The 53,252-nt window shown below is 73.8% G+C and carries 41 protein-coding genes and 1 other RNA gene; 19 read left to right on the top strand and 23 right to left on the bottom strand.

Translation table 11 applies throughout. The annotated features are described in order from the left end of the window. Together ACFV4G_RS23510 and pulA are read right to left on the bottom strand one after the other, a co-directional pair. Window positions 1-2,025, bottom strand: a 2,025-nt coding sequence (locus ACFV4G_RS23510) for a M4 family metallopeptidase (RefSeq protein WP_380443463.1), incomplete at its 3' end; no start/stop codon positions are given. A 602-nt stretch (window positions 2,026-2,627) separates the two neighbouring features. Continuing rightward, a complete protein-coding gene (gene pulA / locus ACFV4G_RS23505; protein ID WP_380443461.1) occupies window positions 2,628-8,129 on the bottom strand; it encodes a pullulanase-type alpha-1,6-glucosidase in 5,502 nt (1,833 codons plus the stop codon). A 328-nt stretch (window positions 8,130-8,457) separates the two neighbouring features. Here pulA and ACFV4G_RS23500 point away from each other — a divergent pair, with 328 nt between their 5' ends. Further along, window positions 8,458-9,420, top strand: a complete 963-nt coding sequence (locus tag ACFV4G_RS23500; RefSeq protein ID WP_380443459.1) for a phosphatase PAP2 family protein — start codon at window positions 8,458-8,460, stop codon at window positions 9,418-9,420. 84 nt (window positions 9,421-9,504) lie between these two features. Here ACFV4G_RS23500 and ACFV4G_RS23495 read toward each other — a convergent pair whose 3' ends face one another. Both ACFV4G_RS23495 and ACFV4G_RS23490 read right to left on the bottom strand, forming a co-directional pair. Further along, window positions 9,505-12,552, bottom strand: coding sequence for a bifunctional [glutamine synthetase] adenylyltransferase/[glutamine synthetase]-adenylyl-L-tyrosine phosphorylase (locus tag ACFV4G_RS23495; protein ID WP_380443465.1), 3,048 nt, complete (start codon window positions 12,550-12,552; stop codon window positions 9,505-9,507). 117 nt (window positions 12,553-12,669) lie between these two features. Next, window positions 12,670-13,896, bottom strand: a complete 1,227-nt coding sequence (locus ACFV4G_RS23490) for a glycosyltransferase (protein WP_380443457.1) — start codon at window positions 13,894-13,896, stop codon at window positions 12,670-12,672. 336 nt (window positions 13,897-14,232) lie between these two features. Between ACFV4G_RS23490 and ACFV4G_RS23485 the strand changes: the two genes are divergently transcribed. Beyond that, complete coding sequence (locus ACFV4G_RS23485) at window positions 14,233-15,030, top strand: beta-glucanase (RefSeq protein ID WP_380443455.1); 798 nt, start codon at window positions 14,233-14,235, stop codon at window positions 15,028-15,030. A gap of 25 nt (window positions 15,031-15,055) precedes the next feature. On the opposite strand, the gene ACFV4G_RS23480 is transcribed toward ACFV4G_RS23485, so the two are convergent. Then, window positions 15,056-15,772 (bottom strand): class E sortase, encoded by a 717-nt coding sequence (locus ACFV4G_RS23480; protein WP_380443453.1) that lies wholly within the window; start codon window positions 15,770-15,772, stop codon window positions 15,056-15,058. 178 nt (window positions 15,773-15,950) lie between these two features. Beyond that, on the bottom strand, window positions 15,951-17,312 hold the full coding sequence (locus tag ACFV4G_RS23475) for a glutamine synthetase family protein (RefSeq protein WP_380443451.1): 1,362 nt from the start codon (window positions 17,310-17,312) through the stop codon (window positions 15,951-15,953). Window positions 17,313-17,476: 164 nt separating this feature from the next. Here ACFV4G_RS23475 and ACFV4G_RS23470 point away from each other — a divergent pair, with 164 nt between their 5' ends. Beyond that, window positions 17,477-19,231: an NAD+ synthase gene (locus ACFV4G_RS23470; RefSeq protein ID WP_380443449.1), complete on the top strand. Its 1,755-nt coding sequence runs from the start codon at window positions 17,477-17,479 to the stop codon at window positions 19,229-19,231. A 3-nt stretch (window positions 19,232-19,234) separates the two neighbouring features. Here ACFV4G_RS23470 and ACFV4G_RS23465 read toward each other — a convergent pair whose 3' ends face one another. The 3 genes from ACFV4G_RS23465 to ACFV4G_RS23455 form a co-directional block, all read right to left on the bottom strand. After that, window positions 19,235-20,299: an endonuclease/exonuclease/phosphatase family protein gene (locus ACFV4G_RS23465; RefSeq protein ID WP_380443447.1), complete on the bottom strand. Its 1,065-nt coding sequence runs from the start codon at window positions 20,297-20,299 to the stop codon at window positions 19,235-19,237. A 212-nt stretch (window positions 20,300-20,511) separates the two neighbouring features. Further along, window positions 20,512-21,144 carry a TetR/AcrR family transcriptional regulator gene (locus ACFV4G_RS23460; RefSeq protein WP_380443445.1) on the bottom strand — a complete coding sequence of 211 codons (633 nt, stop codon included), beginning with the start codon at window positions 21,142-21,144 and terminating at the stop codon, window positions 20,512-20,514. 162 nt (window positions 21,145-21,306) lie between these two features. After that, window positions 21,307-22,917, bottom strand: a complete 1,611-nt coding sequence (locus ACFV4G_RS23455; RefSeq protein WP_380443443.1) for an MFS transporter — start codon at window positions 22,915-22,917, stop codon at window positions 21,307-21,309. 262 nt (window positions 22,918-23,179) lie between these two features. Between ACFV4G_RS23455 and panB the strand changes: the two genes are divergently transcribed. The 3 genes from panB (at window position 23,180) to ACFV4G_RS23440 (ending at window position 26,097) form a co-directional block, all read left to right on the top strand. Further along, a complete protein-coding gene (gene panB / locus ACFV4G_RS23450; protein ID WP_380443441.1) occupies window positions 23,180-24,049 on the top strand; it encodes a 3-methyl-2-oxobutanoate hydroxymethyltransferase in 870 nt (289 codons plus the stop codon). Between the two features lie 177 nt (window positions 24,050-24,226). Further along, window positions 24,227-25,270: an ATP-binding cassette domain-containing protein gene (locus ACFV4G_RS23445; protein ID WP_380443439.1), complete on the top strand. Its 1,044-nt coding sequence runs from the start codon at window positions 24,227-24,229 to the stop codon at window positions 25,268-25,270. Further along, the gene (locus ACFV4G_RS23440) at window positions 25,267-26,097 is read left to right on the top strand and encodes an ABC transporter permease (protein WP_380443437.1); all 831 of its coding nucleotides are present in this window, start codon (window positions 25,267-25,269) and stop codon (window positions 26,095-26,097) included. Before ACFV4G_RS23445 ends, ACFV4G_RS23440 begins: the two co-directional genes overlap by 4 nt. Before the next feature lie 89 nt (window positions 26,098-26,186). On the opposite strand, the gene ACFV4G_RS23435 is transcribed toward ACFV4G_RS23440, so the two are convergent. Further along, window positions 26,187-29,504: a BTAD domain-containing putative transcriptional regulator gene (locus tag ACFV4G_RS23435; RefSeq protein WP_380443435.1), complete on the bottom strand. Its 3,318-nt coding sequence runs from the start codon at window positions 29,502-29,504 to the stop codon at window positions 26,187-26,189. A 191-nt stretch (window positions 29,505-29,695) separates the two neighbouring features. On the opposite strand from ACFV4G_RS23435, the gene ACFV4G_RS23430 reads away from it, so the two are divergent. After that, entirely contained in the window at window positions 29,696-30,514 is an 819-nt protein-coding gene (locus tag ACFV4G_RS23430; protein ID WP_380443433.1) for a site-2 protease family protein, read from the top strand. 14 nt (window positions 30,515-30,528) lie between these two features. Here the strand turns inward: ACFV4G_RS23430 and ACFV4G_RS23425 are convergent, their stop codons facing one another. Further along, window positions 30,529-30,717, bottom strand: coding sequence for a hypothetical protein (locus tag ACFV4G_RS23425; protein WP_380443431.1), 189 nt, complete (start codon window positions 30,715-30,717; stop codon window positions 30,529-30,531). 127 nt (window positions 30,718-30,844) lie between these two features. Then, window positions 30,845-31,537, bottom strand: coding sequence for an NADPH-dependent F420 reductase (gene npdG / locus ACFV4G_RS23420; protein ID WP_380443429.1), 693 nt, complete (start codon window positions 31,535-31,537; stop codon window positions 30,845-30,847). Window positions 31,538-31,583: 46 nt separating this feature from the next. Between npdG and ACFV4G_RS23415 the strand changes: the two genes are divergently transcribed. Together ACFV4G_RS23415 and ACFV4G_RS23410 are read left to right on the top strand one after the other, a co-directional pair. Then, window positions 31,584-32,219 carry a hypothetical protein gene (locus ACFV4G_RS23415; protein WP_380443427.1) on the top strand — a complete coding sequence of 212 codons (636 nt, stop codon included), beginning with the start codon at window positions 31,584-31,586 and terminating at the stop codon, window positions 32,217-32,219. Between the two features lie 66 nt (window positions 32,220-32,285). Then, window positions 32,286-33,617, top strand: a complete 1,332-nt coding sequence (locus ACFV4G_RS23410; RefSeq protein WP_380443425.1) for an MFS transporter — start codon at window positions 32,286-32,288, stop codon at window positions 33,615-33,617. 7 nt (window positions 33,618-33,624) lie between these two features. Here ACFV4G_RS23410 and ACFV4G_RS23405 read toward each other — a convergent pair whose 3' ends face one another. Continuing rightward, a complete protein-coding gene (locus tag ACFV4G_RS23405) occupies window positions 33,625-33,858 on the bottom strand; it encodes a hypothetical protein (protein WP_380443423.1) in 234 nt (77 codons plus the stop codon). A gap of 106 nt (window positions 33,859-33,964) precedes the next feature. Between ACFV4G_RS23405 and map the strand changes: the two genes are divergently transcribed. Further along, window positions 33,965-34,810 (top strand): type I methionyl aminopeptidase, encoded by an 846-nt coding sequence (gene map / locus ACFV4G_RS23400; RefSeq protein WP_380443421.1) that lies wholly within the window; start codon window positions 33,965-33,967, stop codon window positions 34,808-34,810. A 34-nt stretch (window positions 34,811-34,844) separates the two neighbouring features. Here map and ACFV4G_RS23395 read toward each other — a convergent pair whose 3' ends face one another. Then, window positions 34,845-35,546, bottom strand: coding sequence for a bifunctional DNA primase/polymerase (locus tag ACFV4G_RS23395; protein WP_359961575.1), 702 nt, complete (start codon window positions 35,544-35,546; stop codon window positions 34,845-34,847). A gap of 423 nt (window positions 35,547-35,969) precedes the next feature. On the opposite strand from ACFV4G_RS23395, the gene ACFV4G_RS23390 reads away from it, so the two are divergent. Then, a complete protein-coding gene (locus tag ACFV4G_RS23390; protein WP_380443419.1) occupies window positions 35,970-36,197 on the top strand; it encodes a hypothetical protein in 228 nt (75 codons plus the stop codon). 47 nt (window positions 36,198-36,244) lie between these two features. Next, window positions 36,245-36,442: a hypothetical protein gene (locus ACFV4G_RS23385; protein ID WP_380443418.1), complete on the top strand. Its 198-nt coding sequence runs from the start codon at window positions 36,245-36,247 to the stop codon at window positions 36,440-36,442. A 98-nt stretch (window positions 36,443-36,540) separates the two neighbouring features. Here the strand turns inward: ACFV4G_RS23385 and ACFV4G_RS23380 are convergent, their stop codons facing one another. Continuing rightward, window positions 36,541-37,215, bottom strand: a complete 675-nt coding sequence (locus ACFV4G_RS23380) for a PadR family transcriptional regulator (RefSeq protein ID WP_380443416.1) — start codon at window positions 37,213-37,215, stop codon at window positions 36,541-36,543. 154 nt (window positions 37,216-37,369) lie between these two features. Between ACFV4G_RS23380 and ACFV4G_RS23375 the strand changes: the two genes are divergently transcribed. Both ACFV4G_RS23375 and ACFV4G_RS23370 read left to right on the top strand, forming a co-directional pair. Then, window positions 37,370-37,768 carry an ACT domain-containing protein gene (locus ACFV4G_RS23375; protein WP_380443414.1) on the top strand — a complete coding sequence of 133 codons (399 nt, stop codon included), beginning with the start codon at window positions 37,370-37,372 and terminating at the stop codon, window positions 37,766-37,768. Window positions 37,769-37,860: 92 nt separating this feature from the next. Next, complete coding sequence (locus ACFV4G_RS23370) at window positions 37,861-38,118, top strand: Prokaryotic metallothionein (protein WP_359961560.1); 258 nt, start codon at window positions 37,861-37,863, stop codon at window positions 38,116-38,118. Between the two features lie 80 nt (window positions 38,119-38,198). Here the strand turns inward: ACFV4G_RS23370 and rnpB are convergent. From rnpB to ACFV4G_RS23345, 5 genes are all read right to left on the bottom strand, one after another. Further along, window positions 38,199-38,594, bottom strand: an RNA gene (rnpB, locus tag ACFV4G_RS23365) — RNase P RNA component class A. 13 nt (window positions 38,595-38,607) lie between these two features. Beyond that, window positions 38,608-40,104, bottom strand: a complete 1,497-nt coding sequence (locus tag ACFV4G_RS23360) for an MFS transporter (protein WP_380443412.1) — start codon at window positions 40,102-40,104, stop codon at window positions 38,608-38,610. Window positions 40,105-40,141: 37 nt separating this feature from the next. After that, window positions 40,142-41,626, bottom strand: coding sequence for an RNB domain-containing ribonuclease (locus tag ACFV4G_RS23355; protein WP_380443410.1), 1,485 nt, complete (start codon window positions 41,624-41,626; stop codon window positions 40,142-40,144). A 135-nt stretch (window positions 41,627-41,761) separates the two neighbouring features. Next, complete coding sequence (locus tag ACFV4G_RS23350) at window positions 41,762-42,151, bottom strand: type II toxin-antitoxin system death-on-curing family toxin (protein WP_380443408.1); 390 nt, start codon at window positions 42,149-42,151, stop codon at window positions 41,762-41,764. Continuing rightward, on the bottom strand, window positions 42,148-42,480 hold the full coding sequence (locus ACFV4G_RS23345) for a hypothetical protein (RefSeq protein ID WP_380443406.1): 333 nt from the start codon (window positions 42,478-42,480) through the stop codon (window positions 42,148-42,150). The genes ACFV4G_RS23350 and ACFV4G_RS23345 overlap by 4 nt, the downstream gene beginning before the upstream one ends. Before the next feature lie 389 nt (window positions 42,481-42,869). On the opposite strand from ACFV4G_RS23345, the gene ACFV4G_RS23340 reads away from it, so the two are divergent. Both ACFV4G_RS23340 and yaaA read left to right on the top strand, forming a co-directional pair. Further along, window positions 42,870-43,319 carry a DUF3995 domain-containing protein gene (locus tag ACFV4G_RS23340; protein WP_380443404.1) on the top strand — a complete coding sequence of 150 codons (450 nt, stop codon included), beginning with the start codon at window positions 42,870-42,872 and terminating at the stop codon, window positions 43,317-43,319. 42 nt (window positions 43,320-43,361) lie between these two features. Next, window positions 43,362-44,147 (top strand): peroxide stress protein YaaA, encoded by a 786-nt coding sequence (yaaA, locus tag ACFV4G_RS23335; RefSeq protein WP_380443402.1) that lies wholly within the window; start codon window positions 43,362-43,364, stop codon window positions 44,145-44,147. A 39-nt stretch (window positions 44,148-44,186) separates the two neighbouring features. On the opposite strand, the gene ACFV4G_RS23330 is transcribed toward yaaA, so the two are convergent. The 3 genes from ACFV4G_RS23330 to ACFV4G_RS23320 are packed head-to-tail and all read right to left on the bottom strand — an operon-like array spanning window position 44,187 to window position 46,946. Then, window positions 44,187-45,338: a bifunctional RNase H/acid phosphatase gene (locus ACFV4G_RS23330; RefSeq protein WP_380443400.1), complete on the bottom strand. Its 1,152-nt coding sequence runs from the start codon at window positions 45,336-45,338 to the stop codon at window positions 44,187-44,189. Window positions 45,339-45,342: 4 nt separating this feature from the next. Continuing rightward, window positions 45,343-46,086: a zinc ribbon domain-containing protein gene (locus tag ACFV4G_RS23325; RefSeq protein WP_380443398.1), complete on the bottom strand. Its 744-nt coding sequence runs from the start codon at window positions 46,084-46,086 to the stop codon at window positions 45,343-45,345. Between the two features lie 23 nt (window positions 46,087-46,109). Then, the gene (locus ACFV4G_RS23320) at window positions 46,110-46,946 is read right to left on the bottom strand and encodes a Nif3-like dinuclear metal center hexameric protein (RefSeq protein WP_380443396.1); all 837 of its coding nucleotides are present in this window, start codon (window positions 46,944-46,946) and stop codon (window positions 46,110-46,112) included. A gap of 504 nt (window positions 46,947-47,450) precedes the next feature. Here ACFV4G_RS23320 and ACFV4G_RS23315 point away from each other — a divergent pair. From ACFV4G_RS23315 to ACFV4G_RS23305, 3 genes are all read left to right on the top strand, one after another. Beyond that, window positions 47,451-50,834 (top strand): lanthionine synthetase LanC family protein, encoded by a 3,384-nt coding sequence (locus ACFV4G_RS23315; RefSeq protein WP_380443394.1) that lies wholly within the window; start codon window positions 47,451-47,453, stop codon window positions 50,832-50,834. After that, complete coding sequence (locus tag ACFV4G_RS23310; RefSeq protein ID WP_380443392.1) at window positions 50,831-52,819, top strand: alpha/beta hydrolase family protein; 1,989 nt, start codon at window positions 50,831-50,833, stop codon at window positions 52,817-52,819. Before ACFV4G_RS23315 ends, ACFV4G_RS23310 begins: the two co-directional genes overlap by 4 nt. Before the next feature lie 149 nt (window positions 52,820-52,968). Continuing rightward, on the top strand, window positions 52,969-53,112 hold the full coding sequence (locus ACFV4G_RS23305; protein ID WP_363659199.1) for a VenA family class IV lanthipeptide: 144 nt from the start codon (window positions 52,969-52,971) through the stop codon (window positions 53,110-53,112). Window positions 53,113-53,252: the final 140 nt, after the last annotated feature.

Here is a 53,252-nt window from a genome sequence, read left to right as displayed (position 1 = left end):
GTAGCCGTCCAGCCACGCCTTCCAGCTGCCGCCGTGCGCCGCCTGCGACGCGCTGTTGTCGATCACACCGCTCGACGCCGTCCACGGCGCCGCCGAACCCGTCTCGAAGCCCGCGTTGCCCAGCAGCTGCGTCGGCGTGCAGCCGCCGCCACCGCCGGAGACGGCCCAGGAGAAGCTGGTCGTCGCGGTCTTGCCGCCCGCGTCGGTGACCGTGACGGTCGTGTTGTAGTTGCCCGCGGTGGAGGCCGTGCCGGAGATCACACCGGTCGAGGAGTTGATCGACAGGCCGGTGGGCAGGCCGGTGGCGGCGTACGACAGCGGCGCGGTGCCGCCCGAGGCCTGGATCTGCAGGTTCACCGAGCCGTTCAGCGCGGTGGACTGGCTGCCCGGGTTGGTGACGCTGACGCCGCCCGGGTTCGGCGGCACCTGGCCGACGTTGACGCCCGCCCACGCGAGGCCCACCTGGTAGACCTCGTTGCTGTTCGCGCCGTAGAGGTCGGTGGCCGCGCTGACCGTCGCCGTGCGCGCGGCGGCGTAGTCGGTGGTCGAGGTCATGTAGGCGGTGAGCGCCTTGTACCAGATCTGCTTGGCCTTGTCCCGGCCGATGCCCGCGACCGTGACGTTGTTGGCCGTCGGGCTGTTGTAGTTGAACCCGTTGATGCTCTTCGCGCCGCTGCCCTCCGACAGCAGGTAGAAGAAGTGGTTCGCGACGCCGGACGAGTAGTGGACGTCCAGGTTGCCGACGCCCGAGTACCACGAGTCCGCCGAGGAGCCGTCCTTGGAGGGCTGGTCCATGTAGCGCAGCGGGGTGCCGTTGCCGTTGATGTTGAGCTGGATGCCGATGAAGTAGTTCGGCGGGGTGGAGGCCAGGTTGGCGTTCCACTCGACCATCTTGCCCATGATGTCGGAGGTGGCCTCGTTGAGGCCGCCGGACTCACCGGAGTAGTTGAGCGCGGCGGTCGCGGCGGTGACGCCGTGCGTCATCTCGTGGCCGGCCACGTCGAGCGCGGTGAGCGGGTGGGTGTTGCCGGAGCCGTCCCCGTAGGTCATGCAGAAGCAGGAGTCGTCCCAGAACGCGTTCACGTAGTTGTTGTCGTAGTGGACGCGGCTGTACGCGCCGACACCGTCGTTGCGGATGCCGTTGCGGTTGAAGGCGCTCTTGTAGAAGTCCCAGGTCGCGGCGACGCCGTACTGGGCGTCCACGGCCGCGGACTCGCCGTTGCTGGCCTGGCCGTTGCCCCACGTGTCGGTGGACTTGGCGTACAGCGTGCCGTTGCCGGACGTGCCGTTGCTCATGTTGGTCGTGTACTGGCCGCCGCGGGTGCCGTCCTTGAGCTGGTACTGCCCGCCGCTCTGGGTCGTGGTGAGCGGCACGTTGCCGACGTACACGCCGGTGCCGGTGCCGGTCTCGATGGTCTCGTTCTTGCCGAGCACCTCGCCGGTCGCCGCGTCGGTGACGACGTGCAGGCGGCTCGGCGTGCCGTCGTCGCCCTTGCCGGTGACGACGGTCTCGTACGCGAGCCGCGGGGTGCCCTTGGCGGCGAAGACCACCAGGCGCGGTGCGGCCTGCAGCGCGGCGCCCGACTCGGCGGCCAGCGCGCTCTCCTGGGCCTTCGGCGCGGCGAGCGCGGGGGTGGTGTCCAGGCCCGCCAGGACGGCGTCGCTGGCCTTGGTCACGCCCTTCGTGGCGCCGGCCGCGGTCTGGTGGACGACCAGGTCGCCGCCGAGGACCGGGAGGCCGGCGTAGGTGCGCTCGTACCGCAGGTGGCGGTCGCCGTTGGTGTCCTGGACGGCGTCCTTGGCGACGAGCTTCTCCTGGCCGCTCAGCCCGATGCTCTGGGCGAGGCTCGCGGCCTGCTGGTTCGCCGACGAGAGGAGCTCCGCACGGGCGGAGAGCTGCTGGGCGACGACCGTCGGCGCGTCGGGGGCGGCCGCCTGGGCGATGACCGGGATGCCGGTCACCAGCAGCGCGGTGGTGGCGGCCATGACGACCGCCGCCTTCCGGGCGTGGGCGTAGCGGGACATGCGGACTCCTTAACCGACCGGCGCGGGTGTGCGCACGGTGGAGGGCGACCTGGGCCGCGGGGTTGCGGCGCAGTGGGGGCCCCCGGCGGCGGTGTGCGCCAGGGGTGCAGCGGTGCTCACAGAGTCAGGTGCAGAGGAGTGCAGGTGTGCGGTGCGTGCAGAGGTGCGCACGGGGAAAGCCGCCGCGGGGAGGGAGAGTTGGGGGTCCCTCGTCCGCAGCAGGGGGAATCGTGGCAGCAAATGAGCCGTTAATGACAGATGCATGCCATGGTTTGGCCGATTCGAGTCCGCACCGGGCAATCGCCAAGTGCTTCAACCGCGTTACAGGTAAAGGCACTTACAACAACGGTTTTCATGAGCGCCAAATTGTTCGGGTCCCCCGCACCGGCACTGACCAGCGCTCAGGCCGACGTCGGACCGCCCGGCCGGGGCGCAGCGTCCGCGGGGCCCGACACGTCACCATTCCGGCCGTGCCACCGCGCGGTTCCGGCCATTTCGAGCGGCCCCGGGAACGAACCCGGCACGAGCCCGGTACGGACCCCGAACGGACCCGGGCCCGGCACCGCCACAACGGCGGTACCGGGCCCGGGAGTCGGAGGTCGTCAGCCCTGGACGAACACCGCCACGGTGCGGCCGGGCACGGTGAACGTGCCGGTCGCGGCGTCGAAGCCGGACTGCTTGACCACCGGGTCCGCGCCGCCCGCCTGGACGGGGTGCAGCGCCTGGGCCGTCCCCGTCAGGGCGGACACCGTCTGGCTCTGCGCCGTGGGCGTGGCGTTGAAGACCACGGTGACACCCTTCTCGGCGCCGGCCAGACCGGTGCCGTCCAGGTGCAGGGTGATCACCCCGGGCGCCTCGGCGGCGGTGCCGGAGAGCGGGTAGGACAGCCGCTGCTGGACGTCGGCGAGGGTCGGCAGGGAGAACAGCGGCGAGGACCGCTTGATCCGCAGGAAGTCCTGGAACTGCGCCGTGGTCGCCCGGATGTCGTCCGCGCCGACGGTCAGCTTCGGGTTGGCCAGGAGCGATTGGGCCGTCGGCCAGAGCTCCTTGTTGTCCGCCGCCATCGGCAGGCCGCGGCCCCAGCCGTTGCCGTCCGCGGCACTCCAGTGGATCGCATTGAACCAGTCGCCCGAGTTGTAGGAGTTCGAGTCGAGCGACTTCGAGCGCAGCAGGTCGCTGCCCGCCTGGGCGAAGCCGGCGCCCTGGGTGAGCGCGGTGAGCGAGAGCCCGAGCGCCTGCATCCGGGCCCGGTCGGCGGGGGCGGTGCCGGTGGGCAGCTTGTAGGCGAGGGCGTCGAACAGGTCGGTGTTGTCGTGGGCGTCCACGTACTCCACCGCCTCGCCCGGCCTGCTCGCGTACCCGGTCGGGGCGCCGTTGTAGTCGACCTGGGCGCCGGTGACGGCCTTGCCGGAGCTGTCGGTGAACGCGTAGCCGGCCAGGTTGCCGGTCAGCCCGACCTTCAGCTGGTCCATCTCGTGCAGGAGCCGGGCCTTCTGCTGGTCGGGGGTGCCGTTGGCGGGCGAGCCGTTCGGGTCGGTGTACAGGCCCGAGGCGAAGCCCTGCTGCGGCGCGGAGCCGAGCATGAAGTTGCCGCCGCGGGCGGCGTCGCGCATCCGGTCGTCGAAGGTCGCGATGCCGGTGCCGGCCATGTTGGCCTGGGTGGCCTGGACGAACCGGGCGTCGTTGGCCACCGTGCCGAAGTTCCAGCCCTCGCCGTACAGGAAGACGTTCTTCCCGTCGACGCCGTCCGAGTCCGGCGTCATCTTCCGCAGCGCGGCCTGCACGTCGAGCATGGTCGACTTCGGGTCGAGGCCCATCAGGTCGAAGCGGAAGCCGTCGACGCGGTACTCGCGCGCCCACAGCGTGACCGAGTCGACGACGAGCCGGTTCATCATGGCGTGCTCGGGCGCGGTGTCGGAGCAGCAACTGTCCGTCGTCACCTTGCCGTTGGCGTCCAGCCGCTGGTAGTAGCCGGGCACCACCCGGTCCAGCACCGAGTTCCCGTCCTGGCCGCTGGCGGCGGTGTGGTTGAAGACGACGTCCAGCACGACGCGCAGCCCGGCCTCGTGCATGGCCTGCACCATCCGCCGGAACTGCACCGTGCGGGCGGTCCCGGTCGGGTCCGTGGCGTACGTGCCCTCCGGCACGTTGTAGTGCAGCGGGTCGTACCCCCAGTTGTACGCGTCGTCCGCGGCGACGGCGGCCACGCACTCCTGCTGCTTCGGGCCGTCCGGCGGAAGGGACTTGAGGTCGCAGGGCGGCAGCTTCTGCCCGGCCTTGTCCTTCGGGATGGACGCGATGTCGAAGGTCGGCAGCAGGTGGACCGTGGTCACACCGGCCTTGGCGAGGTCGCGCAGGTGCTGCATCCCGGCCGAGTTCGACTCGGTGAACGCCAGGTAGGTGCCGCGCTCGGCGGCGGGGACGGTGGCGTCCTCGACCGAGAAGTCGCGGACGTGCAGCTCCTGGATCCGCTGCTTCGCCGGCGGGACGGCCGCCGGGACGTTCTGGTCCTCCCAGCCCTCGGGCTTGAGCTCCTTGGCGTCGAGGTTCGCCACCAGGCTGCGCCTGGAGTCGGCGGACAGCGCGACCGAGTACGGGTCGGTGACGGTGTTGACGACGGTCTGCTGCACCGAGGGCGCCCAGACCTTCACCTGGTACAGGTAGTACTTGCCGTCCAACTCGGCCTTGTCGCGGACGACTTCCCACACACCGGTCTCGTCGTCCGGCTTCAGCGGCAGCGTCCTGGGCGTGCCCCCGGTGGCGCTGTCGAAGACCTGGACGGACACGTCCTGCGCGGTCGGCGCCCACACGGACAGCGCGACCTTGCCGTCGTAGTAGGCCGGGCCGAAGTCCACCCGGCCGGCCTTCCCCGCGTACAAGTCGTCCAGCACGCCCGGGATCTGCACGCCGGTCGCGGCCAACGCGGCCCCGCTCGGCAGGTGTTCGGTGAACAGCAGCTGGCTGCGCAGCGCGGCGGGCACGCGCGCGGCGTCCCGGGCGTCCACGGTGAAGGCCCGGTAGCCCGCCAGGTGCGGGAACTCGGCCTTCTGCACGTCGGTCAGCCCGCCCTGGGCGGGGGTGAGCCGGATCCACTTGCCCGGCTTGGTCAGCACGCCCTTGTCGGCGCGGATGCCGCCCGCGGGGTCGTAGACGAGCTGGGCGCTGGTGCCGCCGGCGAGCGCCGCGTCGGCGGCGCCGTAGTTCGCGGGGACGACGACGGTCTTCGCGTCGATCCACTGCGCCTTGGCGGTGCCGGGGTCCAACTGCGAGGAGGCGGCGGCGTTCTGGGGCAGGAGGTAGCCCTCGCGGCCGCCGAGGATCCACACTTCCCGGCCGTTGAGCGCGAAGTCCAGCGACTGGTCGCCCGGGAGGTCCTTGTCGTTGCCGTTGTGGAGGATGTAGCTGAGGCTGGTCGCCCCGGGGGCGAGGGGCACCTCGAAGACGTCGCCGAAGGCGTCGCGGCGGGCCGGCATCAGCGGTTTGCCCCAGTCGGTGGGGTTCGCGGCGCCGGTCCAGTCGTGCAGGCCCCAGCCGTCGTAGGCGCCGTCGGCCCGGTTGTAGTGGATGACGGCGGTGCCGGCCGGCGGGGTGCTCGTCGGGCCGGGGTCGGTGGTCCGCACCGCCGGGTCGCCCTGCTTGACCCAGACCTCGCCGGTGCTGCCCACGTCGACGTGCCGGTCGGCGTCGACGTCCTTGACGCCGTCCTTCTCGACGATGAACCCGACGTCCGAGGCGCCCGGCTTGAGCCGCACGTACGCGAAGGCGCCGTACGCGTCCCGGCCGGTGAAGCCGTGCCCGGCCGGCCACTGGGTCGACTCGCCGTCCGCGAGGTCGCCCCAGGCGTAGAGGTTCCAGCCGTCGTAGTTCCCGTCCGGCCGGTTGTAGTGCACGACGGCGTACGGGCGCGCGGTGGCCGTGGGTACGGGCTTGGGCGCCGGGGTGCCGGTGGTGAAGCTCGCGGTGGCGGAGCGCAGGTGCCCACTGGAGTCCTGCACGACGGCCTTGTAGCGGACGACCGTGCCGGGGGCGACGGCGCTCAGGTCCTGGGTGACGGCGTACTTCCCGGTGTCGGCGGTGCCGAGCGTCTGCCAGGGCCCGTCGCCGATCTGCCCGGTGAACGTGACGCGGTTGAAGCCGCCGTCCGTCTTCGCGCCGATCGTCACGAGCCCGGTCGAGCCGTCCGCGGGCGGCTGCACCGAGAGCTGCGGCGCGGCGGCGACCGGCGCGAGCCTGGCGCCCGCCTTGTAGACGACGGACGACAGCGCGGGCACGGTGACGGTCGCCTTGCGGTCGGCGCCGCTGGTCAGGTGCTCCCCCGCCGACGGGTAGATGCGGTCGAAGCCCATCCCGGCGGAGAACGTGTCCAGGGTGACCGTCTTCGCCTCGGTGGCGTTGTTGACCGCCACCAGGTACTCGACCTGCTGCCCGGCGTCGATCCGGGAGAACGCGTACACGCCCGCGCCGTCGGCGGCGTACCGCTCGATCTGGGCGCCGTCGGCGAGCGCCGGGTTGTCGCGGCGCAGCTTGGCGAGGCCGGCGATGCCCTGGTAGAGCTCGCCGCCCTGCCCGTACCGGTCAGCCGGTCCAGGGGCGCCGCCGAGCACGCGGTCGGCGTTGTAGGACGCCGTCCGCGAGGCGAACATGTCCTGCCGGGCGTCCTTGTCGCCGCCCGCGCCGGTGAAGCCCTGCTCGTCGCCGTAGTAGACGACGGGCTGCCCGCGGGTGAGGAACTGAAGCTCGTTGCCGAGCCGGTCCTTCTTCAGGAGGGTGGTGTCGTCGGCGCCCGGGTTGTCGGCGAGGAGGAAGGAGCCGAAGCGGCCCATGTCGTGGTTGCCGAGGAAGGTCGGCAGCTCGTACGCGTCGGTGTCGGCGCTGGTGTAGCGGTAGTCCTGGCCGTAGACGTCGGCGAGGTTCTTCGCCGAGCCGCCCTGCGAGACGTACGAGCGCGCGGCGCCCTGGAACGGGAAGTCGAGCGTGGCCTGGAGCCGGCCCTTGGTGACGTACGGCGAGGTGACCGCTGGGTCGCCGGAGTAGACCTCGCCGAACATGAAGAACTTCTTGTTGCCCTGCTTGGCGGCGAAGTCCTTGAGCGCCGGCGCCCACTGCTGCCAGAAGGCCATGTTGACGTGCTTGACGGTGTCGATCCGGAAGCCGTCCACGCCGGCGTCCTTCACCCACTGCTCGTAGACCTTCTCGAAGCCCTTCACCACGCGGGGGTTCTGGGTGTCGAGGTCGTCGAGCCCGCTGAAGTCGCCCTCGGTCGCGGACTCGCCGACGAAGGTCGAGTCGCCGCGGTTGTGGTAGAGCGACGGGTCGTTGAGCCAGGACGGGCTCTTGGCGGTCGCGTCGGCGGGGGTGCGGAAGACCGGGGTGTAGGGGAAGGAGTCCTTGGTGATCTTCGGCCAGGGGGCTCCGCTGTCGGCCACGGCCGTCTCGTCGACCGGGTTGCCGTCGGCGTCGAGCGTCGGGTAGGCGCCGGTCGAGCGGTAGGCGTGCTGCTGCTCGGCGTCGTCGATGACGTCGGCGGTGTGGTTGGTGATGACGTCGAAGAAGACCTTGATGCCGCGGGCGTGCGCCTTGGCTATCAGCTCCTTCAGCTGGTCGTTGGTACCGAAGTGCGGGTCGACCTGGGTGAAGTCGGTGATCCAGTAGCCGTGGTAGCCGGCGGACGCCTGGTCCCCCGTGCCCTGCACGGGCTTGTTCTTGAAGATCGGCGCCATCCAGATCGCGGTGGTGCCGAGGTTCTGGATGTAGTCGAGCTTCTGGATCAGGCCGGCCAGGTCGCCGCCGTGGTAGAAGCCCTTGTCGGCGGGGTCGAAGCCGTTGTCCAGCCGCCCGCCCGTGATGCCGCCGGTGTCGTTGGCCTGGTCGCCGTTGGCGAAGCGGTCGGGCAGGACGAAGTAGTACTGCTCGCGGGTGAGGTCGTGCCGCCCGGCGGTGGCCGCCAGTGCGGCGTCCGACGGCGGGGCGGGCGGGGCGGCGGCGAGGGCCGCGGGGGCGCCGCCGAGGGTGGCGGCGGTCAGTGCGGCGGCGAGCAGGACGGCCGTGCGGCCGGGTCTGCGTCGTGGGGTGCTCCGCCGGGGGCTGAGCGGCGTATCGGCCACTGAGGGCTCCCTTAGGGGGAAGGGGCGGTCGAGTTCCCTGGAAGCTAGCGGCCTGCAATATGTTTCAGCAAGATGCAGAAACGGTTTCGTGCCGGGAAAGTGCAGCGCACGACCGATCCGCGCACGCCTCGGGCACCCCGATTGCGCGCCCCGCACCGGTCGGCGTGACAATGGGACGTATGCCAGTCCCACCGGTAAGCACCAGACCCGACCTCACCCCCTACCCCGGTGGGAGTCGCCCCCTAACCCTCAAGGGGGACAGCCGGTGAAGAATCCACTTCCAGAGGATGAGCGGACGGCTACGGGACGTCTGGCAGACTTCTCGTCCATGGGGGAACCGACCGAGATCCAGCAAGCCGGCGCGCGGCGCGCCGACCAGGCGCACGGTGGTGGTTCCGGAGCACGCCAGGCCCCGTCCGGCGGCCCCGACGGAGCCACCCGGGCCGTCCGCTCGCGCACCGCCGCCCTGCGCGACCGCGTCCGCGACCAGCGCCGCTCGCCGGCCCGGCCGCGGATCTGGTTCGAGCTCGCCCTGATCGGCATCAGCTACTGGCTGTACTCGATCGTCCGGAACGCCGTTCCGGAGCAGGCGGCGATAGCCCAGAAGCACGCCCGCTGGATCTGGGACCTGGAGCAGAACCTCGGCGTCGCGGTCGAGCGCTCGGTCAACCACGCCGTGGACGGCGTCGGCTGGCTCATCACGGGCATGAACTACTACTACGCGACGCTGCACTTCGTCATCACGATCGGCGTGCTGGTCTGGCTCTACCGCAGCCACCCCGGCCGCTACGTCGCCGCCCGCACGGTACTGTTCGTCACCACCGGGATCGCCCTCGTCGGCTTCTACTTCTTCCCGCTGGCCCCGCCGCGGCTGATGACCGACGGCGGCTTCATCGACACCGTGAAGGCCCACGGCACCTGGGGCTCGATGGCCTCCGGACCCGCCGCGCACGTCTCCAACCAGTACGCGGCCATGCCCTCGATGCACATCGGCTGGTCGATGTGGTGCGGTCTGGCGATCTTCTTCCTGGCCCGCCGGACGTGGGTCCGGGTGCTCGGCCTGATGTACCCGCTGGCCACGCTGGTGGTCATCATCTCGACCGCCAACCACTTCTGGATGGACGCCGTCGGCGGCGAGATCTGCCTGACGGTGGGCTTCCTCGCCGCCCGCTGGATCTACCAGGAGTGGGTCTACAAGCTGCCGCGGGTGCCCGCCCGGGAGACGGCCGAGGAGCCGATCACCGTCCCCGAGCAGTGGAGCGAGCCGGCCGTCGGCAGCGGCCGCCGCTAGACCGCGAAGAGACGTACGGAGGGGCCCCGCGAGGGGCCCCTCCCGCGTTTCCGGCCCACCCCGGCTCAGCCCGGCCCACCCGGCTCAGCCGTAGAACAGCCGCTCCACGACCGCCCGGGCCCGCCGGGTCGTCCGCCGGTAGTCGTCCACCAGCTCCCCGCTGTGCCCGGCGCCGTACCCGAGGTAGCGCGCCACCCCGGACAGCTCCCTGGCCTCCCCGGGGAAGCTGTCCCCCGGCCGGCCGCGCACCAGCATCACCGCCGCGCGCACCCGGGAGGCCAGCACCCAGGCCGCGTCCAGCACGGCCGCGTCCTCCTCGCCGATCAGCCCGGCCCCGGCCGCGGCGGCCAGCGCCGCACGGGTCCGGGTGGTGCGCAGCCCCGGCAGCTCGTGCCCGTGCTGGAGCTGGAACAGCTGGACGGTCCACTCGACGTCCGCCAGCCCGCCACGGCCGATCTTGGTGTGCGTGGTCGGGTCGGCGCCGCGCGGCAGCCGCTCGGCCTCGATCCGGGCCTTGATCCGGCGGATCTCCAGGAGGTCCCGCTCCGGCACCCCGTCGCCGGGGTAGCGCAGCGGGTCGATCAGCCGGCGGAACCGCGCGCCGAGCTCCTCGTCCCCGGCCACCGGCTCGGCGCGCAGCAGCGCCTGGCTCTCCCACGCGTGCGACCACCGGCGGTAGTACGCCGCGTACGAGGCGAGGGTGCGCACCAGCGGGCCGCTGCGCCCCTCGGGCCGCAGGTCGGCGTCGACCAGCAGCGGGGGCTCGGTGGACGGCGCCGCGAGCAGCGTGCGCAGCTCGTTGCAGACCGCCTGGGCGGCCTTGGCGGCGTCCTGGTCCAGCGAGCCGAGCAGGGGCTCGTGGACGAAGAGCACGTCCGCGTCCGAGCCGTAGCCCAGTTCGTGGCCGCCGAACCGGCCCATCGCGATGACGGCGATCCGGGTGGGCAGGTCCCCGTGCTCGGCCTCCCAGCCGGCGACGCAGGCCCGCAGCGCGCCCTGCAGGGTGGCGGCGTTGAGGGCGGTGAGCGCCTCGCCCGCGGTGTCCAGGGCCTCGGCGGGGTCGTCGCCGAGGCGGCCGAGGACGTCCGCGGCGGCCGTGCGGAACAGCTCGCGGCGGCGCACCGAACGGGCGGCGGCGACGGCCGCGGCGGTGCTCCCGGCGCGGCCGACGGCGGCCAGTATCTCCTGCTCCAGGGCGGCCCGGCGGCGCGGTTCCAGGCCCTGCGGGTCGCCCAGCATGGCCACCGCCTCGGGTGCGCGCAGCAGCAGGTCGGGGGCGAGCCGCCCGGCCGACAGCACCCGGGCCAGGTGCTCGGCGGCGGCGCTCTCGTCGCGCAGCAGGCGCAGGTACCAGGGGGTGCGCCCGAGCGCGTCGGAGACCTGGCGGAAGTTGAGCAGTCCGGCGTCCGGGTCGGCCGAGTCGGCGAACCAGCCGAGCATCACCGGCAGCAGCGTGCGCTGGATCGCCGCCTTGCGGCTGACCCCGGAGGCGAGTGCGGTGAGGTGGCGCAGCGCGGCGGCCGGGTCGGCGTAGCCGAGCGCCTCCAGCCGGGCCCGGGCCGCGTCCGGGGTCAACCCGGCCGCGCCGGGCGGCAGTTCGGCGACGGCGTCGAGCAGCGGGCGGTAGAACAGCTTCTCGTGCAGCCGCCGGACCTCGACGGCGTGCCGCTTCCACTCGCGCTGCAGCGCGGCGACCGGGTCGGTGCGGGTGTCGCCGTTGATCAGCCCGGCGAGCGAGCGGGCCAGCCGGCGCAGGTCCTCCTCGCCGGTCGGCATGAGGTGGGTGCGGCGCAGCCGGTGCAGCTGGATGCGGTGCTCCAGCGAGCGCAGGAAGCGGTAGGCGGTGTCCAGCGAGGCGGCGTCGGCCCGGCCGACGTACCCGCCGCGGGAGAGCGCAGCCAGCGCCTCCAGGGTGTTGCCGCTGCGCAGCGCCGGATCGGTGCGGCCGTGCACGAGCTGGAGCAGCTGGACGGAGAACTCGATGTCGCGCAGCCCGCCGGGGCCGAGCTTGAGCTGGCGGTCGACCTCGGTCACGGGGATGGAGTCGATCACCCGGCGGCGCATCTGCTGCACGTCGGCGACGAAGTTCTCCCGGGTGGCGGCCTGCCACACCATCGGGGCCAGCGCGTCCACGTACGCGGCGCCGAGCTCGGTGTCGCCGGCCACCGGGCGGGCCTTGAGCAGCGCCTGGAACTCCCAGGTCTTGGCCCAGCGCTGGTAGTACGCGACGTGGCTGGCCAGGGTGCGCACCAGCGGGCCGTTGCGGCCCTCGGGGCGGAGGTTGGCGTCCACCGGCCAGATGGTGCCCTCGCCGGTGGTGTCCGAGCAGAGCCGGGTGAGCGCGGCGGCCAGCCGGGTGGCGGCCTTGACGGCCTCGTGCTCGTCGACGGCCCCTTGCCCGTCGACGCGGTCGGGCGGTTCGGCCACGAAGATGACGTCCACGTCGGAGACGTAGTTGAGCTCGCGCCCGCCGCACTTGCCCATGCCGATGACGGCGAGCCGGCAGGCCGCGGCGGCCTGCGGGTCCTGCTCGGCGGCGAGGTCGAGGGCGGTCTGCAGGGTGGCGCCGGCGAGGTCGGCGAGTTCGGCGGCGGTCTGCGCGAGGTCGGTGGTGCCGGAGAGGTCGCGGGCGGCGATCGCGAGCAGGCAGCGGCGGTAGGCGACGCGCAGCGCGTCGGCCGGGCTGCGGGCCGCGCCCGTCCGGACGCCCTCGGCGAGGGCCCGCCGGAAGTCCTCCGGGCCGGGGTGCATGTCCCGCAGCTCGAAGGTGACCAGGGCGTGCCAGTCGTGCGGGTGCCGGGCGAGGTGGTCGCCGAGCGCGGTGGAGGCGCCGAGGACGCCGAGCAGGCGGTCGCGCAGCGGCTTGGAGGTGGTGAGGGTGTCGCGCAGGGTGTGCCGGTCGGCCTCGTCGGCGGCCTCCAGCAGCCGGGCGAGGCCCAGCAGGGCGAGGTCGGGGTCGGCGGTGGTCCCGAGCGCGTCCAGCAGGACGGGGTCGTCGGCCAGGCCCTCCAGGCCCGGCCCCGCCAGCAGCCGGACCGCCCGCGCGGGATCGGTGAATCCGCGCCGCACCAGCCGGATCTCCGGCCGGCTGACCCGGCTCCCGGCTCGCTGTCCCTCCTCCGCCATCGCCATCGCCATGCCCTCCCGGCCCGCCCGGTCGCCCGCGCGGGTGCGCGGTCCCTGGACCTACCTTCCCAGGAGCCGGACCACCCGCGCCACGGGGGCCGTGGCGCGGGTGGGGTCAGGGTGTCAGGCTTGCTCCTGCGTCCGGTTCACCAGGTACCAGAGCACGGCCGCCAGCAGGACCGAACCGCTCGCGGCCGTGCCGGTCAGGACCAGGGAGTCGCGGTTCAGCAGGGTGCCGGAAGCCGTGCCGAGAAGGCCCGCGCCGACACCCGCGAGGGTGAGGCCGAGCCGTCTGCGCTCCGACATCCGGGTGATGACGACCCGCCGCCCCTGGCGACCGGTCCAGGAGGTCAGGTGCCGGCCCAGCACCCATTCCCGGAACATCACCCAAAGGGAAACCACGGTTCCCATGGTGCCCACCACGAGATATGCCGGATAGCAGGTGAGCGTCCGCCGGACGCCGATCTGCAGGGCGGCCGTCCCGAAGGTCAGGGCGACCATCATCAGGAACCAGACGCCCATCCAGCGGAAAGCGTCGAAATGGGTGAACCTGGTGGCCAGCTGGTAGAGCAGCGAAAGGTATCCAATGGCCATCAGGGCACTGTCCACGAGCATGGCACCGAATACCCGAGCGAATCCCCAGCTACGGAGGAAAAGCCCGCGGTGCTTGTACAGCGCCTGCGCCCAGCCGGCCGCCCAGCGGTGGCTCTGCGCCCAGTAGACGGACCAGCTGCCCGGGTCGCGCACGCACACGTAGGCGCCCGCCACGAAGCCCGCCTTGCGCCCCGCCCGGTTCATCTTGAGCGCGAGTTCGACGTCCTCGCAGAGGCTGTCGGTGGACCAGCCGCCGACCGCCCGGACCGCCTCCGTGCGGTACACGCCCGCACAGCCGGACAGCACGGCGACCCAGCCGTGCCAGGACTCCACCGTCCGGGACATCCGGTGCGCCGCCGCCCACTCGATCATGCGGGAGCGCTGGAACACGCCCTTCACGCTGTGCGGCGTGACGGACATGCAGACGCCGCCGTAGTCCTTGGCGTTCATCCGCTCCAGGCACGTCTCCAGCGCCCGGTCGGAGGCGAAGTAGCCGTCCCCGTCGAGCAGGGCCACGAACTCGGTGGTCACCTGCGCGAGCGCGAGGTTGAGCGCCTCCGGCTTGCTCCCCCGGTCGACCTCCAGCACCTCGGCACCGCACCGCCCGGCGATCGCCGCCGTGTCGTCGGTGCAGGCGTCCGCGATGACCAGCACGGTGCGCGGCACCACCGTCTGGGCGAAGGCGGACTTCACCGCGTCAGCGATGAAGTCCGCCTCGTTGTGTGCCGGGATCAGCACGGTCAGCGACTCGGTCACCGCCGGGCGAACCACTTCACGGCCGCACCGATCGCGGCGGCGGCACCGCCGGTCGCCAGCAATGCCAGCGAGGCGACACCGGTATGAGCGAGTCCGTACATAGATATTCCTCACTGCTGGTCCGAACCCTTGCGGTGAATTCACTCGCGAATTCAGAGGGAATTAACGAGCATTGGGCCACCGTCATAAAACCCGCATGATTTCTACCACGGCCCGGGCCGGTCCACAGCATTAACACACCAATCCGCGACGGGCGAACCGGGGCGGGAACGAGGAATTCATCCGGACGGCTCCACCCACTGCGCGGGCCGATCGTCCGACGGCGATCCTGACGCCATGGATCTTCGAATACTGATGGCGATGGCGGTGACGGTCGTCGCGACATGCACGGCCACCCCGTCGTCGGCCGCCCCCCTCTCCCGGCCGGTACGGGACACCACGGTGCTGCTGGAACGGTTCGACACCCTCGACGTCGGACCGGGTCGGTCCTGGGGCTGGAAGACCGCCGCGTATGCCAACTGCACCGACAATCCGAACAGTTGGAAACAGGATCGGCTGACCACCGACGCGCTGAGCACCGCCTCCGGGCACCTGACCATCACCGCCACCCACCCGGAGGACGGCTCCTGGAACACCGGCCTGCTGACCACCGGCGACTCCTGCGACTCCGGCGGCAGCGGGTTCCGGCTCCGCACCGGCGACCTCGTGACGGTCCACGTCCGGCTGCCCGCCGCGGACACCGGTGCCTGGCCCTGCCTGTGGACCTGGCAGGACGGCGGCCACGAGCTCGACCTGTTCGAGTGGTACGCCGACCACCCGGACCGGATCGAGTTCGTCAACCACCTGCGCCCCAGCAGCACCGTCTACTCCGGCCCGGACATCGGCCCCGAACGCTGGGTGTACGTGGCGGTCAGGCTCGGCACCGACACGGACACCTGGTACGTCGGGCCCTCCCAGGACCGGCTCACCGCGGTCTGGTCCGACGGGACGGGCGTCGGACCGGACTTCGCCGCCTACCTGATCCTCAACCTCTCGATCGGCGACGGGACCTTCCACGCCCCGCCGTCCCGCACCGACCCGGTCACCATGGAGACCGACCTGATGAAGGTCGACCGTCCCCTGAAGGGACGCTGACCGCGTGGTCCGGGCGGGGTGCCGCTCAGCGCAGCTCCGCCGGCAGCACCCGCCCGGGTGTCATCGCCTCCTCCCGGACCAGGCTCCCCCAGACCACCAGACGGTAGAGCGAGGTGTAGGCCGGCGTGCACGTCGTCAGCGTGATGTAGCGCCCCGGCGAGGTGTAGGGCGAGCCGACGGGCACCGGCGCGATCACGCCCACGTCGTCCGGGGAGGTCTCCGGCAGGACGCCGTCGACCCGGTAGACGTACCAGCGGGTCCTGGTCTCGACGACCACGGCGTCGCCCGGACCCACCCGGTCCAGGTCGTGGAACTTGGCCCCGTGGCCGTCCCGGTGCGCCGCCAGGGCGAAGTTCCCCTCGCCCTCCCACGGCGGTACCGAACGGTGCGGCACGGTGTACGCGCCGGCCACGCCCTCCGCCAGGGTCTCGTCGTCCGTGCCGAGCCTGATCAGCACCTGGTAGTCCCGGCCGAGGGCCGGCACGTGCAGGAACCCGAGATCGCCGTGGTCCGGCGCCGGCTCGGACCCGGGCGCCGGCGTGGCGGGCGGGGCCGCGGCGACCGCCCAGTCTCCGCGCAGCCGGGCCGCGGCCCCGTCCGCCTCCCGGTTCGCCACCAGGTCGGTCCACCAGACCGAGTACGCCGCGAACAGCACCACCACCACGCCCAGGGTCAGCAGCAGGTCGCCCAGCCCTCGAACCCCCGCCCGCACCACCGCACCGACGTTCCGCCGCTCCGCCACCCCGGCCCTCCTTCACGCCGTCGGCCCGACCATCGCCGTCACTCCAGCGGCCCCGCCCGGCCACCGCAAGCCGACACACGCCCGCGCGGCGGGACCGCCCCGGATGCAGTAACCCGCCGCGCCGGAACATGCGAAGGCCCGCCCGGCAGTGGGTCGCCGGGCGGGCCTGGGAGCCGGTTCAGAGCACCTGGAGGTTCTTGCGCAGCTCGAAGGGGGTGACCTCGGAGCGGTACTCCTCCCACTCCTGGCGCTTGTTGCGCAGGAAGAAGTCGAAGACGTGCTCGCCGAGCGTCTCGGCGACCAGCTCGCTGCGCTGCATCAGGTCGATCGCTTCGCCGAGGTTCTGCGGCATCGGCTGGATGCCCAGGGCGCGGCGCTCGGAGTCGGTGAGCGCCCACACGTCGTCGTCGGCGCCGGGCGGGAGCTCGTAGCCCTCCTCGATGCCCTTGAGGCCGGCCGCGAGCGTCACCGCGTAGGCGAGGTACGGGTTGCAGCCGGTGTCCAGCGAGCGGACCTCGACCCGGGTCGAGCCCTGCTTGCCGGGCTTGTACATCGGCACCCGGATCAGCGCCGAGCGGTTGTTGTGGCCCCAGCAGATGTACGACGGGGCCTCGCCGCCGGCGCCGGCGGTGCGCTGGGAGCCGCCCCAGATGCGCTTGTAGGAGTTCACCCACTGGTTGGTGACGGCGGCGGTCTCGGCGGCGTGCTTCAGCAGTCCCGCGATGAAGGAGCGGCCGACCTTGGAGAGCTGGTACTCGGCGCCGGTCTCGTGGAACGCGTTGCGGTCGCCCTCGAACAGCGAGAGGTGGGTGTGCATGCCCGAACCGGGGTGGTCCGAGAACGGCTTCGGCATGAAGCTCGCGTGCACGCCCTGCTCCAGCGCGACCTCCTTCATGACCAGCCGGAAGGTCATGATGTTGTCGGCCGTCGACAGCGCGTCGGCGTAGCGCAGGTCGATCTCCTGCTGGCCGGGCGCGCCCTCGTGGTGGGAGAACTCCACCGAGATGCCCATCGACTCCAGCATCGTGATCGCCTGGCGACGGAAGTCGTGGCCGACGCCGCGCGGCGTGTGGTCGAAGTACCCGGACTGGTCGGCGGGGATCGGCGGGGTGCCGTCGCCGGGCAGGTTCTTCAGCAGGAAGAACTCGATCTCCGGGTGCGTGTAGAACGTGAAGCCCTGCTCGGAGGCCTTCTCCAGGGTGCGCTTGAGCACGAAGCGCGGGTCGGCGAAGGAGGGCGAGCCGTCCGGCATCAGGATGTCGCAGAACATCCGCGCGGTGCCCGGCGTCTCCGAGCGCCACGGGAGGATCTGGAAGGTGGTCGGGTCCGGCTTGGCGATCATGTCGGACTCGTACACCCGGGCGAAGCCCTCGATCGCCGACCCGTCGAAGCCGATGCCTTCCTCGAAGGCCTGTTCCAGCTCGGCCGGTGCCACCGCGACCGACTTCAGGAACCCGAGCACGTCGGTGAACCACAGCCGGACGAACCGGATGTCACGCTCTTCGAGCGTCCGAAGCACGAACTGCTGCTGCTTGCCCATGGGGACAGTCTCACCTCTGCTCTTTACGCTCGTGTTACGCGCGGAAGACCCCCGAGGGACCCAGGGGAAGCGACTGCTCCCATCATGGCCGATCATCGGCCGCGAGGGCAGTGCCGACCCCCCTGCCAGGACATTGCGTCAGTTCGACGATTACACTGCGGACCATGCCCAATCTCCGTCTCGCCCTGAGCCAGATCGACCCCTGGGTCGGTGACCTCGCCCGCAACAGCGATGAGGTGGTGCGCTGGACCAAGCAGGCCGTGGAGGCCGGCGCCCAGCTGGTCGCGTTCCCCGAGATGGTCCTGACCGGCTACCCGGTCGAGGACCTCGCGCTGCGCCGTTCCTTCGTCGAGGCGTCCCGGGCCGCACTGGTGGAGCTGGCCGGGCGGCTGGCCGCCGAAGGGCTGGGCGAGGTGCCGGTCTTGGTCGGCTACCTCGGGCGCTCCGAGCACGCCTCCCCGCGCCTCGGCCGCCCGGCCGGCTCGCCGCAGAACTGCGCGGCCGTGCTGCACGGGGGCGAGGTGGTGACCCGCTTCGCCAAGCACCACCTGCCCAACTACGGCGTGTTCGACGAGTTCCGCTGGTTCGTCCCGGGCGACCAGCTGCCGGTACTGCGGGTGGACGGCGTGGACGTCGCTCTGGCGATCTGCGAGGACATCTGGCAGGACGGCGGCCGGGTCACCGCCGCCCGCGAGGCCGGAGCCGGCCTGCTGCTGGTGATCAACGGCTCGCCGTACGAGCGGAACAAGGACGACCAGCGGCTCGACCTGGTGCGCCGCCGCGCCGCCGAGGCGGGCTGCACCCTGGCCTACGTCAACATGGTCGGCGGCCAGGACGAGCTGGTCTTCGACGGCGACTCGATCGTCGTCGGCGCGGACGGCGAAGTACTGGGCCGCTCCCCGCAGTTCGAGGAGCACCTGATGGTGCTGGACCTCGACCTGCCGGCCGCGAGCAGCGACCACACCGACGGCCTGCTGCTGACCGACGGCCTGCACCTGGTGCGCACCGAACTGAGCGGCGAGCCGCGGCCCGCCCCCGCGGAGAAGCTCGCCGCCGAGGTGGCGCCGCGGATCTCCGACGAGGCCGAGATCTGGGCCGCGCTGGTCTCCGGCACCCGGGCGTACGCCACCAAGAACGGCTTCACGTCCGTACTGATCGGCCTCTCCGGCGGCATCGACTCCGCGCTCGTCGCCTCGATCGCGGTCGACGCGATCGGCGCCGAGAACGTGTACTGCGTCTCGATGCCGAGCCGCTACTCCTCCGAGCACTCCAAGGACGACGCGGCCGACCTGGCCCGCCGCACCGGACTGCACTTCCGCACGGTCTCCATCGCCCCGATGTTCGACGCCTACCTGGCGGCCACCGAACTGACCGGTCTGGCCGAGGAGAACCTGCAGTCCCGCCTGCGCGGCACCCTGCTGATGGCGATCTCCAACCAGGAGGGGCACATCGTGCTCGCGCCCGGCAACAAGAGCGAGCTGGCGGTCGGCTACTCGACCCTGTACGGCGACTCGGTGGGCGCGTTCGGCCCGATCAAGGACGTCTACAAGTCGCTGATCTTCCGCCTCGCCCGCTGGCGCAACGAGGAGGCCGAGCGGCGCGGCGAGGCGCCGCCGATCCCGGAGAACACGATCACCAAGCCGCCGTCCGCCGAGCTGCGCCCGGACCAGGTGGACAGCGACTCGCTGCCCGACTACGACCTCCTGGACAGCGTGCTGGCCCGCTACATCGAGGGCGACGAGGGACGGGACGCGATCGTCGCGGCCGGCTTCGACCCGGCGGTCGTGGACCGGGTGGTGCGGCTGGTGGACACCGCCGAGTACAAGCGGCGCCAGTACCCGCCGGGCCCGAAGATCTCGGTCAAGAACTTCGGCCGGGACCGCCGCCTGCCGATCACCAACCGCTGGCGGCGCGGCTAGGGATCACTGGAACCGGTAGGCGGCGGCCACCGCGAGGTGGTCGCTGCCGTCCCGGGGCAGGGTGCGGGACTCGACCGGGCGCAGGCCGCCCTTGCTCATGATCTGGTCGATCCGCGCCATCGGGAAGGACGACGGCCAGCTGAAGCCGAAGCCGTCCCCCGCCGCGCCCTGGGCCGAGCGCATCTGCGAGGTGACGGGCGCCAGGCTGCGGTCGTTCATCGTGCCGTTGAGGTCGCCGAGCAGCAGCACCTTCTTGAGCCGCTCGGCCTGGATCGCGTCCCCGAGGGCCTGTGCGCTGACGTCCCGCTGGGCGACGGTGAAGCCGCCCTCGGCCTTCAGGCGGACGGACGGCAGGTGCGCGACGTACACCGCGACCGGGCCCTGCGGGGTGGTGACCTCGGCCCGGAAGGCCCGGGTCCAGCCCATCCTGAGGTCCACCGGCTGGACGTCGGCGATCGGGTACTTCGACCACAGGCCGACGGTGCCCTCGACCGCGTGGTACGGGTACGCCGGCGCGAGGCCGGTCTCGTAGCCGCGCAGCGCCTTGCCGGCCAGCTCCTGGAGGGCGACGATCTGCGCGCCCGAGTCCACCAGGTTGCGGACGGTGCCCGGCACGTCGGTGTTGCCGGCGGCCACGTTGTGGGTGACCACCGTCCAGTCGCCCTGGCCGCCGCTCTTGTCGGTGACCAGGCCGCCGAAGAGGTTGACCCACAGCACCGCGGGCACCAGCAGGGCGATCAGCGCGGTGGCCGAGCGCCGCAGCAGCGCGGGTACGAGCAGCACCGGCACGGCCAGGCCGAGCCAGGGCAGGAACGTCTCCAGGAGGCTGCCGAGGTTGCCGGGACTGTTCGGCACGTCGGCGTGGAAGCCCAGCAGGAGGCCGGTGACCAGGGCCAGCGCGGCGACGACGAGACCGCGCCGCCACGCGGTGGCACCGCGGCCGTCCCGGCCCCAGTGCCGCAGGCCCAGGAAGCGTCCGCCCAGGTCCCCCCGGACGCGCGCGGCACCCGCGGGGGCCGGGGCACTCTCCTCGCCCCTCACCCGGTCGGTCCTGTCCGCCTGCGTCATCCGTGGCTCCCGTTCGCTCGTGCCCTCGCCCGTCCGCCGCCCGGCCCGTGGGGGTACGGGCGGCATGCCGGACTGGTGCCGGTTTGATCGGATCCCGGCTCAGCCTATGCCGGGACAGACGCGGGGCCGCCGGAGCGGGTTCCGGCGTGGCCCGCTTTGGTGAGCGAGGCCACGCCGGGGGCGGACGGGAACGGACGGGGACGAACCGGCGTTCAGGCGCCGGGCGCGAGGCCGTCGAGCAGGGCGTCGATCATCTTGCCGGCCAGCTCCGGGTCCTCCAGGTCGGAGTCGTCCCACAGGATGCTGCGGTAGAGGATCGGGCCCATCAGGAGGTCGCCGAGCAGCTCGATGTCGAGGTCGGCGCGGAGCACGCCTTCGTCGACGGCCCGGCGCACGAGCGCGAGCGCGGCCTCGCGCCGGGGCCGCACCACCCGCTCGTGGTAGGCCTTGTGCAGCTCGGGCAGGCTGTGCATCTGGCCGAAGGCGGCCTTGAGGATCCAGCGGCTGCGCTTGGCGAGGCCGCGCCGCCGCATGTAGTCGATCATCGCGACCAGGTCGTCCCGGGCGCTGACGCCGGTCGGCTCCGGCATCGCGATCTCCAGCCGGCTGACCACGTCGACCAGCAGGGCCTCCTTGTTGGGCCAGCGCCGGTAGATGGTGGCCTTGCCGACGCCGGCGGCGGTGGCGATGCCCTCGATGGTCAGCTCGGACAGGTTCGCACCGCCCGCCATCAGGTCCTCGACCGCGGTGAAGATGGCCAGCTCGGCGGCCTCGCTGCGCGGACGGCCGCGGCGGACGGCCGCGCAGGTCGGCGCGGCCTCGGCGGTCGGGGTGTCCGTCTTCATCCCGCTGGTCTCCCTGGATGTGCGCGGGCGCGGGGGCGCCGTTCCGTTGTCTCCGATGGTGGTCCGTGGCGGCGGACCGCGGCCCTGCCGCGCCGGGTGCCCCCGGGGCGGCAGGGCTCAGGGCCCGTCTTCGGACTCATTGTCGCTCAGGTGGGCCGCCGGTCAGGCGTCGGCCACCGCGCTCTCGCGGCGGTCGGCGACCTCGGGCGCCGCGGCACCGGGCCCGCCGGTGGGACCGGCGGCCTTGCGCGGGAGCAGGAACCAGGCGATCAGCGCGCCGGCCACGGTGATGCCCGCGGAGAGCGAGGCGACCACGTGCATGGCGCTGATGAACGCGTCGTCGGCGGGACCGAGCAGCGCCGCGCCCTTGGGGCCCATCCGGCCGGCGATGGCCAGGGTGGCCTCCAGGGACTCGCCCGCCTTGTCGCGCAGCTCCGCCGGGAACCCGGCGAGGGTGTCGCTCATGTGGTCGCGGTAGACGGTGGAGAGCACCGCGCCGAGGACGGCGACGCCGAGCGAGCCGCCGACCTGGCGGAAGGTGTTGTTGACGGCCGATCCCGCGCCCGCCTTCTCGCGGGGCAGCGAGCCCATGATCGCGACGGTGACCGGCGGCATGACGTGGGCCATGCCGGCGCCCATGAGCAGGCCGAGCACGATCAGCACCCAGATCGGCGTGGTGGCGGTCAGCACGGCGTAGCCGACGAAGCCGGCCGCGATCAGCAGCATGCCGACGGCGGCGGTGGCGGCGACGCCGAAGCGGTCGACCACGAGCCGGGCCCGGGGCGCGAACACCAGCTGGGCGGCGGCCAGCGGGAGCATCAGCAGACCGGCCTGCAGCGCGCTGTAGCCGCGCACGCTCTGGATGTAGAAGACGCCGAAGAACGAGACGCCCATCAGCGCGAAGAACACGACGCCGACCACGACCACGGAGGCGCTGAACACCTTGTTGCGGAACCACGTGACGTCCAGCGCGGGGTGTGCGGTGCGGCGCTCGAACCAGACGAACGCGGCCAGGGCCACCAGGCCGATCAGCACCGGCCCCCAGGCCTGCACGTCGGTGAAGTCGGCGAGCTCGCCGCCCTTGATGATGCCGAAGATCAGCGCGACCAGGCCGATGATCGACAGCAGTACGCCGACCGGGTCGAGCCGGCCCGGGTTCGGGTCCTTGGACTCCGGCACCAGGATCACCATCGCGATCACCGCGACGATGACGATCGGCACGTTGATCAGGAAGACCGAGCCCCACCAGAAGTGCTCGATCAGGACGCCGCCGGTGATCGGGCCGATGGCGATGGCGAGACCGACCGCGCCGGCCCAGACGCCGATCGCCTTGGGCTGCTCGGAGCGCTCGAAGACGTTCATGATGATGGCCAGCGTGGCGGGCATCGCGAGCGCGGCGCCGACGCCCATCAGGGCGCGGAAGCCGACGAGTTGGCCGGGCGTGCCGGCCATCGCGGAGAGCAGCGAGGCGATCCCGAAGACGACCATGCCGGCGAGCAGCGCGCGCTTGCGGCCGAAGCGGTCGCCGAGCAGGCCCGAGGTGAAGAGCAGCCCGGCGAACACCAGCGTGTAGGAGTTGATCGACCATTCCAGGTCGCTCTGGGTGGCGCCGAGTCCGACCGGCGCCGGGGTCGCGATGGTCTTCATCGCGACGTTGAGGATCGAGTTGTCGAGCACGACGACGAGCAGGGCGAGCACCAGGGTGCTCAGGATCGCCCAGCGGCGGCGGTGGATGGCTTCCGGCACGCGAGGCGGCGCGGCTGCGGTGGTCATTGGTCTTCCCGTCCGTGATGGTGTGGCACTGGCGGGCAATTCCGAGCCGCGGACGTCTCGTAACCCCCCGAACAGCGTAACCGCATTTTCGATACGAGACGACGCCGTATCGCAAAATGGCGGCAAAGACCCCCGGTGTGCCGCAGATCGCACCGGGCCCTGTGCACCTGTCTTTGCGCAGCCGTCCGGGCGTGCAAGCATGGAGGGGATCCGGGGACGCCGTACGGCGCCACGAGACGACAACCCTTCAGGAGCCTGTTCGATGAACGCTTCTTCGCCTTCGCCTGCCCAGAACCAGGCGTCGCCCGCCACCCTCTACGGCGGGGTCACCAACCGACGCGTCACCGTCCGCGACCTCGCCGCCGCCAAGCAGCGCGGCGAGAAGTGGTCCATGCTCACCGCCTACGACGCCCTCACCGCGGGCGTGTTCGACGAGGCCGGCATCCCCGTCCTCCTGGTCGGCGACTCGGCCGGCAACTGCCACCTCGGCTACGAGACCACCGTGCCGGTGACCATGGATCAGATGGTGATGCTCTCCGCCGCCGTCGTCCGCGGCACCAAGCGCGCGATGGTCGTCGCCGACCTGCCGTTCGGCTCCTACCAGGAGTCCCCCGCCCAGGCCATGCACAACGCCGCCCGCCTGATGAAGGAGGCCGGCGTCGGCGCGGTCAAGCTGGAGGGCGGCGAGCGCAGCGCCCGTTCGATCGAGCTCCTGACCGAGGCCGGCGTCCCGGTGATGGCGCACATCGGCCTCACCCCGCAGTCCGTGTACGCCCTCGGCGGCTACCCGGTCCAGGGCCGCGGCGACGAGGCGGCGCACCAGCTGCTGCGCGACGCGAAGGCCGTCCAGCAGGCCGGCGCCTTCTCGGTCGTGCTGGAGGCGGTGCCCGCCGAGCTGGCCAAGCAGGTCACCGAGCAGCTCGCGATCCCGACCGTCGGCATCGGCGGCGGGCCCGACACCGACGCCCAGGTCCTGGTCTGGACCGACATGGCCGGCATGACCGCCGGCCGGGTGCCCAAGTTCGTCAAGCAGTACGCCAACCTGCGGGCCGTCCTCGGCGACGCCGCCCGCGCGTACGCCGAGGACGTCCGTGCCGGCACCTTCCCCGCGGCCGAGCACAGCTTCCACTGACGCGCCGCCGGCCGGCCCCGCTCCCCGCCCCGGGAGCGGGGCCGCAGCCGTTTCCGGGGGCCCGCACCGGCGGCGCTGTCACGCCCGGCCGCCCGTGACAGCGGGGTGACAGCGCCGCGCCGGGCCCTCCCCCGCGATGACAGCCCGCTGACAGCCGGGCCGGACACCCTTCGGGGCATGACACGAATCGCCACCACCCCGAACGACCGGCCCGGCTCCCGGCAAGCCGTCGCCGCGGGCAACGCCGTCGAGGTCCGCGGCATCGTCAAGCACTTCGGTGACACCAAGGCCCTCGACGGGGTCGACCTCACCGTGGCCGAAGGCACCGTCCGCGCCCTGCTCGGCCCCAACGGCGCCGGCAAGACCACCCTGGTGCGGGTCCTGTCCACGCTGATCAAGCCGGACGCGGGCACCGCGTTCGTCGGCGGCTACGACGTCCTGCGCCAGCCCAAGCAGCTGCGCCGCACCATCGGCCTGACCGGCCAGTACGCCTCCGTGGACGAGCTGCTCTCCGGCTACGAGAACCTCTACCTGATCGGCCGGCTGCTCGACCTCCCCGGCCGTGAGGCCAAGGCCCGCGCCACCGAGCTGCTGGAGCGCTTCTCGCTCACCGAGGCCGCCAAGCGGATCGCCAAGACCTACTCCGGCGGCATGCGCCGACGCCTCGACCTGGCCGCCAGCATGATCGGCCGCCCCCGGGTGCTCTACCTGGACGAGCCCACCACCGGCCTGGACCCGCGCACCCGCAACGAGGTCTGGGACGAGGTGCAGCGGATGGTCGCCGAGGGCAGCACCGTGCTGCTGACCACCCAGTACATGGAGGAGGCCGAGCAGCTCGCGAACGAGCTGACCGTCATCGACCGCGGCCGGGTGATCGCCAACGGCGGCGTCGCCGAGCTCAAGGCCAAGGTCGGCGGCCGGATCCTCCAGGTCCGCCCGGCCCACCCGGCCGAACTGCCGGAGATGGCCCGCTGCCTGCACGAGAACGGCATCTCCTCCGCCACCTTCTCCCCCGACGACGGCCTGCTCGCGGTACCGCTCGTCGACGAGCAGCAGCTCACCACCGTCATCGGGGTGCTCGGCGGACGCGGCTTCGCGATCGCCGGCATCGACACCAAGGTGCCCAGCCTGGACGAGGTCTTCCTCGCCATCACCGGCAAGCCCACCGCCGACGCGGCCACCACGGCCGCCGCCGGCCTCGTCAAGGAGCCCGTCGCATGACCACCGCCACGCTCGCCCCCGCCCGGGTCGAGGACTCCGGCGCCGACGACACCCGGATCGGCCTGGCCGGCACCCTGCGCCACATCGGCGCGCTGACCCGCCGCAACCTGATGCGGATCAAGGCCGACCCGGAGTCGATGTTCGACGCCGTGCTGATGCCGATCGTCTTCACCGTGCTGTTCGTCTACGTCTTCGGCGGCGCCGTGTTCGCCGGCGACCAGGACAAGTACAAGCAGTTCATGATCCCCGGACTGCTCGGGCAGACCGGCATGACGCTGGCGCTGGCCGTCGGCACCGGCCTGAACACCGACTTCCAGACCGGGGTGATGGACCGCTTCCGCACCCTGCCGATCGGCCGGGCCTCCGTCCTGCTCTCCAAGATCGTGGCCGAGACGCTGCGGGCCCTGCTCTCCTCCGCGATCCTGCTGACCTTCGCCTTCATCCTCGGCTTCGAACTGAAGACCGGCGTGCCGGAGCTGCTGGCCGCGATCGGCCTGTCGCTGGTGTTCGGCATGTCGATCGTCTGGATCTCCATGCTGCTGGGCATGTCGCTGCGCAGCGCCCAGGCCGTCCAGGGCGTCTCCATGCTGGTCCTGATGCCGATGCAGTTCGGCAGCTCGATCTTCGCGCCGACCAGCACGATGCCGGGCTGGCTGCAGGCCTTCACCAAGGTCAACCCGCTGTCCGCGCTGGCCGACGCCTCCCGCGCGCTGCTCAACGGCGAGGGGGCGGTGGCCCACCCGGTGATGATCGTGCTGATCTGGTCCGCCGCGTCGACCGCGATCTTCGCCCCGCTCGCGGTGGCGCGGTTCCGCAAGCGGGTGTGACGGCCGGCCGCCGGCCCGCCGCGGGGGGGCGGACCGCCCGCGATCCCGCCTCCGGTGGAGGCGGGATCGCCGTCCCTGGTGCCGTGGCCCTAGCCGATCAGCTCGTCCAGGACGGCGCGCGTCTGCTGCGGGGTCATGCCGTGGCCCTCGGCGCAGGCGGCCTCGAACGCCTCGTCGCCCAGCAGGGACCGCAGGGCGGCTCCCGAGCGCTCGCGCTCGGCGCGGTCCAGGTAGCCGCCCTTCGGGCCGTTCATCCCGTTGTGGGCCGCTAGCAGCACGGCACCCAGGCGGGCCTTCACGAGGTCGGCGTCCCGTTCGGCGAAGGACCGCAGCACGCCGACCACGGCCGGCACCACCATGACCGTCATCTGCTCGGCGAAGCCGGTCGCGCCCTCCATCGCGGTGAGCAGCCGCCGGCCCTCGCGCAGCAGGGCCAGCCCCTCCTCCGGCCGGCCGGCGCGGGCGATGATCCAGCCGCGGGCGGTGGTGAGCAGACCGGCCACCACACCCGGGCTGAAGCCGCCCACCCGGGTCCCGTCCAGCTGGTCCAGTTCGGTCAGCGCCCGGTCGTAGTCCCCGCGCTGGGCGTGGATGCCGCAGAGCGTCAGGTGCCCGAACAGGAAGGCGCCGCTGACGGAGTGGTTCGCGCTCGTCCGGTCGAGGCCGTCGATGGTCTCCCGGATGATCCGCTCGCCGCGCTCCATGTCCCGCTCCAGCAGCGCGGCGCCGAGGTTGACCCGCAGGATCGGCACCTCCTGCGGCGCGCCCAGGACCTCGGCCAGCTCGATCGCCTGCTCGTACGCGGCCGCGGCCTCCTCCGGCTCACCCGAGTTGGCCAGCGCCTCGCCGCGGGCGGCCAGCGCCTGGGAGCTCCCCCAGAGGTCCCCGGCCTCCCGGTACAGCGCCAGGGACCGCTCGCCGTCGAGGACGCCCTGCTCGGCCCCGCCCGGCCAGTCGTTCATCACCTTGGCCCGGATCTGCAGGACGAACGCGAGGTCGGTCAGCCCGCCGTGCACCTCGCAGCCGCGCACGGCGTCGTCCATCAGGTCCTTCATCACTTCCAGCCGGCCGGCCAGGAAGGCGCCGAACACCCGCATCAGGGCCGGGAAGCGGTAGGACTGCGGCAGCCCCGGGCCGAACACCTCCAGCAGGTGCTGCGAGACCGCGATCGCCTCCTGGTCCCCGAGCACCTCCAGGTTCCCCTCGAACAGCCCGATCAGCCGGTACATCGCGAGCAGCCGGCGGGCCTCCTCGACGACGCCCTCGGGCATCGGCACGCCGTACGCGAGCACGTTGCGCTCCAGCGGCACGGGGGCCGGTCCGGCCGGGTCGAACGGGTCGGGGCCGAGCGCGGCGATCGCGGTGTACCAGCCGCGGGCCTCCAGGCTGTAGCCGCGCAGCGACCAGTACCAGCTCATGCCGAGCGCGAGGGCGAGGGCCTGCTCCTCGTCCCGCCGGTCGACCGCGCGGCGCAGCGCGGCCCGGATGTTGTCCTGCTCGCGCTCCAGCACCGCCAGCCAGTGCAGTTGCTGCGGGCCGTGGATGCTCAGGTCGGCGGTGGCGACCAGTTCGCGGAAGTGGGCGAGGTGGCGGCCCTCCGTCTCGGCGTTCTCGACGGCCTCGGCGAGGCGCTCCTCCGCGTACTCGTGGATGGTCTCCAGCATCCGGTAGCGCGGCAGGTCCCCGTCGCCGAGGTCGGCCACCAGCAGGGACTTGTCCACGAGGGAGAGCAGCAGGTCGGCGACCTCGGTGCGGGTCACCTCGACGCCGTCGGCGCAGACCGCCTCGGCGTCCTCCAGCCGCCAGCCGCCGGCGAACACCGACAGCCGCCGCAGGACGGCCCGTTCGCGCTTGCCGAGGAGGTCCCAGCTCCAGTCGACCACCGCGCGGAGGGTCTGCTGGCGCGGCAGCAGGGTGCGGCTGCCTGCGGTGAGCAGGCCGAACCGGCCGTCCAGGCGGTCGGCGATCTGGCGGGCCGTCATCACCCGCAGCCGGGCGGCGGCGAGCTCGATGGCGAGCGGCAGGCCGTCCAGGCGGCGGCAGATCTCGGCGCAGGCCTCCGGCTCACTGCCCGGGTCGTAGCCGGGACGGGCGGCGGCGGCCCGCTCGCCGAGCAGCCGCAGCGCGACGGGGGCGGGCAGCGGCTCGACCGGCACGACGGTCTCGCCGGGCACGCCGAGCGGCTCGCGGCTGGTGGCGAGCACGGTCAGGCCGGGGCACTCGACGAGCAGGGTGGCGGCGAGGTCGGCGGCGGCCTGGATCAGGTGCTCGCAGTTGTCGAGGACGAGCAGCATCCGGCGGTGGGCGCAGTGCTCGACCAGCCGGCTCAGCGGGTCCTCGGCGCGCTTGTCGATCACCTCGGCGACGATGCTGCCGGTGTGCAGGACGGTCTCGCGCAGGCCGAGCGCGGAGACCACGGCGGCGGGGACGGCCTCCGGGCTCTCCAGCGGGGCGAGTTCGGCCACCCAGACGCCCTCCGGCCAGCGGCCGGCGGCGAGTTCGGCGCGGCCGGCCTCGACCGCGAGGCTGGTCTTGCCGGAGCCGCCGGGGCCGGTCAGGGTGGTCAGCCGGCCGGTCGTCAGCGCCTCGCGCAGGGCGGCGAGATCGCTCTCGCGGCCGACGAAGCTGGTGAGCCGACCGCGCAGGTTCCCGGCGACGACAGCGCGCGCGGGCGCCCTGGGCGGTGGCACGGCCTCCTCCGGCACCAGCAACTCGGCGTGGAGGTCCTGGAGTTGACGACCGGGGTCGACGCCGAGCTCGTCCGCGAGGGCGCGCCTGGTCCGCTCGTAGTGGCGCAGCGCCTCGGCCGTCCGGCCGCTCCCGTGCAGCGCGCGGAGCAGCAGGTACTGCCAGGGCTCGTCCAGCGGGCGCCGCTCGCAGTGCTCGGTGAGCTCGGCGACCAGGTCGGCGGCCCGGCCGAGCCCGAGCTCGGCGGTGATGCGGTGCCGGCGGGCCTCGTCGCGCTGGGCCTCCAGCCGGGCGGCCGGGCCCCGGTCCGGCAGGTCGGCCAGCGCGGGGCCGCGCCACAGCCCGAGGGCGGCCCGCAGCCGCTCGGCGGCGAGCGCGTGGTCGCCGGCGTCCAGCGCGCGGCGGCCCTCGGCGGAGAGCCGGCGGAACTCGGCGAGGTCGGTGGCGGGGCCGGTCAGCCAGTACCCGGCGGGACCGGAGCCGATCTCGTCCCGGCCGACGGTGCGGCGCAGCCGGCCGACCAGGGTCTGCAGGGCGGCGGAGGCGTCCTGCGGTGGTTCCGCGTCCCACACCTCGTCCACCAGGAGGTCGGCCGGCACCGGACGGCCCTCGCGCAGGACCAGGGCGGTGAGCAGCGCGCGCAGCCGGGCACCGCCGAGCGGGACCGGCGTGCCGTCGTCGTGATGGGCCGTGGTGGTTCCGAGGATGCCGTAGTGCACCGGACCATTCTGGTCGATGTCCGGTCGCGGGGGCGCACAATTGTCCGGGCACCCACGGAAGCCCCCGGAACCCGGACGAGGGCGCCGGACGTTCACCCTGGACGGCTTGTCCGGTCACGGGCGCGCCCGGCATGATCGGTGCGCCGTCCGCTCGCCCCGTTCCACCCCCCTGACCCCCGGAGCACCACACCATGACCTTCGCCGCAACGCAGCGCTCGCGCAGCGACGACCGCCGGATCAGCCCGGTGTTCTGGGTGCTCCTGGCCGTACTGGGCACCTCCGGCTGGGCGGTGTACGCCGGCTACGGCAACGCCTCGTTCGGGGTGTTCCTGTTCGTCGTCGCGGGCTGGATGGTCTCGCTCTGCCTGCACGAGTACGCGCACGCGCGCACCGCGCTGCACGGCGGCGACATCAGCGTCGGCGCGAAGGGCTACCTGACGCTCAACCCGCTCAAGTACGCGAACGTGCTGCTCAGCTTCGTGCTGCCGATCGTGTTCGTGATCCTCGGCGGCATCGGCCTGCCCGGCGGCTCGGTCTGGATCGAGCGCCACCGGATCCAGGGCCGGCTCAAGCACAGCCTGATCTCGGCGGCCGGGCCGCTGGTCAACCTGGTCTGCGCCGCAGTGCTGCTGATCCCGGTGGGTGCGGGGTGGCTGCACAACAGCGACGTACCGTCCTACCACCTGGCGTTCAGCGGCGACCAGATGACGGCCCTCGAAGCCGGCATGGGCTTCCTCGGCCTGCTCCAGCTCAGCGCGGCGCTGCTGAACCTGCTGCCGGTGCCGGGCCTGGACGGCTACGGGATCATCGAGCCCTGGCTGTCGTACAACGCGCGCCGCGCCGTCGAGCCGTTCGCCCCGTACGGGATGCTGGCCGTGTTCGCGCTGCTGTGGCAACCGCAGGTCAACTCGTTCTTCTTCGGGATCATCTACGACGTGATGGACCTGTTCGGGGTGAACTCCACCTACGCGGCGCTCGGCCGCGCCCTGTTCAGCTTCTGGAAGAACTAGCCCGGCCGGAAGAACTAGCCCTGTTCGGCGGCCTGGGCGGCGGCCAGCTTCGCCCGGCGCCGGTTCATCCACAGGACGTTGCTCGCGACGCCCGCCAGCGGGATCCAGATCAGGCCCAGCCAGAAGCCCTGGGTCAGCGAGACGACGGCGGCGGCCAGCGCGAGGACGACGACGATCAGGGCGAAGACGGACGTGCGGGGCATGGCGGGCGGCTCCTCGGGCGCGGACGGCGGGCCGACCGGAAGGGATCTGCCCGGCGGCCGGCCCCCATTGTCGCCGACCTCACCTCCGGACCGGGTCCAGGGGTGAGGCCGACACGGCGGGACGTGCTCAGACGTCGGTGATCCGCAGGCCCGCGTGCGCCTTGTAACGGCGGTTGACCGAGATCAGGTTGGCCACCAGCGACTCGACCTGGTGGGCGTTGCGCAGCCGGCCGGCGAAGATGCCCCGCATGCCGGGGATCCGCTCGGCGAGCGCCTGCACGACGTCGGTGGCGGCCCGCCCGTCGCCGAGGACCATGACGTCGGTGTCGATCCGCTCCACCGACTCGTCCTGGAGCAGCACCGCCGACAGGTGGTGGAACGCGGCGGTGACCCGCGAGTCCGGCAGGAGCGCGGCGGCCTGCTGCGCGGCGCTGCCCTCCTCCGGGACGAGCGCGTAGGCGCCCTGCTTGTCGAAGCCGAGCGGGTTCACGCAGTCGACGACGATCTTGCCGGCCAGCTCCTCGCGCAGGGCGGTGAGGGTCGCGGCGTGCCCGTCCCACGGGACGGCGATGATCACGATGTCGCTCTCCCGGGCGACGGCGGCGTTGTCGGCGCCGCGCACGCCGAGGCCCAGCTCGGCGGCCGAGGCCTCGGCCCGGGCGGCGTCGCGCGAGCCGATGATCACCTGCTGGCCGGCCTTGGCCAGTCGCAGGGCCAGCCCGCGCCCCTGGTCGCCGGTGCCGCCGAGGACGCCGACCACCAGCTGCGAGACGTCCGGCAGCTCACGGGCCGGGTTTGTCGCTGAATCGAGGGAAGTCATGGGCCGATCCTGCCAAATCCCCGGCCGGGCGGACATTCTGAGGCCCATGGACGCGGTGAGAGTTTCGGCACTCCGGGAGCGGCTGGCGGGCACCGGCTGGCTGGAGGCGGTCGGCGGCTTCGCCGGAGCGCTGCGCCGCTCGGTGTCCCGGCGCGGGGCGGGCGAGCTGCTGCTGGTCGGCACCGAGGCGTACGAGCCCTGGCACCTGGCCGCCCACCTGGACGACGAGGCCGCCTGGTCGGACGTCCCCCGGCTGGCGCCCACCCTGCTGCGGCACGGCCCGACGGCCGGCGCCCCGGCGCACCTGGCGCACGGCCTCGGGCGGCTCAGCGGGGCCCGGCGCGGCGCCACCGTCCTGGTGGTCGCCCCGCGGGCCGTCGGCGCGCCGCTGCTGGAGCGCGTCCTGGACGCCCGCCGGGGCGGCGCGACGGTGCTCGCGCTGGACGGCGGCGCCGCGGCCGGCGGGCCGGGCGGACTCGCCGGCCCCGACGGACTCGACGACCTCCGCGCGCTCGCGCACGAGCGGCTGGCCGTCGGCACCGGCGCGGAAGAGCCCTTCGACCTCGCCCAGCACCTGGTGAGCGCCGCCGCCGCGCAGCCCCCGCCCCGCCGCTCGGCCCTCGGCCGGCTCGCCGACCTGGCCGCCCGGCTCGCCGCGCCCCCGGCGATCGGCCGCTGGTAGGCCCCGCCCCGGCGGCCGGGAAAACCCGTTGCGGCGCCCGGAACGGCCGTCCGAGGATGGTCGTTCGTGAACGACGACGAACCACCCCATACCGGCCGGCTGCGCGCCCTGCTGCGCTCGCTGCGCCCCGACCTCTCGCCCTGGCGCTCCTCCCGCGACTTCCGGCTGCTCTGGACGTCCGGCTGCGTGACGAGCTTCGGCAGCTTCCTCACCTACGTCGCCGTGCCGATGCAGATCAAGGACCTCACCGGTTCGTCCTTCGCGGTCGGCCTGGTCGGCGCCTTCGAGCTCGTCCCGCTGATCGTCTTCGGGCTCTGGGGCGGCGCGCTCGCCGACGCCCTCGACCGGCGCCGGCTGGTGCTGCTGTCCGAGGCCGGGCTCGGCCTGCTGGCCGGGCTGCTCCTGCTCAACGCGCTGCTGCCGCAGCCGCTGCTCTGGCCGGTCTACGCGGTCGCCGCGCTGGTCGCCGCGGCCGACGGCCTCCAGCGCCCGGCGCTGGACTCGCTCGTCCCGCGGATCGTCCGGCACGACCAGCTGGCCGCCGCGTTCGCCCTCAAATCCCTGTACCGCAACGTCGCTTCGGTGGCGGGCCCGGCGCTGGCCGGCGTCACCGTCGCCTTCGCCGGGGTGCGGACGGCGTACGCGCTCGACGTCCTCACGTTCGCCGTGTCGCTGCTGCTGCTCGCCCGGATCCGCGCCGTGCCGCCCGCGAGCGACGCCGAACGCCCCACCCTGCAGGCTGTGTTCACCGGGCTCCGGTACGCGTGGAGCCGCAAGGACCTGCTCGGCACGTACGCGATCGACCTCTGCGCGATGCTGTTCGCCTTCCCCGTCGCCGTCTTCCCGTTCCTGGCCTCGGAGTTGGGCGCCGACTGGGCGCTCGGCCCGATGTACGCGGCCTCCGCCGCGGGCGCCCTGCTGGTCGGCGCGACCAGCGGGTGGACCTCCCGGGTGCACCGGCATGGCCGCCTGCTGGTCGTCGCCGCCGTCGGCTGGGGTGCGGCGATGGCGCTCGCGGGCCTGGCCGGCAACGTCTGGGTGGTCCTGCTCGGCCTGGCGCTGGCCGGCGGTGCCGACGAGATCAGCGGCGTCGCCCGCTCGACCATGTGGAACCAGTCCATCCCGGACGAGGTCCGCGGCCGGATGGCGGGCGTGGAACTGCTCAGCTATTCGGTCGGCCCGCAGCTCGGGCAGGTCCGGGCCGGCACGATGGCCGGCCTGATCGGTGTCCGGGCCTCCGTCTGGACCGGCGGGGCGGCCTGCGTCGTCGCCGTCGTCGCCGTCGCCGCGGCGCTCCCCAGCCTGCTGCGGTACGACGACCGCACCGACCCGAACACCGCCGCCGTCCGGGCCGGGCACGAACGGGCGGAGCGCGAACGGGCGGCGGCAGCCCCCTGACGAGCCGTCACTCGGCCTGTCGCTCCGCCCCGCCCTCCGGCTTGTCGTCCGACGCGTTGCGCCACTCGCGGTTGCGCTCCTCGACGAGCTGGAGGGCGTGCGCCGCCTCGTCGCGGGTGGCGTACGGGCCGAGGCGGTCCTTGGCCGGGCACTCGGGGCCCTCCTCGACCTTGTTGTGCTTGATGCAGTAGAACCACTCGCCGGGCTTGCCGGTCGGCTTGCGGTGGAATCCCAGGGGCATGGCGGTCTCCTGTACGACGGCGGACGGTCCGCTACCGATCATTCCCCGGCCGGGGCCGCTCCGCACACCTCCCGGCCGCCCGGGGCCCGGCCGATAGACTCGCCGCATGGCTCTCGTACCCGGCACCCAGTCCCCCACCCGCAAGGTCCCGGCGCACATCGCGCGCCCCGAGTACGTCGGCAAGCCCGCGCCGACGCCGTACACCGGGCCCGAGGTGCAGACCGCCGAGACGATCGAGAAGATGCGGATCGCGGGCCGGATCGCCGCGCAGGCGATGGCCGAGGCGGCCGCGCTGATCGCGCCCGGCGTCACCACCGACGCGCTGGACGCCGTCGCCCACGCGTACATGTGCGACCACGGCGCCTACCCGTCCGACCTCGGCTACCGGGGCTTCCCCAAGTCCGTCTGCACCTCGATCAACGAGGTGATCTGCCACGGCATCCCGGACTCGACCGTGCTCCAGGACGGCGACATCGTCAACATCGACGCCACCGCCTACATCCACGGCGTGCACGGCGACCTCAACGCCACCTACCTGGTCGGCGACGTGGACGAGGAGTCCCGGCTGCTGGTCGAGCGGACCAGGGAGTCGCTCGACCGGGCGATCAAGGCGGTCAAGCCGGGCCGTCAGATCAACGTGATCGGCCGGGTCATCGAGTCCTACGCCAAGCGCTTCGACTACGGCGTCGTGCGGGACTTCACCGGCCACGGCATCAACACGTCGTTCCACTCCGGCCTGATCATCCCGCACTACGACAGCGAGCGGGCCACCGAGGTGATCAAGCCCGGGATGACCTTCACCATCGAGCCGATGCTCACCCTCGGCACCTACGACTACGAGATCTGGCCGGACGGCTGGACCGTCGTCACCAAGGACCGCAAGCGCACCGCCCAGTTCGAGCACACCCTGGTGGTCACGGCGGACGGCGCGGAGGTCCTGACCCTGCCGTGACCCACGCCGCGGCGCCCCGCCCCGGTGGGCGTCGTCAGCCGATGAGCCACTGCTCCTCGGCCACGGCGCCCACCTCGGTGCAGGCGTCCGTCAGCACGTCGAGGACGCGCAGCGGGTCCGGCAGGGACAGCTCGGGCCCGCGCAGCCACCGCACCTGGGAGCCGTCCGGCAGCGCGGCCGGCGGCAGCAGCGTGTACGAGCCGCGGCAGTGCCAGCGCAGGCCGGGGTGCTCGGACATGGTGTCCGGCGTGGAGTCGAGCGCGCTCGGCCACCACTCGTCCTCGTCCTGCGGGGTGCCGCGGGTGGCGGTGAAGAACAGGTAGCGGTCCTCGCCGACGGCGGCCACCGGGCCCTCGACGCCGAGCGCCGTCAGCCGCTCCAGGGCGAGCCGCCCGGCCTCGGCCGGGACGTCCAGGACGTCGTGCGCGCGGCCGGTGGCGGTCACGAAGTTGGCGTGCGGGTCGCGGGAGAGCCAGCGGGCCAGCTGCTCCGGGTCCGTGGTGGCCTGGGTCTGCCAGGCGAAGGACACCGGGTGCTGGGCGGGCGCCGGACAGGCGACCCGGTCGCACGAACATCGGTAGCCGGCCGGATGGGCCGCGGGTGCGAGCGGGAAACCGGCGCGGACGGCGCCGAGCAGCTGATCCAGTCGGGCGGCGGGAGTGTCCGCGTCGCCCGGACGGGCCCGCTCACGGTCACGCTTCTGCCACCAGGTCGTCCACCTGCTGCCGGCTTCCATCGGGCCCCTTCCGCGCGCTGCCGTGCCTGGTGCGACACAGCGTTCGACGTACCTCTCCGACGCAACGCACGGCGCCCCCCGCTGCTTCCCGGGTCGGTGCTCGGCCTTGCCGTCCACGCCCTGCCGGCCGGAGCCGGGGTCACCGGACGGCCGACGCCCGGGTCACGGTACGGAGTCGCGGCAGCGCTCGGGCTGCGGCTCGAAGGCCGGGAGAGCACGCCGATCCGCGCCTCGCCCGGCCCGCACGGGGCCCGCTGACCCGGGTGGACCCCGAGGGCGTAACAGGAAGGATAAGGGTGCGCGGGCCCTTCGGATGACCGGGGGCGGTGCCTCGCCGGTCACACTCCCGGCACGCAGTGGCCACAAGGCCCCCTCCGGTGGTCCGCCGTAACGTCACCCGCCCGGAGGTGAGACCCTGGTGGGGTGAAAGCGGAGACCGAATTCGTCGGCGGCCCCATGGACGGCCAGGTCCTCCCCATCGAGGTGGGGATGATGCTCGGCGTGCCCAAGAAGTACAAGGTGCCGGTCCCCGCGCACGGCGACACCCCCGCGCGCACACTGGTGTACGTCCGGTCCAAGCAGGTGCACGGCACCCGCTGGTTCTGGCGCTACGAGTACGACGAGGCGGCCACCGAGCGCGCGTCCGACTGACGGCCGCGCGGGCCGCGCCCCTCCGCAGCCTCCCCGGGAGGACGGCTATGGCGAGAACCGTGCGGCACCCCAGGAGCAGGACCCAGGCGATCGCGCACCACAACCGGCAGGTGGCCGGCGTCACCGCGGCGCTGCTGGTCGTGATCAGCCTCTACACCGTCGTCATCGGGCCCGACGGCTGGCTCTGGTTCGCGTGGGCGGTGCTGCTGCTCTCCTGCGTGGCCCTGTTCACGATCCGCGGCTGAGCCCGCTCCCGGGCCCGCTCCCGAACAGCGGCACCGCCCGCTTCCCCCCGGCGACGGTCGGGCACCTCGGTCAGTCGTCCCCGGTCATTCACCCTCGGTCATTCGTCCTCGGCGAGGATCAGGTACAGCTTCTTGCGGGCCTCGGTCAGCACCGCCAGGCCCTTGGTGCGCTGCCCCTCCGAGCCGGTGGCCATGACCTGACGGATCGCCTGGTCGACCGCGGCCAGCGCCTGGCCGACCTCCTGGACGGCCTCCCAGTCGACCTCCCGGCCGGCCTCCGCCCACGGCTCCGCGGCCCCCGCCTCGGCCTCGGCCCGGCCCGCCTCGGTGAGCGAGACCAGCCGCTTGCCGCCGATCACCTCCGCGACGATCAGGCCCTCCTCCTCCATCAGCTGGAGGTTCGGGTAGATCGAACCCGGACTCGGCCGCCAGGCCCCGCCGGTCCGCTCGGTGATCTCGGCGATCATCTCGTACCCGTGCATCGGCCGCTCCTTGAGCAGCGCCAGCAGCGAGGCACGGACGTCCCCACGCCGTGCCCGGCCCCCGCGCCGCCCGTGCGGGCCGCCGCGCCGGCCGCCGTGCCCGCCGAAGCCGTGCCCGAACGGACCGCCCATCGGGCGGCCGGGGCCACCGCCGCCGAACGGCGGACCGAAGCCGCCGAACGCCGCGCGGCGCTCGTAGCCCTCCCCCGGCATCCCCTCGAACTCCGGGCCCGGGCCGCGACGCCGGTCGCCGCGGGGACCCTCTCCACGAAATCGCATTCCTGAGCGCATGGCGCCCACCTCCTGTGGTTCGGCGAAACAGTCGAGTAACTGTCTCGATAGTTCGACGATATATCGGTGACTGTCGCTCGTCAACGGATACCGACACCCGACACGGCCGCCGAGCGCAGCGGTCGGCCCCCGTCCAGCCGCTACGGTGACGGGCATGGCCGGAGAACGCGATCTTTCGACGCTGCTGCGCGGCATGCGCCCGCTGCTCAACCCGGGGCGGTACGTCTACTGCACGCTGCCCGCGAAGGTGCCCGCCGGAATGCGGCCGGTGGTGACCGTCGCCGAACCCGAAGGGGTGACGGTGGTGCTCCCGCAGGAGGAGGCGGACGCCCTCGGGCTGCGGTACGAGTACGTGGCCGCCTGGATCACCCTGCAGATCCACTCGGCACTGGAGGCCGTCGGACTGACGGCGGCGGTCGCCGGCCGGCTCGCCGAGGAGGGGATCAGCTGCAACGTCGTGGCCGGCTTCCACCACGACCACCTGTTCGTCGGCGCCGACGACGCCGAGCGCGCCGTCCGGGCCCTGACGGAGCTGGCCGACCGCTCCGCCTGACGGTGCCGCCGAGTGGCCGCGGCCGTCCGCCCCTTCGACACTGGAGGCAGCCGCCCCGCCAGGGCCGGCCCCACCGGAAGGAGACGGCCGCCATGGCCATCTGCGTCACCTGCGGCAACGACTACTGGCTCGCCTTCGAGATCAAGACGGTCACCGGCGACACCTACACCTTCGACAGCTTCGAGTGCGCGATGGAGAAGCTCGCGCCCCGCTGCGAACAGTGCAGCGTGCGCATCGTCGGCCACGGCGTCGAGGTGGCCGGCATGTTCTTCTGCTGCGCCAACTGCGCCCGCGTCAACGGCGGCCTCGGCGAGCAGATCCGCGACGCCGTCGGCGCCCACCCGGCCTAGTCGGACCCCGCCCCGGCACGACGAAGGCCCTCCGGCCCGCGCTTCTCGCGCGGCCCGGAGGGCCTTCGGCTGCATGGGGGCGGAAGAGTCGGCCTGTACGCCGGGTTCTGTCACCCGGGCTGCTTGCGCGGCCCGGGGAGACGGCCATCCATCTAGGGCTGCCGTTGCCGACAGCCTCGTGCGGTCTACCCGCGAGCTCGGGCGAGCAGCCCTCGAACACTCGCGCACGGCGCCCGGAGGCACCGATCTTGACCTTGCTCCAGGTGGGGTTTACCGAGCCGGCCGGGTCACCCCGGTCGCTGGTGGTCTCTTACACCACCGTTTCACCCTTACCCGCCGCAGAACGGCGGGCGGTCTGTTTTCTGTGGCACTGTCCCGCGGGTCACCCCGGGTGGGCGTTACCCACCACCCTGCTCTGTGGAGCCCGGACGTTCCTCGGCGGGTCTGGGACCCGTCGCGACCGCCCGGCCGGCTCTTCCGCCGTAGTGGTCATCGTAGCCGCTCGGGCGGCGCCTGCCGTACTCCGGTCCGGACCGCCGGCGCATCCCCGCCGAGCCGGGCGACGACCCGGGCCGCGGCCGCCGTCGCCCGGGCCGAGGTGGTGGCCAGGCCGAGGGCGAGGATCGCACCGCCGAGGCCCACCAGGATCCACCAGCCGGCGTGGCTGGCCGACGCGAAACCCGTGGCCACCGGGCCGACCACCGCCGAGGTCACCACCGTCCCGATCACCGCCACCCCGAGCGACTGGCCGACCTGCCGGCTCGTCGACGCGACGGCCGCCGCCACGCCCGCCTGGGCCCGCGGCATGCCGGAGACGGCCGCGTTGGTGATCGGCGCGTTGACCATGCCGAAGCCGAAGCCGAACAGCGCGTACGCGACGAGCAGCAGCACCGCCGGGGAGTCCGCGGTCAGCCGGGTGAGCAGCAAGCCGCTCGCGGCCAGGCCCAGCCCGGCCGCGACCAGCGGCAGGCGCGGGCCGCGGCCGCCGACGATCCGTCCGGACAGCGGCGCGCAGACCAGCATCATCCCGGCCATCGGCAGCGTCCACAGGCCCGCCTCGACCGGGCCGTAGTGCCGGACGTCCTGCAGGTAGAGGGTGTTGAGGAAGAGGAAGCCGCCGAGCCCGGCGAACGCGCACACCGCCGTGACGGTGGCGCCGGTGAACGGCGGGCTGGCGAAGAAGCGCGGGTCGACCAGCGGCTCGGCGACCCGCCGCTCCCACAGCGGGAAGGCGACCAGCGCGGCCACCGCGACCCCGGCCAGGGCCAGGATCAGCGGGGACGTCCAGCCGTTGCCGGGGCCCTCGATGATGGCGGCGGTGCCGCAGCCCAGCAGCAGGACCATCAGCAGCTGCCCGACCGGGTCCAGCCGGCGCGGCCGCGGGGCGCGCGACTCCGGGACGTAACGGATGGTCAGCGCCACGGCGACCAGCGCGACCGGAACGTTGATCAGGAAGATCGACGGCCACCCGGCGCCGTCCACCAGGAACCCGCCGAGCAGCGGCCCCATCGCCATCGAGATGCCGACCACCCCGCCCCACACGCCGATCGCCCGGGCCCGCTCGGCCGGGTCGGTGAAGGTGTTGGTGATGATCGACATGGCGACCGGGTTGAGCATCGACCCGCCGACCGCCTGGAGCGCCCGGAACGCCACCAGCCACTCCAGGCTCGGCGCCAGACTGCACAGCAGCGAGCCGAGCGCGAAGCACAGCAGACCGATCTTGAACACCCGGCGGCGGCCGAAGCGGTCGGCCACCGAACCGAACAGCATCAGCAGCGAGGCCAGCACGAGGGTGTACGCGTCGATGATCCACTGCAGGCCGGACGCCGGGGCGTCGAGGTCGTGCTGGATCGCGGGCAGCGCGATGTTCACCACGGTGTTGTCGAGGCCGACGATGAACAGGCTCAGACAGCAGATCGCCAGCACGAGCAGGCGCCGGCGGCGCCCCTGATCGGCGGGGGCGGTGGGGGCGGAGGGTTCGGACACGGCACGATCCTCCCACCCCCGCCCGCCCCCGGGCGGCTCAGAGGGCCGCGAAGCGGACCGTCCGGGTGGCCGGATCGGCCGCCGCCAGCCGCACCCGGATCAGCCCGCCGAGCGGCAGCGGGGCCGGGACCGCACCGGGGGCGGCCGCTTCGGGGCCGGCCGGCCGGTCGCAGCGGGCCCGGACGGCCGGCTCGCGCAGTTGGACGGTGCCCGAGGCCGGCCGCTTCTCGTCCACGTCGATCACCACCGCCGTGAAGTCCTCGCCCTCCCGGCCCGCCAGCAGCTCCGCCTCCACCAGGTCCACGCACGCCCGCTCGACCTCGGCCGAACGGCGGTCCCCGCTCGCCATCAGCGCCGGCACACCGGGCAGCGCCTCACGCGTCCAGTCCGGCACGTCCTCCCCCGCGGCCACCGCCGCGCACACCTCCTGGGCGAACCGGTCGCCGAGCCGGCGCAGCGGCGCCGTGCAGTGCGCGTACGGCGCCGCCAGCGCCGCGTGGCCCGGATCGGCGGGGGCGGGCAGGCCGCGGGACTCGTCGAACGCGTGGTAGCCGGCGCCGCGCAGCAGCCCGGTGCACTCGTTGAGGAACGCGGCGTTGAGCGGCACGTCCGGATCCAGCGAGCGGATCAGCTCCTGGTACGGGAGGCCCTCCGGCCAGGCCACGTCCAGGGCGGCGGCGATCCGGCGCAGCCGCGCGTACGCGGAGGCGGGCGCGGCCGGCAGGGTGCGCAGCAGGCCGACGCCCGCGTCCAGCATCATCTCCGCGGCGGCCATGCCGGTGAGCAGCGAGATCTGGGCGTTCCAGCCGTCGGCCGGGCCGGGCGCGCGATAGCCGAGGACGTACCCGTGCAGGGTCTCCTCCACCTCCTGCTCGGGCACCGGCAGGCTGATCCCGCCGCGCGCCCGCTCCTGCTCCTCGCGCAGCCCGCCGACCGTCGCGAGCAGGGCCAGTTGCTCGTCGGCCCCGCCCAGGTCGACGGCGCGCTGGACGGCCGCGTAGTCCAGGCGGCGGTGCGAACGGACCACGGCGCGGCGCGCGTCCGCGAGCACGACCCCGCCGTCCGCGTCCAGGTCCAGTTGCCACAGCAGCGCCGGGCGGGGCTCGCCGGGCAGGAGGCTGGCGGCGTCCTCGGAGATCCGGGTGGGGTGCAACGGGATGCGGTGGTCCGGGAAGTACAGGGTTTCGACCCGGCGGCGGGCCTCGGCGTCGATCGCCCCGCCCGGGCGGACGAAGGCGGCGACGTCGGCGATCGCGTAGTACACCCGGTAGCCGCCGCCCGGGCGGCGGGTGAGGTGCATGGCCTGGTCGAGGTCCCGGGAGCCGGGCGGGTCGACCGTGAAGAGCGGCAGGTCGGTGGCGTCGTACTCGGGCATCCGGGGCCGCTCGGCCGCCTCCTCCGCCTCGGCCAGCACCGCCTCCGGCCACTCGGCGTGGATCTCCAGTCGGGTCCTGAGCTCGGCCAGTTCCGCGTTGATCCGGGCGGAGTCGGCGGCCTTGACGCGCAGTTTTCGGCGTGGCATGCACGTCAGCGTAGGGCGAATCGGGTGATTCCGGACGGAGGCTCGGCGGCCCCGGGTGGCCCCCTCCGGGGTTTCGGTGGCCTCCGGGTTTCGGTGACCTCCGGGGTACCGGTGGCCTCGTCGGCCTCGGCGGCCTCAGCGGCCCAGGAGCTTCCTGAGGTCGGCGGCGGCGAGGGAGACGGAGTCGTCGTAGCCGCCGGTGGCCAGGCGCAGCACGAAGGCGACGGCGTCGTCCGGGTGCGGGTCGGTGTAGGACTCGCCGTTGTAGTCCAGGAACAGCAGCATCGCCTCGAAGGCGGTGCGCTTGTTCCGGTCGACCAGCGGGTGGTTGCGGGCGAGGCTCTGGCCGAGCGCGGCGGCCTTGGTCCAGAGGTCCGGGTAGGCGTCGGCGCCGAACAGGCTCGCCTGCGGACGGCCGAGGGCGGACAGCAGGGCGCCGAGGTCGCGGATGTTCTCCGGGCCGCCGGCGAGGTAGGTGACGTCGTCGAGGTCCAGGAACTCCGTGGGCCCGGTGGGCCGGGTCACAGGTCCTTCAGCCTCTCCAGCGTCTCGGCGTTGGCCGCGCGGATGCGGGCCACCATGGCCGCCCGGCGCTCGGCCCGGCCGGGCCGCGTCAGGCCCTCCGGCACGTCGGACTGCCGCACCTCGAACGCCAGCTCGGCGGTGTCGCCCCCGCCCTCCCCCTCGGTGACCCGCACCCGCCCGGCCATCACGGCCTGCGCGGCGGCGCGCAGCGCGAACTCCAGCGCCTGCCGCGTCTCCACCGGCAGGTCGGCGGGCAGCCGCACGGACAGGGACTCCTCCACGGCGTCGTCATCCTCGCCGGGCACCAGGTCCAGGGGTCGCAGGGACATCTCACTCACTCTCCTTCGCCACCCACCGTAACGGCCGGTGGACCCCTGCCCCCACCGAATTCCCCCACCGGTTCCCCCTGGACAGGGGCAGGGCGCAGCAGCCGAACGGCGGGCCACGGCCCGGGGAGCGGACGGACAGCCGACCGACACCCGCCACCCCCACCGAAATACCCCGGGCGCCACCGGCGACAGCAGCCGAACGGCGGGCCACGGAACAGCGAGCAGGCGGACAGCCGACCGACACCCGCCCCCCACCGAAATACCCCCGGCACCACGGGCGACAGCAGCAGCCGAACGGCGGGCCACGGCCCGGTCGGACGGCCGGCGGTCAACGGACGTAAGGGTCCGTAGAGTTGGGACAGGTGGTCGAACGTGGAGGGGGTCCGGTGATGAGGACGGTGAAGGCGACCGGGGTGGCCGTGTCGGCCGCGTTGGCGGGCGTCGGGGCGCTGCACGCGGTGTGGTCGGTGACGCCGTGGCCGTTGCGGACGCCGGAGGAGTTCGCGGACACCCTGGTCGGCGCGGGCGACGAGCTGCCGCCGGCGGCCGCCTGCCTCGCGGTGGCGGGGCTGCTCGGGACGGCCGCGTACCTGGTGGCGGCCGAGGCCGGCGCGCTGCCGCCGGTGGGACCGCGGCGGCTGCGGCGGGCCGGAGTGCGGGCGGTGTCCGGGGTGATGCTGGCGCGCGGGATCGGCGGGCTGGCGCTGTTCGGGAACGTCGTCGAGCGTTCGGAGCGGTTCACGCGACTGAACACCCGGTACTACTCGCCGCTCTGCCTGGCCCTCGGTGCCGGGGCGGCCGTGGTCGCGCGGGCGGGTGCCGGGGAGCCGTCGCAGTAGGGTGGCGGGGTTCGGTTGCCACAAAGTGTTGAGGAGTCCGCTGTGCTGGTGCTGTTGCCGCCCTCGGAGGGGAAGGCCGCGTCCGGGGACGGGGGGCCGGTGGTGCTCGACCGGTTGTCGTTGGCGGGGCTGACGACGGCGCGGGCCGAGGTGCTGGAGGCGCTGGTCACGCTGTGCCGGGGGGACGAGGACACCGCCGCCGAGGTGCTCGGGCTCAGTCCGGGGCTGCGCGGGGAGATCGCGCGGAACGCCGGGCTGCCGTCGGCCGGGGTGCGGCCGGCGGGCGAGGTGTACACCGGGGTGCTGTTCGACAACCTGGGCCTGGCCACCCTGGACGAGGCCGCGTACGGCCGGGCCGAGCGCTCGCTGCTGGTGTTCTCCGGGCTGTGGGGCGCCGTGCGGATCGCCGACCGGATCCCGCCGTACCGCTGCTCGATGGGCGTGAAACTCCCCGGCCTGGGGGCACTCGGGGCGTACTGGCGGAGCGCGATGGCCCCCGTGCTCCCGGAGGTCGCGGACGGGCTGGTGCTGGACCTGCGCAGTTCCGCGTACGCGGCCGCGTGGAAGCCGGCCGGCGAGGTGGCCTCGCGCACGGCGACCGTCCGGGTGCTCCAGGAGCGGAACGGCAAGCGCACGGTCGTCAGCCACTTCAACAAGGCGACGAAGGGCCGGCTCGTCCGGGACCTCCTGGTGGCCGGCGCCGAGCCGAAGACCCCCGCCGAGCTGATGGACGCCCTGCTGGAGCTGGGCCACCGGGTGGAGCTCGCCGCGGAGGGCACGGCCCGCAAGCCGTGGCAGCTGGACGTCGTCGTCACCGAGGTGCACTGACGGTGTGAGGCGGGGCCCGTGCCCCGCCTCACGGTCGGGTCAGCGCAGGTGCGACGTGTCGTTGAGCAGCCGCACCGACGCGTTGCCGTCCGCGTAGTACTGGACGGCGCACAGCGAGGCCGCCGACAGCTCCATCCGGTACAGCGAGTCCGGCGGGGCGCCGAGGGCCAGTCGGACCAGCGTCTTGATCGGGCTGACGTGCGACACGACGAGGACCGTCCGGCCGGGGTGGCGGGCGATGATCTTGTCGCGGGCGACGCCGGCCCGGTGGGTGAGCGTGGTGAAGCTCTCGCTGCTGCCGGTCGGCTTGGCCTTGGCCGAGCCGAGCCACGCCGTGAGGTCGTCCGGGTAGCGCTCGCTCACCTCGGCGAAGGTCAGGCCCTCCCACGCGCCGAAGTCGACCTCGCGCAGGCCCTCCTCGTACCGCACCTCCAGGCCGAGCCTGGCCGCGACGGTCTCGGCGGTCTGCCGGGTGCGCTGCATCGGGGAGGCGACGACCGCCTGGATGCTGCCGCGCGCGGCGAGCGCCTCGGCGGCCCGTTCGGCCTGCCAGCGGCCCTTCTCGGAGAGCTCCGGGTCGCTGCCGCCGCTGCCGGAGAAGCGCTTCTCCGGGGTGAGCGCGGTCTCGCCGTGGCGCAGCAGCACGAAGGTGGTGGGGGTGCCGAGGTCGGCCGGGGCGGCCCAGCCGGCCTTGGGGGCCGCGGTCTCCAGCGGCCGTTCGGCGACGGCCGCCGCGGCCGGCGCTGCCGCGGCGGGCTTCCTGGGCTCCCACTGGCGGCCCGCCTTGCCGGCGTCCATGGCCTCGTTGGCGAGCCGGTCGGCGTCCTTGTTCCGCTCGCGCGGGATCCAGGTGTAGGTGACGCGGCCCCGCGGGAGGACGGTCTTCGCCTCGGCGGCGAGCGGCTGCATGTCGGGGTGCTTGATCTTCCAACGCCCGGACATCTGCTCGACGACGAGCTTGGAGTCCATCCGGACGTCCACCGTGGCGTCCGGGTCGAGCTCGCGCGCCGCCCGGAGCCCGGCGATCAGGCCCTTGTACTCGGCCACGTTGTTGGTGGCGTGCCCGATGAACTCGGCGGCCTCGGCGACGATCTGCCCGGTGTCGCCGTCGCGGACGACCGCGCCGTAGCCGGCCGGCCCCGGGTTGCCCCGGGACCCGCCGTCCGCCTCGACGATGAAGCGCGCCGCCACCGGATCAGACGCCCGAGTCGGCGGTGCGGACCAGGATCCGCGAGCAGTTCTCGCAGCGGACCACCTTGTCGGCCGGCTCGGCCTTGATGGCGTTGAACTCGGTGATGGAGAACTCGGTGCGGCAGCCCTCGCAGCGGCGCTGGTAGAGGCGGGCCGCGCCGACGCCGCCCTGCGTCTCGCGCAGCTTGGCGTAGAGCTTCATGAGGTCGGCCGGGACGACGGCGGCGACGGTCTCGCGGTCGCGCTTGACCTTGTCGGCCTCGGTGTCGATCTCGGCGAAGGCGGCGTCCCGGCGGCCCTCGGCCTCGGTGAGGACGACGGTGGAGTGCTCCAGGCGGGCGGTCAGCTCGGTGACGCGGGTCTGGGCGCTCTCCAGGCGCTCCATGACGTCGAGCACGACCTCCTCCAGGTCGCCCTGGCGCTTGGCGAGCGAGCCGATCTCGTGCTGGAGGTTCTCCAGGTCCTTCGGCGAGGTGATCGCGCCGGAGTCGAGGCGCTGCTGGTTGCGGGCGGAGCGGGCGCGGACCTGCTCGACGTCCTGCTCGGCCTTGGTCAGCTCGCGGGCGGTGTCGCCCTGCTGGGCCTGGGCGGCGACGACCAGGTCCTTGAGCGCGGTGTGGTCGGCGGTGGCCTTCTCGATCTCGGCGTGCTCGGGCAGGCTGCGACGCCGGTGGGCCAGCTGGTCGAGCTTGGAGTCGAAGGCCTGGAGGTCGAGCAGGCGGATCTGGTCGGCGGGCGCGGCGTTCAAGCGGAGAGCTCCTGTGAATCGGGTCAGGCGGGGAAGGACATGGGGGCGTGCGCGGTCCACGGGTCGGTGACCCGGTGGGAGACCTTGGTCTCCACGGCCCAGCCGCGCTGGTCGGCGGCGGCCCGCAGGGCCCGCTCGGCCAGGGTGAGCCAGGGCCACTCGGTGGCCCAGTGCGCGGCGTCGACCAGCGCGACCGGGGCCGCCTCGGCGGCCTCGGACGCCGGGTGGTGGCGCAGGTCTGCGGTGACGTAGGCGTCCACGCCGGCCGCCCGGACCTCGGCGAAGAAGCCGTCCCCGGAGCCGCCGCACACCGCGACCCGGCTGATCAGCCGGTCCGGGTCGCCGGAGACGCGGACGCCGGCGGCGGTGGCGGGCAGGCCCTTGGCGACCTGCTCGGCGAAGGCGGCGAGGGTCAGCGGGGGCTCCAGCAGGCCGATCCGCCCGCCGCCGCGGCGGCCGAGCGGGTCGGTCGGGTCCGGCACCAGCGGACCGGTGACGGTCAGGCCGACGGCCTCGGCGAGGGCGTCCGAGACCCCGGGGTCGGCGTGGTCGGCGTTGGTGTGCGCGACGTGCAGGGCGATGCCGTTGCGGATCAGCGTGTGCACCACCCGGCCCTTGAAGGTGGTGGCGGCGACGCTGGTGGTGCCGCGCAGGTAGAGGGGGTGGTGGGTGACGACGAGGTCGGCGCCCCACTCCACGGCCTCGTCCACGACGGCCTGCACGGGGTCGACGGCGAACAGGACGCGGCCGACCTCGGCCTCGGGGTCGCCGCAGACCAGGCCGACGGCGTCCCAGGACTCCGCCCACTGCGGCGGGTAGACCTCTTCGAGTGCGGTGATGACGTCGGACAGTTTCGGCACCTGTCGAGACTACCGTGCGCGCGGGGGCGGTCGGGCCCCGGCCGCTCGGTCTCGGGGGCGGTCGGGGGGTCTCCCGGGCCCGGGCTGCGGGTTCGGCCGGCGTACATGGGTGCCACCCGCGCACGGATGCTCGTCAACCCGCCACGATCCGCCGCTCGCACCCCCCGGGCGCCGGGGGCGCGGGCCGCGCACGCCGGTGCGCCGGGCGCGCGTTGCTCACACCGTGCCCTTCGCACGAATTCGAAACCCGCGCTGGATCACCCTTATGAGTGAAGTGACCGGCTGTGCGTTGAGCCTCTCCCGCCTCGAAAGTAACTTCAGTTCTGCGAACGGCAGTTGCCCCGGCCCGAGGTCGGGATCGCACTCCGTCGGCGCGGGCCGGAGCCCGCCGCACCAGGGGTTGGGCTCATCGCCCCTCATGAGGAATTGCAACGAGGGGCCGTAGCGAGGGGCTGCCACGAGCAGCACGCACCCGTGGGCGGCGGCCGATACGAAGGGATGTGGATGCGGATGATGGGGGCGGGCACATCGCTGCGTACGGCCGGGGGCCCGGGCCCGGGCCCGGTGACCGGCGGGCCGGACGCGGCCGGTCCGTGGCCGCAGGCGACGCGGGCGGCGCTGGCCGGCACCGGAGGCCGGGAGGGCGGCGGGGACTGGGAGGTCACCGCCGGGGGCTTCTGGTGCACGGCCAGGCCGTCCGGGTCGTCACCCTTACCCGGGCAGGGCTGGAAGCTGCACGTCAGCGCGGCCTCGGCGGTGGGAGAGGCGGTGCTCGCGGCCGTCGTGCGGGTGGTCGCCGAAGACCCGTGCATCTTCAAGTTCGCGGCCGGGGAGCAGCGGCTGCGGGAGCTCAACTCACGCAACGGCGACCGCGGTTCGGCGGGCAAGTTCATCACCGTCTACCCGGCGGACGACGGCCAGTTCCGGCGCCTCGCCGCCGCGCTCGACCGCGCGACGGACGGGCTGCCCGGACCCGTCGTGCTCTCCGACCGGCCGTACCGGCCCGGCAGCCGGGTGCACTACCGCTACGGCGCGTTCGCGGCACGCGCCGAGCTCGGCAACGACGGGGAGTACCGGTCGGTGCTGCGCGGGCCGGACGGGGAGCGGGCGGTGGACGTCCGCGGGGCCTCGTACCGGGCGCCGGGGTGGGTGCGGGACCCGTTCGCCCTGCCCTTGGGGCCCGCGACACCGTCGCCCAGGAAGCGGGCCGGCGGCGTGCTGCTCGCCGGGCGGTACGCGATCACGTCCGCCGTGCGGCACAGCACCAAGGGCGGCGTGTTCCTCGGCCGGGAGGCGGCGAGCGGCGCCGAGGTCGTGGTCAAGCAGGCCCGCGCCCACATCGAGGTCGACCGCGCCGGAACGGACGCCCGCGACGCGCTGCGGCACGAGGCCGCCCTCCTGACCCGGCTGGCCGGGCGGGGCCTGGCACCGGCCGCGATAGAACTCATCGAGCAGGACGACTCGGTCTTCCTGGTGCAGGAACGAATCGCCGGGCAACCGCTGGGCAGCTGGGTCGCCACCCGCCTGCGGCGCGACGGCAGCCCCGACGTCGACTGGGCCGAGGCCGGACCGATGGCCCGGGCCCTCCTCGACCTCGTCGAGCGGGTGCACGCGGAGGGACTCGTCCTGCGCGACCTCTCCCCCGGCAACGTCATGGTGCGGCCCGACGGCGGCCTGCGGCTCGTCGACCTCGAACTCGCCGCCGAGACCGGCCGGCACGCCGGCGCGGCCGGCACCCCCGGCTACCGCGCCCCCGAACAGGGCCCGGGCCGGCTCAGCCTCGTCACGGACGGCACGTGCGTCGCCGACCCCGCCGTCGACCTGTACGCCCTCGGCGGCCTCCTCTTCCTCCTCGCCACCGGCCACGACCCGCTCCTCCCCGAGGACCTCCCCCACGCCCGCCCCGTCACCGAACGCCTGACCCGCTGGCTCACCCTCGCCGCCCGCACCGGCACCACCGCCCGCCGCCTGGCCCCGGCCGTCCTGGGGCTCCGGGCGGACACCCCGGCGGAACGCTGGGGGGTGGCGGCCGTCCGCGCGGCGGTCTTCGGCGGGGACGGGGAGGGCGCGCCGTCGGGTGCGGGCCGGACGGCCGAAGGCCGGGGCGGGGAGGGCGCGCCGTCGGGTGCGAGCCCGAGCGCCGAAGGCCGGAGCGGGGAGGGCGCGCCGTCGGGCGCGAGCCCGACCGCCGAAGGCCGGAGCGGGGAGGGCACGCCGTCGAGTGCATCCGGCGCCACACAGCCCCCTAGCGCGCTCCGGCCCGTCGGCGCCTCCGATCTCCTCCCTCGCGATGGCGCGCCCGCCGCCGAGCAACAGGGCGGCACGCAGCCCACGGCAGGAAGCCCCGAGGCCTCCGCGCAGTCCCCCAGTGCACTCCGCCTCGCCGACGTCGTTGGCCTCCCCTGGTACGACGCTGCGCCCGCCGCCGAACGACAGGACAGCACGCAGCCCACGACCGAGAGCCCCAAGGCCGACGGCCACCCTGGGTCCGCAACCGCCCACCCGGGTGCGCAGCAGGCCGGGACGGGCCCGGCCGGAGACGCCTCCGCGCAGTCCCGCAGCGCGGTCCGCCTCGCCGACGTCGCCGACCTCCACTGGTACGACGCTGCGCCGGCCATCGACCTCGACCGGGTGCTGACGGACGGCCTGCGGCACCTCGCCGTCACCGCCACGCCCTCACGGCGGGACCGCCTGTGGCCCGTCGTGGCGGCCGGGGAGCGGACGGATCCGTGCAACGTGCAGCACGGGGCCGCCGGGGTGCTCGCCGTTCTCGCCCGTGCCGCGCTCGTGGGCGGGCTTCCCGAAGACGACGGAACGCTCCGGGTGGCGGCGGACTGGATCGAGCGCCGCTGTGCGGCCGAGCCGGTCGTCCTGCCTGGGCTGCACTTCGGGCGGTCGGGCACGGCGTGGGCGCTCCTCGACGCCGCCCGGGCGCTCGACGACCGCGAACTCGCCGAGCGGGCCTCGGCGATGGCGCTGCGGGTCGACGTCGAGTGGCCCAACCCGGATGTCTGCCACGGCGCCGCGGGGGCGGGCCTCACCCAGCTGCGGTTCGCCGCCGAGGCCGACGCCGACGCCGCCGGCACCAGGGCGTCCGCCTTCCTCGCCTGCGCCGCGCGCGGCGGCCGTGCGCTCCTCGCGGCCGCCCGGCGGGAGCCGTACGGGCTGGTCTGGCCGGTGCCGAGGGACTTCGACTCGGCGCTCGCCGGGATCACCCACCTCGGGTTCGCGCACGGTGTCGCCGGGGTCGGCGCCTTCCTGCTCGCCGCCGCCGAGGCCACCGGCGATCCCGCGCTCCTGGCCGGTGCCGTCGAGGCGGGCCGCACGCTCACCGCCACCGCCCGCCGCGACGGCGACGGCGGCGCCGGCACCGGCACCGGCACCGGTCCCGCCTGGTGGCCGCAGAGCGCGGACGACGCCCCGCACGTCCGGCTCCCGCACTGGTGCAGCGGTTCCTCCGGCGTCGGCACGTTCCTCCTCCGGCTCTGGCAGGTCACCGGGGATGCCACCGCCCACGAGCTGGCGCTCGCCGCCGGGCGGGCCGTGCTGGCCGGCCGCTGGCACAGCGGGGTGAGCGCCTGCCACGGCCTGGCGGGCGACGGCGAGTACCTGCTGGACCTCGCCGAAGCCACCAGTGAGCGCGAATTCCGATCCGGGGCCGAGGAGTTGGCGCACCTGATCGCCGCCCGCTCCGCCCTCCGCGACGGCCTCGTGGTGCTCCCCGACGAGACGGGCACCGGGTGCGCGCCCGGCTACGGCACCGGCACCGCCGGCGTGCTCGCCTTCCTGCTGCGCCTGCGGCACGGCGGCCCCCGCCTCTGGGTGGACCCGGTGCCGCCCGCCACGCGCCGGCCGGCCCGCGCCACGGACGAGGTGGGCCGACCGTGAACGTCGCCGCCCCGACCCGCACCAACGCGCTGCGCCGTCTGAGCTTCACCTTCGCGCCCGACGGCAGCCACGCCGCGTGCCTCGCCTCGGCCGCCGACGGCGGCTGGTACGCGGAGAGCTGGCTCCTCCCGGCGGACGGCGGACCGGCGGCCCCGACCGCGCTGCCGCTGTCCGGCAACCGTTCGGAGAGCCTGCGCTCGCAGTTGGTCTCGCTGCCGGACGGGTCGGTCCTGATCTGCCGGCACGACGGCGAGCGGCACGACCTCGTCCACCTGTCGTCCCGCGAAGGCACGTGCACGGAAACGCAGTTGGCGACGCTCCGGATGCCCGGCCTGCGCCTCCTGCCGCTGCCGGCCGGCCGCACCGCCCCCTCCGCCCCCGTGGCGCTCGCGCTCGGCACCGACACCCGCCCGGCGACCACCGTCTGGCTGGTCCGGACGGACGGCAGCGAGCCCGAACAGGTCGCCGAGGTACCGGGTCTGCACGGCGGCGGGGTCTGGCTGGACCACACCGGGGCGCTGCTCGCCCTGGACCGGGTGAGCGCGGGGATCGTCCGCACCGTCGTGCTGGACGTGCACAGCGGCGCCGTCACCCCGCTGCTGGAGATCGGCGAGCGCAGCAACGACCGCCTGGTCCTGTTCGACCCCGACAGCCGCTTCGCGATGGTGCGCAGCGACGCGCCGGGCACCGACCGGCTGGGCTGGGGCGTGCTGGGCGGCGGCGAGCCGCTGCGGTTCCCGGAGCGCCTGCACGTGGCGGGGATGTTCCTGCGACCGGTGGCACTGCGGCAGGCGACGGACGGGCCGCGGGTGGCGGTGCAGATCGACCACGGCGCGGGTTCGGCGCTGGCGCTGTGGCGGCCCGCGGCGGGACGGCTGGACCCGCTCCCGGTGCCGCCGGGCCGGCTCGGCGCGGTCGGGCACTGGGGGGAGGCGGGGCTGCGGATGCCGTACTCGGCACCGGACCACCCGGCGGCGCTCGCGGCGCTGGACGTGGACGCACTGCTGGCGCACGGCCCGGCGTCCCCGGCGTCCGGACCGATGCCGCTGCCCCTCCAACTGGCCCCGCTGGGCTCGGGGTTGCCCGGCCCTTGGCGGGACACGGTGCTGCCGTGGCAGCCCGGCGGCGCACGCATCCCCCGTACGCAGCCGCCCGGTTGGCGGCTGGACGGCAGCACGGCACCCGGCGACGGCGGTCGCTGGCAGCCTGCCCAGAGCATCGAACTCGCGGGCCCGGCCGGGCCGTTGGAGGCCGTCGTATACGGCGGCGACGCGTGGCTGAGCAGCCCACACCTCGTCCTGGCGCTGCACGGCGGCCCGGCGGACGCCTGGCGGCTGGAGTTCGACCCGGCCCTGCAGCGGATGGCCGCGGACGGGCTGGCCGTGGTCGCGCCGAACCAGCGCGGCTCCACCGGGTACGGCGTGCCGCACGCGATGGCGATCCGCGGCGCGTGGGGCGGGCCCGACCTGGACGACGTCCTGTACCTGCTCGACGGCCTCGCGGGGCAGCGCGCGGCGCTCGGCCTGGAGCCGCCGTCGCTGTTCGGCGTCAGCTACGGCGCGTTCCTGGCCCTGCTGGCGGCGGCGCACGCCCCGGCCGAGCACGTGGCGCGGTGCGCGGTGGTCGCGCCGTTCCTGTCCGGCGCCCGGCTGCTGGCCGAAGCGGCGCCCCCGGTGCGGGCGTTGACCACCCGGCTGGGCGGCGGCGAGCAGATCGCGGACGCCCGCGGGCCGCGCGACGTGCTCCAGCTCGCGCACCGGCTGAGCGCCCCGCTGCTCGTGGTGCACGGCAATCGGGACGAGGTCGTCCCGGTGAGCCAATCCCGTTCGCTGCGACACGAGTTGCTGCGGATCGGCCGGGTCGAGGGCGCGGACTTCCGGTACGTCGAGGCGGCCGGCTCCGGGCACGAGGTGCTGGCCGAGGAGGGCGCGGCCGTGCTGCACGAGCTGCTCGCCGCCTTCCTGCGCACCGGCCGGCCGGGCTGACCGGCCCCGCACGGCGACACACCCCACAGACTCCCGGGCCCGACGGCCCGGGGCACCACCCCGGCGCGGCGGACGGAGCCGCCCGGGGGCGATACCCGGCGCCCGCAGGCAGATCGCGGCGGGCGCGCACTCAAGGGGAGGAACAGATCATGGAGAACATGGTGGACTTCGAGACCGACCTCGCGGCGCTCCAGGAGCTGCCGGAGAGCGAGTCCGTCGAGCTGACCGGCCACGGCGCCGGCTGCCAGTACACCTGCCTCATCCTGACCTGCCTGATCTTCACCATCAACTGATCACGGCAGCGCCAGGGTCCTCCGATGACCCACGGGCGCGGGGGGGGCGGCGGGGCGCCGGCCCACCGGTGACCCCCCTCAGGCGGGGGGTGTGCGCGGCGGCGGCGGTGGGGGGGGGGCCGGCCGGCTCGGGGGCGAAC

The organism is Kitasatospora sp. NPDC059747 (assembly GCF_042732955.1).
Taxonomy (GTDB): domain Bacteria; phylum Actinomycetota; class Actinomycetes; order Streptomycetales; family Streptomycetaceae; genus Kitasatospora.
This window is presented reverse-complemented; position numbering and strand designations above follow the sequence as displayed.

Bases quoted from the DNA above. Each gene is read 5' to 3' on its own strand.
- ACFV4G_RS23500 (WP_380443459.1), top strand. From the start codon at position 8,458: ATGGGGGAACCGACCGAGATCCAGCAAGCCGGCGCGCGGCGCGCCGAC.
- ACFV4G_RS23495 (WP_380443465.1), bottom strand. From the start codon at position 12,552: ATGGCGATGGCGGAGGAGGGACAGCGAGCCGGGAGCCGGGTCAGCCGG.
- ACFV4G_RS23485 (WP_380443455.1), top strand. From the start codon at position 14,233: ATGGATCTTCGAATACTGATGGCGATGGCGGTGACGGTCGTCGCGACA.
- ACFV4G_RS23475 (WP_380443451.1), bottom strand. From the start codon at position 17,312: ATGGGCAAGCAGCAGCAGTTCGTGCTTCGGACGCTCGAAGAGCGTGAC.
- ACFV4G_RS23470 (WP_380443449.1), top strand. From the start codon at position 17,477: ATGCCCAATCTCCGTCTCGCCCTGAGCCAGATCGACCCCTGGGTCGGT.
- ACFV4G_RS23465 (WP_380443447.1), bottom strand. From the start codon at position 20,299: ATGACGCAGGCGGACAGGACCGACCGGGTGAGGGGCGAGGAGAGTGCC.
- ACFV4G_RS23460 (WP_380443445.1), bottom strand. From the start codon at position 21,144: ATGAAGACGGACACCCCGACCGCCGAGGCCGCGCCGACCTGCGCGGCC.
- ACFV4G_RS23455 (WP_380443443.1), bottom strand. From the start codon at position 22,917: ATGACCACCGCAGCCGCGCCGCCTCGCGTGCCGGAAGCCATCCACCGC.
- panB (WP_380443441.1), top strand. From the start codon at position 23,180: ATGAACGCTTCTTCGCCTTCGCCTGCCCAGAACCAGGCGTCGCCCGCC.
- ACFV4G_RS23445 (WP_380443439.1), top strand. From the start codon at position 24,227: ATGACACGAATCGCCACCACCCCGAACGACCGGCCCGGCTCCCGGCAA.
- ACFV4G_RS23440 (WP_380443437.1), top strand. From the start codon at position 25,267: ATGACCACCGCCACGCTCGCCCCCGCCCGGGTCGAGGACTCCGGCGCC.
- ACFV4G_RS23430 (WP_380443433.1), top strand. From the start codon at position 29,696: ATGACCTTCGCCGCAACGCAGCGCTCGCGCAGCGACGACCGCCGGATC.
- ACFV4G_RS23425 (WP_380443431.1), bottom strand. From the start codon at position 30,717: ATGCCCCGCACGTCCGTCTTCGCCCTGATCGTCGTCGTCCTCGCGCTG.
- npdG (WP_380443429.1), bottom strand. From the start codon at position 31,537: ATGACTTCCCTCGATTCAGCGACAAACCCGGCCCGTGAGCTGCCGGAC.
- ACFV4G_RS23415 (WP_380443427.1), top strand. From the start codon at position 31,584: ATGGACGCGGTGAGAGTTTCGGCACTCCGGGAGCGGCTGGCGGGCACC.
- ACFV4G_RS23405 (WP_380443423.1), bottom strand. From the start codon at position 33,858: ATGCCCCTGGGATTCCACCGCAAGCCGACCGGCAAGCCCGGCGAGTGG.
- map (WP_380443421.1), top strand. From the start codon at position 33,965: ATGGCTCTCGTACCCGGCACCCAGTCCCCCACCCGCAAGGTCCCGGCG.
- ACFV4G_RS23395 (WP_359961575.1), bottom strand. From the start codon at position 35,546: ATGGAAGCCGGCAGCAGGTGGACGACCTGGTGGCAGAAGCGTGACCGT.
- ACFV4G_RS23385 (WP_380443418.1), top strand. From the start codon at position 36,245: ATGGCGAGAACCGTGCGGCACCCCAGGAGCAGGACCCAGGCGATCGCG.
- ACFV4G_RS23380 (WP_380443416.1), bottom strand. From the start codon at position 37,215: ATGCGCTCAGGAATGCGATTTCGTGGAGAGGGTCCCCGCGGCGACCGG.
- ACFV4G_RS23375 (WP_380443414.1), top strand. From the start codon at position 37,370: ATGGCCGGAGAACGCGATCTTTCGACGCTGCTGCGCGGCATGCGCCCG.
- ACFV4G_RS23370 (WP_359961560.1), top strand. From the start codon at position 37,861: ATGGCCATCTGCGTCACCTGCGGCAACGACTACTGGCTCGCCTTCGAG.
- ACFV4G_RS23355 (WP_380443410.1), bottom strand. From the start codon at position 41,626: ATGCCACGCCGAAAACTGCGCGTCAAGGCCGCCGACTCCGCCCGGATC.
- ACFV4G_RS23345 (WP_380443406.1), bottom strand. From the start codon at position 42,480: ATGTCCCTGCGACCCCTGGACCTGGTGCCCGGCGAGGATGACGACGCC.
- ACFV4G_RS23340 (WP_380443404.1), top strand. From the start codon at position 42,870: ATGAGGACGGTGAAGGCGACCGGGGTGGCCGTGTCGGCCGCGTTGGCG.
- ACFV4G_RS23315 (WP_380443394.1), top strand. From the start codon at position 47,451: ATGCGGATGATGGGGGCGGGCACATCGCTGCGTACGGCCGGGGGCCCG.
- ACFV4G_RS23305 (WP_363659199.1), top strand. From the start codon at position 52,969: ATGGAGAACATGGTGGACTTCGAGACCGACCTCGCGGCGCTCCAGGAG.